At 48.9% G+C, this 57,671-nt stretch carries 54 protein-coding genes (1 of these 54 running past the window's edge); 32 read left to right on the top strand and 22 right to left on the bottom strand.

The annotated features are described in order from the left end of the window. From VPR01S_RS19555 to VPR01S_RS19540, 4 genes are all read left to right on the top strand, one after another. Window positions 1-256, top strand: partial view of an efflux RND transporter periplasmic adaptor subunit gene (locus VPR01S_RS19555; RefSeq protein WP_021707109.1) — the final stretch only. It extends 773 nt beyond the left edge of the window; only the last 256 of its 1,029 coding nucleotides appear in the window; its start codon lies beyond the left edge, outside the window; its stop codon occupies window positions 254-256. A 2-nt stretch (window positions 257-258) separates the two neighbouring features. Beyond that, on the top strand, window positions 259-1,341 hold the full coding sequence (locus VPR01S_RS19550; protein ID WP_021707108.1) for an efflux RND transporter periplasmic adaptor subunit: 1,083 nt from the start codon (window positions 259-261) through the stop codon (window positions 1,339-1,341). After that, window positions 1,338-4,439, top strand: a complete 3,102-nt coding sequence (locus tag VPR01S_RS19545) for an efflux RND transporter permease subunit (RefSeq protein ID WP_021707107.1) — start codon at window positions 1,338-1,340, stop codon at window positions 4,437-4,439. Before VPR01S_RS19550 ends, VPR01S_RS19545 begins: the two co-directional genes overlap by 4 nt. A 62-nt stretch (window positions 4,440-4,501) precedes the next feature. Further along, complete coding sequence (locus tag VPR01S_RS19540) at window positions 4,502-5,071, top strand: DNA-3-methyladenine glycosylase I (RefSeq protein WP_021707106.1); 570 nt, start codon at window positions 4,502-4,504, stop codon at window positions 5,069-5,071. Window positions 5,072-5,141: 70 nt separating this feature from the next. Here the strand turns inward: VPR01S_RS19540 and VPR01S_RS19535 are convergent, their stop codons facing one another. Both VPR01S_RS19535 and cls read right to left on the bottom strand, forming a co-directional pair. After that, the gene (locus VPR01S_RS19535; RefSeq protein ID WP_021707105.1) at window positions 5,142-6,347 is read right to left on the bottom strand and encodes a cystathionine beta-lyase; all 1,206 of its coding nucleotides are present in this window, start codon (window positions 6,345-6,347) and stop codon (window positions 5,142-5,144) included. Window positions 6,348-6,509: 162 nt separating this feature from the next. Beyond that, window positions 6,510-7,964 carry a cardiolipin synthase gene (gene cls / locus VPR01S_RS19530; protein ID WP_021707104.1) on the bottom strand — a complete coding sequence of 485 codons (1,455 nt, stop codon included), beginning with the start codon at window positions 7,962-7,964 and terminating at the stop codon, window positions 6,510-6,512. A 357-nt stretch (window positions 7,965-8,321) separates the two neighbouring features. On the opposite strand from cls, the gene VPR01S_RS19525 reads away from it, so the two are divergent. From VPR01S_RS19525 to VPR01S_RS19515, 3 genes are all read left to right on the top strand, one after another. Further along, on the top strand, window positions 8,322-9,665 hold the full coding sequence (locus VPR01S_RS19525; RefSeq protein ID WP_040903171.1) for a sodium-dependent transporter: 1,344 nt from the start codon (window positions 8,322-8,324) through the stop codon (window positions 9,663-9,665). 86 nt (window positions 9,666-9,751) lie between these two features. Continuing rightward, the gene (locus tag VPR01S_RS19520; protein WP_021707102.1) at window positions 9,752-10,447 is read left to right on the top strand and encodes a TIGR01621 family pseudouridine synthase; all 696 of its coding nucleotides are present in this window, start codon (window positions 9,752-9,754) and stop codon (window positions 10,445-10,447) included. Between the two features lie 8 nt (window positions 10,448-10,455). Beyond that, window positions 10,456-11,394: a class I SAM-dependent methyltransferase gene (locus VPR01S_RS19515; protein WP_021707101.1), complete on the top strand. Its 939-nt coding sequence runs from the start codon at window positions 10,456-10,458 to the stop codon at window positions 11,392-11,394. 32 nt (window positions 11,395-11,426) lie between these two features. Here the strand turns inward: VPR01S_RS19515 and VPR01S_RS19510 are convergent, their stop codons facing one another. From VPR01S_RS19510 to VPR01S_RS19475, 8 genes are all read right to left on the bottom strand, one after another. Continuing rightward, the gene (locus VPR01S_RS19510; protein ID WP_021707100.1) at window positions 11,427-12,476 is read right to left on the bottom strand and encodes an FAD-binding oxidoreductase; all 1,050 of its coding nucleotides are present in this window, start codon (window positions 12,474-12,476) and stop codon (window positions 11,427-11,429) included. Window positions 12,477-12,529: 53 nt separating this feature from the next. After that, on the bottom strand, window positions 12,530-14,191 hold the full coding sequence (gene hcp, locus VPR01S_RS19505) for a hydroxylamine reductase (protein WP_021707099.1): 1,662 nt from the start codon (window positions 14,189-14,191) through the stop codon (window positions 12,530-12,532). A gap of 171 nt (window positions 14,192-14,362) precedes the next feature. After that, on the bottom strand, window positions 14,363-15,880 hold the full coding sequence (norR, locus tag VPR01S_RS19500) for a nitric oxide reductase transcriptional regulator NorR (RefSeq protein ID WP_425585320.1): 1,518 nt from the start codon (window positions 15,878-15,880) through the stop codon (window positions 14,363-14,365). A 132-nt stretch (window positions 15,881-16,012) separates the two neighbouring features. After that, window positions 16,013-16,627 (bottom strand): CDP-alcohol phosphatidyltransferase family protein, encoded by a 615-nt coding sequence (locus tag VPR01S_RS19495; protein ID WP_021707097.1) that lies wholly within the window; start codon window positions 16,625-16,627, stop codon window positions 16,013-16,015. Further along, complete coding sequence (locus VPR01S_RS19490; protein WP_021707096.1) at window positions 16,620-17,267, bottom strand: ATP-binding cassette domain-containing protein; 648 nt, start codon at window positions 17,265-17,267, stop codon at window positions 16,620-16,622. Before VPR01S_RS19490 ends, VPR01S_RS19495 begins: the two co-directional genes overlap by 8 nt. Next, window positions 17,233-18,942, bottom strand: coding sequence for an ABC transporter permease (locus tag VPR01S_RS19485; RefSeq protein ID WP_021707095.1), 1,710 nt, complete (start codon window positions 18,940-18,942; stop codon window positions 17,233-17,235). The genes VPR01S_RS19490 and VPR01S_RS19485 overlap by 35 nt, the downstream gene beginning before the upstream one ends. Before the next feature lie 6 nt (window positions 18,943-18,948). Continuing rightward, window positions 18,949-20,103 carry an ABC transporter substrate-binding protein gene (locus VPR01S_RS19480; protein WP_021707094.1) on the bottom strand — a complete coding sequence of 385 codons (1,155 nt, stop codon included), beginning with the start codon at window positions 20,101-20,103 and terminating at the stop codon, window positions 18,949-18,951. A gap of 262 nt (window positions 20,104-20,365) precedes the next feature. After that, entirely contained in the window at window positions 20,366-20,809 is a 444-nt protein-coding gene (locus tag VPR01S_RS19475) for an META domain-containing protein (protein WP_021707093.1), read from the bottom strand. 179 nt (window positions 20,810-20,988) lie between these two features. On the opposite strand from VPR01S_RS19475, the gene VPR01S_RS19470 reads away from it, so the two are divergent. Then, complete coding sequence (locus VPR01S_RS19470) at window positions 20,989-21,237, top strand: DUF1289 domain-containing protein (RefSeq protein ID WP_021707092.1); 249 nt, start codon at window positions 20,989-20,991, stop codon at window positions 21,235-21,237. A 64-nt stretch (window positions 21,238-21,301) separates the two neighbouring features. On the opposite strand, the gene ushA is transcribed toward VPR01S_RS19470, so the two are convergent. The 5 genes from ushA to VPR01S_RS23090 all read right to left on the bottom strand — a co-directional run bounded on the left by ushA (window position 21,302) and on the right by VPR01S_RS23090 (window position 26,154). Further along, the gene (ushA, locus tag VPR01S_RS19465) at window positions 21,302-22,996 is read right to left on the bottom strand and encodes a bifunctional UDP-sugar hydrolase/5'-nucleotidase UshA (RefSeq protein WP_021707091.1); all 1,695 of its coding nucleotides are present in this window, start codon (window positions 22,994-22,996) and stop codon (window positions 21,302-21,304) included. Between the two features lie 334 nt (window positions 22,997-23,330). Continuing rightward, complete coding sequence (locus VPR01S_RS19460) at window positions 23,331-23,549, bottom strand: hypothetical protein (protein WP_040903173.1); 219 nt, start codon at window positions 23,547-23,549, stop codon at window positions 23,331-23,333. Window positions 23,550-23,778: 229 nt separating this feature from the next. Beyond that, a complete protein-coding gene (locus VPR01S_RS19455) occupies window positions 23,779-25,149 on the bottom strand; it encodes a Na+/H+ antiporter NhaC family protein (RefSeq protein WP_021707089.1) in 1,371 nt (456 codons plus the stop codon). Between the two features lie 298 nt (window positions 25,150-25,447). Continuing rightward, window positions 25,448-25,987, bottom strand: a complete 540-nt coding sequence (locus VPR01S_RS19450) for a disulfide bond formation protein B (RefSeq protein ID WP_021707088.1) — start codon at window positions 25,985-25,987, stop codon at window positions 25,448-25,450. A gap of 11 nt (window positions 25,988-25,998) precedes the next feature. Then, the gene (locus VPR01S_RS23090; RefSeq protein ID WP_040903170.1) at window positions 25,999-26,154 is read right to left on the bottom strand and encodes a DUF5993 family protein; all 156 of its coding nucleotides are present in this window, start codon (window positions 26,152-26,154) and stop codon (window positions 25,999-26,001) included. A gap of 304 nt (window positions 26,155-26,458) precedes the next feature. On the opposite strand from VPR01S_RS23090, the gene VPR01S_RS19440 reads away from it, so the two are divergent. Together VPR01S_RS19440 and VPR01S_RS19435 are read left to right on the top strand one after the other, a co-directional pair. After that, window positions 26,459-26,971 carry a superoxide dismutase family protein gene (locus tag VPR01S_RS19440; RefSeq protein ID WP_021707087.1) on the top strand — a complete coding sequence of 171 codons (513 nt, stop codon included), beginning with the start codon at window positions 26,459-26,461 and terminating at the stop codon, window positions 26,969-26,971. A gap of 237 nt (window positions 26,972-27,208) precedes the next feature. Further along, window positions 27,209-27,802, top strand: coding sequence for a cysteine dioxygenase (locus tag VPR01S_RS19435; RefSeq protein WP_021707086.1), 594 nt, complete (start codon window positions 27,209-27,211; stop codon window positions 27,800-27,802). 103 nt (window positions 27,803-27,905) lie between these two features. Here VPR01S_RS19435 and VPR01S_RS22955 read toward each other — a convergent pair whose 3' ends face one another. From VPR01S_RS22955 to VPR01S_RS19420, 3 genes are all read right to left on the bottom strand, one after another. Beyond that, window positions 27,906-28,133 carry a hypothetical protein gene (locus VPR01S_RS22955; protein ID WP_021707085.1) on the bottom strand — a complete coding sequence of 76 codons (228 nt, stop codon included), beginning with the start codon at window positions 28,131-28,133 and terminating at the stop codon, window positions 27,906-27,908. A 336-nt stretch (window positions 28,134-28,469) separates the two neighbouring features. Beyond that, window positions 28,470-30,218 (bottom strand): M4 family metallopeptidase, encoded by a 1,749-nt coding sequence (locus VPR01S_RS19425; RefSeq protein ID WP_021707084.1) that lies wholly within the window; start codon window positions 30,216-30,218, stop codon window positions 28,470-28,472. Window positions 30,219-30,376: 158 nt separating this feature from the next. Beyond that, on the bottom strand, window positions 30,377-32,203 hold the full coding sequence (locus tag VPR01S_RS19420; RefSeq protein ID WP_245580804.1) for a tetratricopeptide repeat-containing diguanylate cyclase: 1,827 nt from the start codon (window positions 32,201-32,203) through the stop codon (window positions 30,377-30,379). A 393-nt stretch (window positions 32,204-32,596) separates the two neighbouring features. On the opposite strand from VPR01S_RS19420, the gene VPR01S_RS19415 reads away from it, so the two are divergent. The 12 genes from VPR01S_RS19415 (at window position 32,597) to rnk (ending at window position 46,426) form a co-directional block, all read left to right on the top strand. Next, window positions 32,597-34,108: a PAAR-like domain-containing protein gene (locus tag VPR01S_RS19415; RefSeq protein WP_021707082.1), complete on the top strand. Its 1,512-nt coding sequence runs from the start codon at window positions 32,597-32,599 to the stop codon at window positions 34,106-34,108. Window positions 34,109-34,117: 9 nt separating this feature from the next. Then, window positions 34,118-34,864 (top strand): AHH domain-containing protein, encoded by a 747-nt coding sequence (locus VPR01S_RS19410; RefSeq protein WP_021707081.1) that lies wholly within the window; start codon window positions 34,118-34,120, stop codon window positions 34,862-34,864. A gap of 14 nt (window positions 34,865-34,878) precedes the next feature. Then, a complete protein-coding gene (locus VPR01S_RS19405) occupies window positions 34,879-35,454 on the top strand; it encodes an imm11 family protein (protein WP_021707080.1) in 576 nt (191 codons plus the stop codon). 10 nt (window positions 35,455-35,464) lie between these two features. Continuing rightward, window positions 35,465-35,956: a hypothetical protein gene (locus VPR01S_RS19400; RefSeq protein WP_021707079.1), complete on the top strand. Its 492-nt coding sequence runs from the start codon at window positions 35,465-35,467 to the stop codon at window positions 35,954-35,956. Window positions 35,957-36,130: 174 nt separating this feature from the next. Beyond that, window positions 36,131-36,997, top strand: a complete 867-nt coding sequence (locus VPR01S_RS19395) for a hypothetical protein (RefSeq protein WP_021707078.1) — start codon at window positions 36,131-36,133, stop codon at window positions 36,995-36,997. A 441-nt stretch (window positions 36,998-37,438) separates the two neighbouring features. Beyond that, window positions 37,439-38,536 carry a TRAP transporter substrate-binding protein gene (locus tag VPR01S_RS19390; protein WP_021707077.1) on the top strand — a complete coding sequence of 366 codons (1,098 nt, stop codon included), beginning with the start codon at window positions 37,439-37,441 and terminating at the stop codon, window positions 38,534-38,536. 102 nt (window positions 38,537-38,638) lie between these two features. After that, a complete protein-coding gene (locus tag VPR01S_RS19385; RefSeq protein ID WP_021707076.1) occupies window positions 38,639-39,178 on the top strand; it encodes a TRAP transporter small permease subunit in 540 nt (179 codons plus the stop codon). Between the two features lie 14 nt (window positions 39,179-39,192). Beyond that, complete coding sequence (locus tag VPR01S_RS19380) at window positions 39,193-40,479, top strand: TRAP transporter large permease (protein WP_021707075.1); 1,287 nt, start codon at window positions 39,193-39,195, stop codon at window positions 40,477-40,479. A 111-nt stretch (window positions 40,480-40,590) separates the two neighbouring features. Next, window positions 40,591-41,955: a cache domain-containing protein gene (locus VPR01S_RS19375; RefSeq protein ID WP_021707074.1), complete on the top strand. Its 1,365-nt coding sequence runs from the start codon at window positions 40,591-40,593 to the stop codon at window positions 41,953-41,955. Beyond that, complete coding sequence (locus VPR01S_RS19370) at window positions 41,939-42,580, top strand: response regulator (protein ID WP_021707073.1); 642 nt, start codon at window positions 41,939-41,941, stop codon at window positions 42,578-42,580. The genes VPR01S_RS19375 and VPR01S_RS19370 overlap by 17 nt, the downstream gene beginning before the upstream one ends. Window positions 42,581-42,703: 123 nt before the next feature. Further along, entirely contained in the window at window positions 42,704-45,397 is a 2,694-nt protein-coding gene (locus VPR01S_RS19365) for a bifunctional diguanylate cyclase/phosphodiesterase (RefSeq protein ID WP_021707072.1), read from the top strand. A 615-nt stretch (window positions 45,398-46,012) separates the two neighbouring features. Next, entirely contained in the window at window positions 46,013-46,426 is a 414-nt protein-coding gene (gene rnk, locus VPR01S_RS19360; RefSeq protein WP_021707071.1) for a nucleoside diphosphate kinase regulator, read from the top strand. Window positions 46,427-46,583: 157 nt separating this feature from the next. On the opposite strand, the gene VPR01S_RS19355 is transcribed toward rnk, so the two are convergent. Then, window positions 46,584-46,793, bottom strand: a complete 210-nt coding sequence (locus VPR01S_RS19355; RefSeq protein WP_021707070.1) for a hypothetical protein — start codon at window positions 46,791-46,793, stop codon at window positions 46,584-46,586. Window positions 46,794-46,929: 136 nt separating this feature from the next. Next, a complete protein-coding gene (locus tag VPR01S_RS19350; protein ID WP_021707069.1) occupies window positions 46,930-47,538 on the bottom strand; it encodes a LysE family translocator in 609 nt (202 codons plus the stop codon). A gap of 157 nt (window positions 47,539-47,695) precedes the next feature. Between VPR01S_RS19350 and VPR01S_RS19345 the strand changes: the two genes are divergently transcribed. Further along, a complete protein-coding gene (locus VPR01S_RS19345; RefSeq protein WP_021707068.1) occupies window positions 47,696-49,054 on the top strand; it encodes an aminotransferase-like domain-containing protein in 1,359 nt (452 codons plus the stop codon). On the opposite strand, the gene VPR01S_RS19340 is transcribed toward VPR01S_RS19345, so the two are convergent. Further along, window positions 49,055-49,642 (bottom strand): DedA family protein, encoded by a 588-nt coding sequence (locus VPR01S_RS19340; protein WP_040903168.1) that lies wholly within the window; start codon window positions 49,640-49,642, stop codon window positions 49,055-49,057. 257 nt (window positions 49,643-49,899) lie between these two features. Here VPR01S_RS19340 and VPR01S_RS19335 point away from each other — a divergent pair, with 257 nt between their 5' ends. Next, a complete protein-coding gene (locus VPR01S_RS19335) occupies window positions 49,900-50,133 on the top strand; it encodes a DUF2789 domain-containing protein (protein WP_021707066.1) in 234 nt (77 codons plus the stop codon). Window positions 50,134-50,158: 25 nt separating this feature from the next. Beyond that, window positions 50,159-50,578, top strand: a complete 420-nt coding sequence (locus VPR01S_RS19330; protein WP_021707065.1) for a globin domain-containing protein — start codon at window positions 50,159-50,161, stop codon at window positions 50,576-50,578. A 10-nt stretch (window positions 50,579-50,588) separates the two neighbouring features. Here VPR01S_RS19330 and VPR01S_RS19325 read toward each other — a convergent pair whose 3' ends face one another. Next, the gene (locus tag VPR01S_RS19325) at window positions 50,589-50,882 is read right to left on the bottom strand and encodes a hypothetical protein (protein ID WP_021707064.1); all 294 of its coding nucleotides are present in this window, start codon (window positions 50,880-50,882) and stop codon (window positions 50,589-50,591) included. Between the two features lie 105 nt (window positions 50,883-50,987). Here VPR01S_RS19325 and VPR01S_RS19320 point away from each other — a divergent pair, with 105 nt between their 5' ends. The 7 genes from VPR01S_RS19320 (at window position 50,988) to VPR01S_RS19295 (ending at window position 56,894) form a co-directional block, all read left to right on the top strand. Further along, complete coding sequence (locus VPR01S_RS19320) at window positions 50,988-51,563, top strand: cupin domain-containing protein (RefSeq protein ID WP_156008757.1); 576 nt, start codon at window positions 50,988-50,990, stop codon at window positions 51,561-51,563. A 3-nt stretch (window positions 51,564-51,566) separates the two neighbouring features. Beyond that, the gene (locus VPR01S_RS23210; protein WP_081693213.1) at window positions 51,567-51,692 is read left to right on the top strand and encodes a helix-turn-helix domain-containing protein; all 126 of its coding nucleotides are present in this window, start codon (window positions 51,567-51,569) and stop codon (window positions 51,690-51,692) included. 100 nt (window positions 51,693-51,792) lie between these two features. Further along, window positions 51,793-52,131 (top strand): tRNA-binding protein, encoded by a 339-nt coding sequence (locus tag VPR01S_RS19315; RefSeq protein ID WP_021707062.1) that lies wholly within the window; start codon window positions 51,793-51,795, stop codon window positions 52,129-52,131. A gap of 243 nt (window positions 52,132-52,374) precedes the next feature. Further along, window positions 52,375-54,354, top strand: a complete 1,980-nt coding sequence (locus VPR01S_RS19310; protein ID WP_021707061.1) for an alkyl/aryl-sulfatase — start codon at window positions 52,375-52,377, stop codon at window positions 54,352-54,354. 170 nt (window positions 54,355-54,524) lie between these two features. Next, on the top strand, window positions 54,525-56,096 hold the full coding sequence (locus tag VPR01S_RS19305; protein WP_021707060.1) for a sensor domain-containing diguanylate cyclase: 1,572 nt from the start codon (window positions 54,525-54,527) through the stop codon (window positions 56,094-56,096). Between the two features lie 29 nt (window positions 56,097-56,125). Beyond that, window positions 56,126-56,536, top strand: a complete 411-nt coding sequence (locus VPR01S_RS19300) for a GNAT family N-acetyltransferase (protein ID WP_021707059.1) — start codon at window positions 56,126-56,128, stop codon at window positions 56,534-56,536. Between the two features lie 94 nt (window positions 56,537-56,630). Beyond that, on the top strand, window positions 56,631-56,894 hold the full coding sequence (locus VPR01S_RS19295) for a YrhK family protein (RefSeq protein WP_021707058.1): 264 nt from the start codon (window positions 56,631-56,633) through the stop codon (window positions 56,892-56,894). Window positions 56,895-57,671: the final 777 nt, after the last annotated feature.

Genomic DNA, 57,671 nt, shown 5'->3' with positions numbered 1-57,671 from the left:
GGGAAACGTGCTGGTATCTGCAGACTCGGCGGGTGCGATCCCAGTGCCCGCAGCGGCTCTGTTTCAACAAGACGATCAGACCTATGTCTGGCGGGTCAATACTCAGGGCATCGTGGAGCAAGTGGCGATTACGCTCAACGACCAGCGTCAGATCATGTCCGGGCTTAACGATGGCGACCAGATCATCGTGTCGGGTGTCAGTGGTATTCAGCCGGGCATTAAAGTGCGTGAATGGATCAAAGAGCGGGGACTATAACGATGAATCGATACCTGGTATTTAGCCTGCTCTCGACGGCCATCGTACTTGGTGGTTGCAGCAAACACAGTGAGTCTGCGGTTTCCGTGGTACCCAAAGTGAAAGCCGTCAGTCTGGATCGCAAACATGCGCCGGACCGGCTGTACTTTCCTGCGGTGGCAAATGCCGCAGAACGTTCTCGTCTCAGTTTTCGTGTCGCGGGTGAGGTCAGCAAACTCGCTGTGAAAGAAGGGGACAGGGTCCAACAGGGCGATGTGCTGGCAGAACTGGATCCGACCGATTATCAGCTTGATGTGGATAATGCGTCGGCGCGTTATTCTGTTGTGAACAGTCAGTATCAGCGCTCTGCGCCGCTGGTCAAAAAAGGCCTGTTGGCCAAATCTCAGTTTGATGAAATTGCAGCCGAACGCCAGATTGCCTCTGCCGAACTGCAGTTGGCCAAGCTCAGACTGTCATTTACCCAGCTTTTGGCGCCGATGGACGGCATCATTTCGCGGGTCAATGTGGACCAGTTTGAAAACATTCAGGTGGGCCAGCAAGTGGTCAATATCCACAGTGTTGATAATGTTGAAGTGCTGATTCAGCTTCCTGACCGTTTATACATCAACCAGCCCGGACCAGACCACCTTGACAGCGTGCGCGCCGTCGTGCGCCTGCCAAGTGGTAATCAATATACCGCGCGGGTGAAAGAATTTACCACCGAGCCGGACCCGTCAACGGGGACCTTTACCGCCACCCTGTCGATGCCAATGCCCAAAGAAGAATATGTGTTGGACGGGATGGCGGTTGATGTGACAACGGCAGGAGAGAATATCGGACTCAATCTGAATGTGGGGGTGCGGGTGCCAGTGGAAGCGGTATTTAACGCCGACGGCGATGAGTTGTCGCGCGACAACAAATTTGTCTGGGTGCTGAACGATGACCAAACCGTATCTAAGCAAGCGGTAACGGTAGGCTCAGCGTCGCAAACTACCTTACAGATCCTCAGCGGTCTGACGAATCAACAGAGTGTTGTCGTCGCTGGGATCAGTCGGTTAAGGGAAGGCATGAAAGTGGAAGTGGTGCCGCAGGAGGCTAGCCAATGAGCGAACAAAAACAAGAACCGCCTCAAAAGGACGAGGATATTACGGGCATTGCTGCGTATTTTATCCGCAACCGTGTCATCAGTTGGATGATATCGCTGATCTTTCTGATTGGTGGTGTGGCCGCCTTTTTCAACCTCGGACGTCTTGAAGATCCCGCTTTTACTATCAAAGATGCCTTGGTGGTGACGTCTTATCCGGGCGCGACCCCGCAACAGGTGGAAGAAGAGGTTACCTATCCGCTTGAAAAAGCCATCCAACAGCTAATGTATGTGGATGAAGTCAATTCGATTTCCAGTCGCGGACTGTCGCAAATTACGGTGACCATGAAAAACAACTATGGCCCGAATGACTTACCCCAAATTTGGGATGAACTGCGGCGAAAAGTGAATGATCTGAAAGGCTCGCTACCGCCTGGTGTCAATGAACCTCAGGTGATCGATGATTTTGGCGATGTGTATGGGATCTTGCTGGCGGTCACCGGGGATGGCTACTCATATAAGGAACTGCTCGACTACGTCGATTACCTGCGCCGGGAGCTGGAGTTGATCAACGGTGTCAGCAAGGTGTCGGTATCGGGTCAGCAGCAAGAACAGGTGTTTATTGAGATCTCGATGAAGCGTTTGAGTTCTCTCGGGCTTGCGCCGAATACCGTGTTTAATCTGCTGTCGACTCAAAATGTGGTGTCGGATGCAGGGGCAGTGCGCATCGGTAGTGAATATATCCGTATTCAGCCGACCGGTGAGTTTCAGAATGTGGATCAACTCGGCGACCTGATCATCACAGAAAGTGGCGCGCAGGGGCTAATTTATTTGCGTGATGTGGCGGATATCAAACGTGGTTATGTTGATGTTCCCAGCAATATCATCAATTTTAACGGCAAGTTGGCGCTTAATGTGGGTGTGTCCTTTGCACAAGGTGTCAATGTGGTGGAAGTCGGGCAACGGTTTGATCGCCGGCTGGCAGAGCTGAAGTATCAGCAACCTGTTGGTATCGACATCGCGGAGATTTACAGTCAGCCGAAAGAGGTGGATAAATCAGTCAGTGGCTTTGTGATCAGCTTGGGGCAGGCGGTGGCAATTGTGATCATTGTACTGCTGTTTTTCATGGGATTGCGCTCGGGTTTGCTGATCGGGCTGATTTTGCTGCTGACGGTGTTTGGCACTTTCATTTTCATGCAATATTTTAAAATCGATCTACAGCGGATCTCGCTCGGCGCGTTAGTGATTGCATTGGGTATGCTGGTGGACAATGCCATCGTGGTTGTTGAAGGGATACTGATTGGGACGCAAAAAGGCCGCACCCGCATGCAAGCCGCGACGGATATCGTGACCCAGACAAAATGGCCGTTGCTGGGGGCGACCGTGATTGCGGTAACGGCGTTTGCTCCAATTGGTTTGTCGGAGGACTCAACTGGCGAATACTGTGGAACGTTATTTACCGTACTGTTGATTTCGCTGATGTTAAGCTGGTTTACGGCCATATCTCTCACGCCATTTTTTGCTGATATTTTCTTTAAGCAACAAAAACCACCGAAAGGTGGCGCTGATCAGGATCCTTACAACGGAATGATCTTTGTGCTTTACAAAGGTTTTCTTGAGTTTTGTCTCAAACGAGCCTGGCTGACCATGGTGGTGCTGGTCGTCGGTTTAGGCGTCAGCCTGTATGGCTTCACTTTGGTCAAACAGGCGTTTTTTCCTTCTTCCACCACGCCGATGTTTCAAACCGATATCTGGTTACCGGAAGGTACGGATATTCGCGCGACCAATGAGGCGCTGAAAGAGCTGGAAAGTTGGTTGGCAAAACAGGACAACGTTGAACACATTACTTCGACTGCGGGCAGAGGGCTGCAGCGTTTCATGCTGACCTATTCACCAGAAAAGAGCTACGCCGCCTACGGTGAAATCACGACCCGGGTGACCTCATACGAAGCACTCAAACCTTTGATGGCGAAGTTCCGTGAGCACGTGGCAGCCAACTATCCACAAATCAATTTCAAACTCAAACAGATTGAACTGGGCCCTGGTGGTGGTGCAAAAATTGAAGCGCGTCTTATCGGCTCAGATCCGGACGTGTTGCGCGGTCTGGCGAAGCAGGTCAGTGATATCTTGTACGCCGATCCGGCTGCGACCAATATTCGCCATGACTGGCGAGAGCGGACCAAAGTGTTGGAGCCGCAGTTCAATGAAAGCCAGGCCCGCCGTTACGGTATCACTAAATCGGACGTGGATGATTTTCTGTCGATGTCATTTTCCGGTCTGAACGTGGGTATCTACCGTGATGGGACTACATTGATGCCGATCGTAGCGCGCTTACCGGACGATGAGCGGGTGGACATTCGCAACATCGAAGGAATGAAGATTTGGAGCCCGGCGCTGACTGAGTTTATTCCGTTGCAGCAAGTGACGCTCGGTTACGACATGCGCTGGGAAGATCCCATCATCATGCGTAAAAATCGTAAGCGTATGCTGACGGTAATGGCTGACCCGGATATCTTGGGTGAAGAGACGGCCGCGACACTGCAAGCTCGTCTCCAGCCACAAATAGAAGCCATTGAGATGCCATCAGGTTATTCACTGGAGTGGGGTGGGGAATACGAATCTTCCGGAGATGCGAAAGCGTCGTTGTTTACTACCATGCCACTCGGCTACCTATTTATGTTTTTGATTACAGTGTTCCTGTTCAATTCTGTCAAAGAGCCTTTGATTGTCTGGTTGACTGTACCATTGGCCATCATCGGGGTGACGACTGGCCTGCTAGTGCTGGATACACCATTCGGCTTTATGGCACTACTTGGGTTCCTGAGCTTATCGGGCATGTTGCTGAAAAATGGTATTGTGTTGCTTGATCAGATTGAAATCGAAATGAAGTCCGGTAAAGATCCGTACATTGCGGTGGTGGACGCCGCGCTGAGCCGGGTCCGTCCGGTGTGTATGGCGGCAATTACCACCATCTTGGGGATGATTCCCTTGTTGCCGGATATCTTCTTCAAACCGATGGCGGTAACGATTATGTTTGGTCTGGGGTTTGCGACTGTCCTGACACTGATTGTCGTGCCTGTGCTGTACCGTCTGTTCCATAAGGTCGAGGTGCCGCACTGATCCCTGCCAATGAGGAAAAGCCAGCGCCTCTCTTCGCAGAGGCGTTTTTGATAAGGAAAGTTATGACATTGCAACACACTTGCGCCTGGGCGCTGAATCATGAACTGGAGAAGGTTTACCACGATGAGGAGTGGGGCGTACCTGTCTATGACGACACGGTACTGTTTGAATTTCTGACCCTGGAAGGTGCTCAGGCTGGCCTGAGCTGGATCACTATCCTCAAAAAGCGCGAGGGCTACCGTCAGGCATTCGAGGGTTTTAACATCGATACACTGGCCGGATACGGTGAAGAGCGAATTGAGCAAATCATCGCTGATTATGATGTGGTGCGGCACAAAGGCAAGATTGCCTCAGTATTCAACAATGCCCGGGCTGCTCTTGAGCTGCAGAAAGAGTATGGCTCGCTGTCGAATGCGTTGTGGCAGTTTGTGGATGGCGTTCCGCAAATCAACCACTGGACGGTGATGAGTGAGGTTCCGGCTTCCACAGAGCAATCGAAAGCGATGAGTAAGTTTCTCAAGAAGCGAGGTTTCAAATTTGTCGGAGAAACCATCTGCTACGCCTTTATGCAGGCAACCGGGATGGTCAATGATCACTTGGTGAACTGTCCGCAGCGACAGTCTTGCCTTTGAGAATGCAAAGCGCTGACAGTAAACAGTCCGCCCGGATTATTGAGGCGGACTTTTTTTTATTACGCTTGAATTAGCTCACCGGCGCGTGCTCTTGCATCACCACGTTGTAGCGCTCCAGGCCGGCAGCCAGATCGGCAATCAGGTCATCGGCATCTTCCAGGCCGATGTGAAGCCGGATGAGCGTACCTTCAAAGTTTGGATTGGCCACAGTGCGCAGGCTGTTGAAGCTGCGTGGTTCGTTGGCCAGTATCAGGCTCTCATAGCCACCCCAGGAGTAACCCATGCTGAAGTGCTGCATACCGTCAAGCAGAGCGGTGGTTGCACGCGGATAGCTGGTCTTGAGTACAAACGAGAACAGACCGTTGCCCCCGGTGAAATCGCGTTTGAAGAACTCGTGGCCCGGGCAGCTTTCCAGCGCAGGGTGGCGTACATGATCCACTTCTGGACGGGTCTGCAGCCATTGCGCGACTTTCAGGCTATTCTCTGCGTGCTGGCGTAGGCGGACATCCAGTGTGCGGATACCGCGCAAGCCAAGGTAGGCGTCGTCCGGCGATACGCATTGTCCCATCAGATAACTTTGCTCTCGCAATTGATCCCAGTATTTTTCTGAAGCGACCGCAGTACCTAACATCACATCCGAGTGACCGACAATGTACTTGGTCGCTGCTTGGATCGAAATGTCGACACTGTGTTCAAACGGTGAAAAGTTTACCCCGGCAGCCCAGGTGTTATCGAGCATCACGATGATGTCATGTTCATGGGCGATGCGAGCCAGTGTTGGAATATCCTGCACCTCCATCGTGATAGAACCTGGCGATTCCGTAAACAGGATCTTGGTATTGGGCTGAATCAACGCACGGATGCCTTCACCTATGGTGGGATCATAATAGGTGGTTTCTACGCCCATCTTCTTCATGATTTTATCGCAGAAATCACGAGTTGGTTCGTAGCAGGTATCGACCATCAGAATGTGATCGCCACTTTCTACAAAGGATAAAATCGCATTGGAAATCGCCGCAGTGCCGCACGGGTACAGCGCACAGCCTGCACCGCCCTCAATCTCGACCATCGCATCTTGAAAGGCAAAGTGGGTGTGGGTACCGCGTCGGCCGTAGAACAGGGTTTTATTGGTGCGGTTGATGGCCGCATGGTTTTTTTCTGCCACGGTATGAAACACCACCGTGGAAGCACGCTGCACGGGTGGGTTAACCACCCCGTTGGTCCATTTCGGATCGCGACCCGCGTTGATGTATTTGGTTTTTTTGCCTTCCGACATGAGAAATCCTTGTCATTACGAATGATTTCTCTATTTAAACCATGTTGTTGACCTGATTGGCAAGTATAGCGAAGGAATTTATCCCTACATGTTATGCCAGCAGGTTATGGATGGGTTGATGTCCGCATCACGGCGTTGTGCCCAGTGATACGGACAGCAGAATCACAGCAATGGGTTGAACAGGTAGAACAAACGCTCCAGAAAACGATAGTACATGCCGCGTTGCTCCCATTTTTTCAGTTCGACAAAGTGTGACTGTTCGATGTAGCTCTCCTGCAACCAGTGCATCTCTTTGGTAAACGCTTCGTCATCGATTGCCAATGTGACTTCGAAGTTGAGCCACAAACTGCGCATGTCGATGTTGACCGTGCCGACGAGACAGAACTGTTTATCGATCACCACGGATTTTGTGTGCAGCAAGCCGCCGTAAAACTCGTAGATTTTCACCCCGGCCTCAAGCAGCTCGGTGTAAAAAGCCCGCGATGCCCATTGCACCATCATCGAATCGTTTTTGTGTGGAATAATCAACTCCACATTAATGCCGCGTTGAGCTGTCATTTTCAGCGTCTCAAGCAAATCGGCACTCGGCACGAAGTAAGGCGTTGTGATCCGTACCGATTCATTGGCCTGATTGATGGCCAATGTCAGCACTTGAGAAATCAGATAATCCGGCATCCCCGGTCCGGATGGCACCACTTGCACCGGATGATGGGGCTGGTTTGGATCCAGTTTGCACTCTGGGTTTGCAGGCAGCATGCGTGCTCCGGTTTCCACTTCCCAGTCCCAGCAGTGAATAGCGGACAGAACGTTCACTGTTGGGCCGGTCACTCGTACCATGATATCGATCCATTGACCGACGCCGGCATTTTGTTTGAAGTAGGCTGGATCGACCATATTCATCGAACCAGTGTAGGCGATGTTGTCGTCAATCACGATGATTTTGCGATGCTGACGCAAGTCGAGTCGACGCAGGAAGATACGCCATGGGCTGACTTCCAGTGCCTGAATGACCTCGATACCGGCATTTTTCATCATTTTCAGCCAGGAGCTACGGAAGAAGCGAGGGCTACCAGCAGAGTCCAGCAGCAGCTTAACGTCCACTCCCCGCTTTGCTGCGCGGATCAGGGCAGAGGCTACCGAGTCGGCCAGACCTCCAGGATGCCAGATGTAAAACACCATCCGGATGCTGGATTGTGCCTGCTCAATATCTTCAATGATGGAGTGCAGAATGTCATGAGGGGAGCTTTGCAGTGACAGCGTATTACCGCTCAATGCGGGTAAGCCGAGACGATTGTTACACAGTTCGTCAATACGGTAGATGTGCCGACCCATTCGTTCTGGGGTGTGGGCGTGGCATTCGTTGAGCTGCGAAAACCAATTGGCAAACGGCGTAAACATCTCTTTGGCTCGATCGGCACGTTTGCGCCCCAGATTCAGTTCGCCAAACAAGAAGTAACAAGCGACCCCAACTACTGGCACGATGTAGATGATCATCAGCCAGGCAAGCGACACACTCACTGCACGCCGTTTAAACACCACGCGTAAGGTCACGCCGGCCACCAAAAGCCAATACAGACCAATACTTGCAAGGGTTAGAAAATGGTAAAACTTGTCCATTCCGCTCTCTGGAACTCCAATCAACAACTGGTTGAATAGTAAATCGAAACTCGGGGGAAAGGAATCACTACCTTAACCACCACTGTTAAGAATAGTAAGAATATGCAAAAGATTTTGTATGTTGCAAACTTGTAAAAAGTAGTGGAATATTTAACAATTGGTTAAAAGTTCAGCATTTAAACTTGTAAAATTGATGTGTGTTGGAAAATTAGACTGCGTGGGCTTTCAATTTTAATCCCAAACTGATTTACTTGCCACCACATGAGCGCCACTCAACTTTTTATAAAGTGTATATAAAATTTTACACATAACATATTATTCGGCGCCGTCAATGCAAACACAACAGTGGTAACAACTATGGCAAACAGTAATCGTGGTCACTTCTCGTCGAGAATTGGCTTTATTATGGCGGCAGCAGGTTCTGCCGTCGGCTTGGGGAACGTATGGGGCTTTCCAACTAAAGCTGCCAGTAATGGTGGTGCGGCGTTTCTTGTCATCTATCTGGCGATGGTGTTTCTGCTCGCCTTTCCAATGTTGGTCGCAGAGCTGACGATCGGTCGCCACGGACAGGCTAACCCGATAGCGTCACTAAAGTCGATTTGGACTAAAAACCGTGCAGCCGCCGGTTTCTTTGGTTTGATTGCAATGATTGCGGCTTCAATGATTCTCAGTTTTTATTCCATCTTGGCAGGTTGGTTGATGGGTTTTGCGGCCGCACCAGCACTGGATGTCATCGGGTTACAAACGGCAGCCGACTGGTTGGTGAATTTCGGTGGACCACGCAACGTGATATTAGCGGTCCTGTTCTCGGTTCTGACCATTCTGGTGGTACAAAAAGGCGTGGCCGACGGTATCGAAAAGTGGTCAACCCGTCTGATGCCAGCGCTGTTTGTACTGTTTGCTGTCATGATCATCTATATCTTTACGCAAGATGGCGCGATGGAAGGTCTGAAGATGTACTTGGTCCCGGATCTGTCTCACGTACACCCTGGCCTGGTTGTGGATGCTATGGGGCAGGCGTTCTTCTCCCTGTCTTTGGGCGTCGGCTCTATGATGGTCTACGGTTCGTATCTGACTAAAGACGTCAACATCCCCAAAACTGCGGGTCAGGTTGCAGCGATTGATACCGGGGTAGCGTTTGCGGCGGGCTTACTGATCTTGCCTGCGATGTACGTGGCCAGGCACAATGGTGTGGAAATCTTCAATGAGGCCGGTGAGCTCCTCAGCTCTGGCGATCTGGTGTTTGCTGTATTGCCTTCCATGTTCGATACCATGGGTGGTGTGGGTGTTGTCGTTGGGATCGGTTTCTTTGTATTGATGGTGATCGCCGCTCTGACGTCATCCATCTCGCTACTTGAAGTGCCAGTTTCCTGCGCTCAGGACGAACTGAACATGGAACGTACGACAGCGACCTGGCTAATCGGTGGCGCTATTCTGGTTCTGAGTATTATTATCTCGCTCAATTTCGGTGCATTGTTTGGCATCGTCGCTGATGTTTCGACAGTGTACATGCAGCCACTACTGGGCGTAATCTGGGCCATTGTGGTTGGCTGGATTTGGAATCGCAATAATCTGCTCAATGAGCTGAAAGAAGGGAACCCTGAGATAGCCACGGGGCTGTTCTGGAAGATTTGGCCTTGGTACGTACGCTTCGTCTGTCCGGTGGCGATTCTGTCTGTCTTCATCTTCTCGATTGTTTGATTGAAAACACATCACCAAAAGCTGCCTGCGGGCAGCTTTTTTCGTTTCGGTTGGTTATACTTCGTCGCCTGAAATGAAGAGGCCCTATGTTCGATATTCTTTATACACACGATGATTTTCTGGTCATCAACAAACATCCGGGTGTATCGGTTCACAAAGACGATGGCGATACCATGTTGTTGCAGGAAGTCGCCCGAGCTACCGGAGACGAACAACTGTATCTGATTCATCGCCTGGACAAGATGACCTCTGGTTTGCTGTTGCTTGGACGTCACGCCCAGGCTGCCAGTGCTCTGTCTGCGGCATTTGCGCAGCGTCAGATAGAAAAGTTTTATCTGGCGATTGGGGCTAAAAAACCGAAGAAGAAACAGGGATTAGTCAAAGGGGACATGGAACGCTCGCGTCGGGCGTCGTGGAAACTGTTGAACTCGCAGCACAATCCTGCCATTACCCAGTTTTTCTCTGCCGCTGCTGAGGCGGGAGAGCGGTTGTTTTTATGCAAGCCGCATACTGGAAAAACGCATCAGATCCGTGTGGCGCTCAAGTCGCTGGGGTCACCGATTGTCGGCGACGCTATTTACAACCCAGCCTCTCATGCCGATCGCGGCTACCTGCATGCTTTTGCGCTGCGTTTTGAATATCAGCAGCAGAGATACGATCTGGTTTGTGATCCCCGCCAACATGCGCAATTGGGCGATAAATGGCGCCATCATCCAGTCACAGACACGATCGAACTTTGGCTCACACCTTGGGAATTGCAATGGCCGACCATCAAGAAATAAATAACACAATGCAAACTGCGGCGTTACCGGTTTTTTTTGACCATTTGACGGAGCAGTTACGTCAGGCACCGGATGAAATTCGTCGGTTGTTCCATGGTCGTGGCCAACGTTGGCCCGGATTGGAGCAACTGACTTGTGACTGGCTTCAGGGGCAATTGATCGTCAACCTGTTCAAAGGCGTTGACGACGCATTTCTTCGTCAACTTGAACAAGGCCTGACGGCGTTAGCGCACAGTGAACTTTGGCAACAGAAACAGGGTCGCTGCATAGCGGTGCAGCACCGCTATGAAAACGGCGCACCGACACAAATTCTCGCGGGTGAACTGACGGAGCGCCCGATAGTAGCAGAGAGCGGGCTGAAGTATCAGTTGGATATCGGTCGCAACCAGAACTTCGGTTTGTTTCTCGACATGCGATTTGGCCGCGATTGGGTCAGACAACATGCAAGACACAAAAGTGTCCTCAACTTGTTTGCCTACACTTGTGGCTTTTCCGTTGCCGCGATGGCAGGAGGAGCAGACAAAGTGGTCAATGTTGATATGGCGCGAGCGTCTTTGAGTAAAGGTCGGGACAACCATAAACTGAACGACCACAATCTCAATGCAGTGAGCTTTCTCGGCCATGACATTTTTAAGTCCTGGGGAAAAATTAAGAAGTCCGGTCCGTATGATTTGATCATTATCGATCCACCGTCATTTCAAAAGGGCAGCTTTGCACTCACTAAGGATTACGCCAAGATCCTTCGCCGTCTGCCCGATATGCTGACCGCCAGCGGTGAGGTGATGGCCTGTGTCAACTCACCTGCGGTTTCCAGCCAGTTTTTGATTGATGCTATGGCACAGGAAGCGCCGGAGCTGCAATTTGTCGAACGCCTTGACAATCCGCCGGAGTTTGCTGATGTTGATCATGAAGCCAGTTTGAAAGTGATGATGTTCCGTCGTCAGTAATGAGTATCCCCTCCAAAGTTGAGGGGATTTTTTTATCCGATGTCAACGCCGATGTTTTCGCTTAGTGTCGACGAGCAAGCCAGAATGTATCCTTGTGCCACCTCCTGTTCAGTCAGCGCTTCATGACTGAAGGTATTGACGCTGCCACGCGTGACTTTGCATTTGCACGAGCCACAGATTCCGCTGCGACAGGCCACAATCACAGGTAAACCGGCTTGTTCGAGGACGTCGGCCAGAACAGCGCCATGTTGAGCCGTCAATCTCCTGGCAAACGCGGGGACCTCAATCTCCACCTCGGTGTGCACGGTTTCGGATATGGCTTCGGGTGTTGCTGCGGGGGTAAAACTCTCCTGATGAAAGGCGGCCATATCGAATTGCGCCTGTTCTAACCACTGTTTTACATCGCACATGAAGTGTTCCGGCCCGCACAGATAAACTTGTCTGTCTTGCAGATCCGGAACCCGTTGCATCAGCCAATCAGAGGTGAGGCGTCCTTGTGGGTAGGGCGTACCAGTGGCATCTTTGAGCAGCAGCCTGAGATGGAACTGAGCATATTGCTCATCCAGCGTGGCCAGTTGATCAAAATAGATCGCGTGCGCTGCGCTTTTCGCAACGTGCAGAAACTCAATATCCACCGGATGAGATTGGTTTATCCAATACTGGGCCATGGTATAGACAGGCGTAATGCCACAACCTGCGCTGATCAGCAGTACTTTGGCGATACCGTCTTCCGATGGCCAGGGGGCAAGGTCGAGGCAGTTAAACGCGCCACTTGGTTTCATCACTTGGACGCTGTGTCCGACTTCCAGCTGCTCAACGATAAATGTTGAGACTTTACCGTTTGACACCCGTTTGACGGTCAGTTGAATGTACGCCTCATCGGGTTGTGAACTGATGGAATACGCCCGGAATTCGCTCTGACCATCGATAGACACTCCCAATGTGACAAACTGACCGGGCTTAAAACTAAAACGGGCAAGTGAGGCATGCGCCAGCTTAATGCTGACGCAATCCCCGGTTTCGGCCCATTTTTCGATGCATGTCATTTCGACGGGTTGATTGTGTTCCCATTCGCTAAACATATCTGATCCTGAAGAGATAATACGAAGCCCTCCGCCATGGAGGGCTGTGAAATTTAGGCCGCCAGAATGGCACCCATGTCGGCGTCGACGCTTGAGATGGCGCGCATATCAAATTTTTCCTGAATGATGGCCAATAGATTGTCGGTCAGGAACGCGGGTGCGGTTGGGCCGGTGTAAATGCCTTTGACGCCTAGAGCAAACAGAGTCAGCAGGATCACAATGGCTTTTTGTTCAAACCAGGACAGTACCAGTGTCAGTGGCAGCTCATTGATACCGCAGTCAAATTCTTTGGCCAGTGCCAGTGCGAGCTGGATGGCGGAATAGGCGTCGTTGCACTGGCCAACATCCAGCAGGCGGGGAATGCCATTGATGTCGCCGAACTGATTTTTGTTGAAACGGAACTTACCGCATGCCAGGGTCAGAATCACGGTATCGTCCGGCGCCTGGGCGGTAAAATCGGTATAATAGCTACGCTCTGCTTTGTCTCCGTCACACCCACCGACCAGGAAAAAGTGGCGAATATTGCCTTTTTTCACTTCATCAATCACCGCTGGCGCTGCGTTCATCAATGCATTGCGGCCAAAACCGACGGTGATCATCTGCTCGATTTCATTGTGTTGGAAACCAGGCTGCGCCAACGCACAGTCAATCACGGCACTGAAGTCGTCGCCATCGACATGCGATACGCCCGGCCAGCCGACAATGCTGCGCGTGAACAGGCGGTCAGCATACTGGCCGACGTTGGGATTGAGCAGGCAGTTGGATGTCATCACAATCGCCCCCGGAAAGTTGGCGAATTCTTTCTGTTGATTCTGCCATGCGCTGCCGTAGTTACCGGCCAGGTGAGGATATTTGTTCAGTTCCGGGTAGCCGTGTGCGGGCAGCATTTCACCATTGGTGTAAACCTGAATGCCAGTGCCTTCGGTTTGCTGAAGAATTTTCTCCAGATCGTGCAGATCGTGCCCGGAGACCAGGATGCATTTGCCTTTGATCGGTTTGACGTTAACCTGGGTCGGCACCGGATGACCGAAGGTAGACGTTTCACCGCGATCAAGCATCTCCATCACTTTGTAGTTCATCAGGCCAATACGCATGGAGCAGTCCAATAAGGCATTGAGCTCGTCCGGATCGCGTCCCAGCCACCCCATGATTTCGTGGTATTCGGCGTAAATCGCGTTATCCGTTTGCTCCAGCACACGGGCATGTTCCATGTATGCGGCCGCACCTTTGAGGCCATACAAACAGAGCAGACGCAGCCCAATGACGTCTTCATGCAAGGTTTCTTTCCCACGGTTGACCGCAACCTCAGGTGCGAACGCCAGAATCGCGTCGGCATCGTCTGGCAGCACGAAGTGGGCGACGGCAGGTTGAGGTTCCAGAGTCCGGTTGGCCAGCGTTGCAGCGGCTTCAACCTGTGTTTTCAGGCGCTGGTGATAGTGGGACGCCTGACGGGTAAACGCCAGAACCCGTTCCGGGTCAAAGTTGACATTGGTCAGTGTTGAGAAAAACGCTTTGGGAGCCCATTGATTGATTTCGTCGTCGATAATATCAAACTGGCGTGCCAAATCCGCCCAGTAAGAAACCCCTTGTAATGAATACACCAGCACGTCTTGCAGGTCTGAAACTTCAGAGGTTTTGCCGCACATTCCCTGAGTAAATGAGCAGCCTTTGACGGTCGGGGTTTGAATCGTCTGTTCGCATTGAATACAGAACATTGCAGGTCTCCAGTATTATGATTGAGTAATCCGATGCCTACTGAATGGCAATCTCTGTGCCAAGTTCTATCTTGTTGTTTTTATTGAAAAAGCAGTATTGCCACTACTTGGTGGTGATGTTCTTTTTACAGCAGTCTTGTTGTGTAAATGACATCAATGCTGTGTTCGCTGTTAGTGACCGATGCCCAGCTTTTTACCCATCCGGTACAAGTTCCCCCGGTCCATCTGCAGGAATTCCGCTGCCTGCGCCCAAATTCCGTTCGATTTATTGAGTGCATGCAGGATCAAATCCTTCTGATAACGCTCGACCAAAGGGCGCATTCCCTGACTTTGCACCGGAAAATAGTGGGTTGTACTTTTGACATCGCAGTCGGTCACTGCCACATCAAAGTGGGGTAACTGGATGGTGTGACTTTGCGCCTGAATCGCGCGCAGCGCGGCGCGGGTGAGCGTATGTTCCAACTCACGCACATTGCCCGGCCACTCTTGTGTTTCAAGCATGATGAGTGCTTTCGGGTGCAGATGCAGGTTAGGGACATTGAACTGCTGACGCACTTTTTCCAGCAGGTAACCCGCCAGGACCGGTATGTCACCTTGGCGGCTGCGCAATGAGGGGACGGCGATAGGAAACACGTTCAGGCGGTGGAATAAGTCGGCCCGGAACTGACCGGCTTCGACTTCCTGCTCAAGGTGACGGTTGGTCGCGGCAACAATCCGCACATTCACGAGTAAATGTTGGTCACTGCCGACCCGTTGCAGCTCGCCCTGCTGGATCACCCGCAGCAGCTTTGCCTGAAGCAATAATGGCAATTCACCGACTTCATCCAGAAACAGCGTACCGCCGTCGGCCAGTTCAAATTTACCGGCACGGTGTGTATTGGCGCCAGTAAATGCGCCTTTTACGTGACCGAACAATTCGCTTTCAGCCAGGCCCTCCGGCAGCGCCGCGCAGTTGACGTAAATCATGGGTTTGTCGCGGCGTGCCGATTGTGCGTGGAGCTGGTGAGCGACCAGTTCTTTTCCTGTCCCGGTTTCGCCGGTGATCAGTACCGCGTAGTCTGATTGTGCGACGGTCGCGATGTTGTTGCGAAGCTGCTGCATTTGTGGGCTGAGCCCGACCATCTCACCCTGTTTAGAACGGGCTTGCTGAATGAGCGTGGCTGTGACGGATTGTTGTTTTTTATGTTTGGCTTTCAACGCTTTAAGCTGACCAATGTTACGTAGCGTTGCGGCTGCCAGAGCTGCGAACGTTTCCATCGTTACGGGTTCAATGTGATCGAATGCGCCAATGGTCAACGAGTCCATTGTGAGCACGCCCACCAGCTTGTCATCGACATACAAGCTGCAACCCATGCAATCATGGACATCAATACTGCTTTCCGCTGAGAGCAGCACGCCGTCAAACGGATCAGGCAGTGGACAATCGGCATCGAAACGCACCGGGGTGCGGCTGATGATGATTTTCTCCAGCCGCGGGTGAGCGGCAGGAAAAAAACGTCGTCCGAGCACTGAGCTGGCCAAGCCGTTGACGGCTACCGGAGTCAGAAAGCCATCTTGGTCAAGAATAAACAGAGCGCTCGCATCACAGGGAAAAACCTGATTGATCCCGTCAATCAAGTGTTGGTACTGTTTTTCACTGGCCAGATTAGAGCTGAGGTTCAGGGCGATATTGAGTAGGGCGTGTTCCATATTCGGGCGCATAAACGAAGGATAATCAGGACTGAGTTGTCCGATGGTATCAGGCGGATGTCATTTAAACATCGCTCTTTTGGTGAAGAATGATGTCTGTTTGACGACGATCAATTCCGCCTGCGACAGAGCCTATTTGTTGTTGGTCAGAGTATGAAAGCCAGAATAAATACGCGTCAGTGTGGTAAACCAGCACATGGCGCCAAACGTGTAGGCAATGGTGGCGAAATGGGCAGGAAAGAGACAGAACAGAATGAAACAGGCGATGGTTTCGGTTCCTTCGGTCAGTCCGCTCATATAGTAAAGCGATTTATTTTTGTAGATCGGGTTTTCAATGCCGCGTTTCCCGGCCATGACCGCAAACGCGAGAAAGCTGCTGCCAGTGCCGATAAACGCGAAGATCAGAAATGCACCGGCGACAGCATTGTGCTCCGGGCTTGCAAGCACAAAGCCAAACGGGATCAACGAATAAAATAAGAAATCCAGACTGATATCGAGAAACCCACCAGCATCCGTGATGCCCTGGATTCTTGCCAGTGCACCGTCCAATCCATCGCAAACCCGATTGATGAGGATAAACACCAGTGCCAGCAGGTATTGCTGATTGAGCAGTGCCGGTAGGGCAAAGCAACCGACAACGAAACCCAGCAGCGTGACCTGATTGGCACTCAGGCCCATTTTATCTATGACGCCGGCAGTGGCAGACAGCGGCTTGCGGATCAGTTTTATACTCAGGCGATCAAGCATGGTTCACCTCCCAAGGCCAGCGCAATACCTGGCTGCCCGGCGGAACATCGGCCTCATCGTGCGTGACCATCAGCGCGGGAATATTGGCCGATTGCAATTGCGCCATTACCCAGTCACGAAACTGGCTTCGCAGCGCTTTGTCGAGCTTGCTGAACGGTTCATCAAGCAATGCGACCAGTGGCTGGGCGAGCAGCATTCGGGTCAGGCTGATGCGTGCTCGCTGACCTCCGGAAATCTGGTCCGGATAGGATTGAGCCAATTTCGTCAGGTGGATATTTTTGAGCGCATCCAGCGCGCGCTCTTTGCGCTCGCGGCCTTTAATGGCATCGGGCAGGGCAAACGCCAGATTCTCCCAGATATTTAAATGCGGGAACAATAGATCATCCTGAAACAGGATTCCTACCTGACGTTTGTGGGCTGGCAGTGCGTTGAGTGGGCGATCATCCAGCAGAATGCTGCCAGTAAGACGAAACTCCTCCGATAAGTGTCCGGCAATCGCGTCAAGCAGGGTGGATTTTCCGCAACCGCTCGGGCCCATCAGCGTCACAATGCCCCCTTTTTCTATCTGTAAGGAGAGGGAAGAAAACAGTGCCTCTCCATTGTGTTTATGAATGGCGAGGTTTTCTAGACAAAGACTCATTCGGCAACAGACCTTTAATCGATAAATGGCGATATTTAGCTTGTAAACGGCTAATGGTGATCGCAAAAGCAAAAAACAGCAGCGGCAACGCCGCTTGCCAGAGGGCGTAAATGGCGGTAACACGGCGATCGAAGCCACTCGACAACGCCACCGCTTCGGTGGTGATGGTGCGGATCCGGCCTGCGCCAAGCATCAGCGTCGGCAGATATTGTGCCAGGCTGACGCTGATTCCGATCACCCAGGCAAAAACAATGGCGGGCAGTAGCAGCGGCATTTTAACCCGCCACCAGGTACGCAGGGGCGATTGACCCAAGCTGAGTGATACTCGGGTCAGGTTGTGATCATAGCTTCGCCAAGGGCCATCCAGTGACAAATAGACATAAGGGAATGCAAAAAAGAGGTGTGCCCAGCAAACCCAAAACCAATGTGCACTGTCATGAAGATACAGCGTCATGATCTGAAGGCCGAATAATATGGACAGCTGCGGGAGAAGCATCGGCACGGCGATGATGTATCCCGGTATCTGCATTCGATACCGGATCCGGTACTCATGGGCCAGAAGTGCAAAGACCAGTGCGACGGTGGCTGACACCAACGCCAGCAGCAGGCTTTGTTGCACGGTGCTGGCAACCGACTGCCATTCGTACTGCCAGAAGCGCGGAGTATAACTGCTGGGCAGTACATCCGGGAAACGCCAGCGCTGCGCAAAGCTCCATAGCGTTAACAATGGTATCATCATCAGGCTGATGAACAGGATCACACTAAACAGCGAACGCCCAGCCAGAGAAATACCACTTCGACCAGACCATTGCCAGCGGCGAATGCCGCGTGTGAGCAGCCATTCCACCATGCGTGCAAGGCCAATCACCAGTGCCGCGAGGGCAAACAATACCACGGCACCCGCGGCCGCTCGCGGGAGCAGTGTCAGATCCGGATCACTGAACCATTGCCACACCAACACGGCGAATGTGGGGGGATTCGTCGGGCCGATGATCAGCGCAACGTCCACCACCGACAGGCTGTACGCCATGACCGCCAGCATAGGAAAGCGCAGTTTGTTCAACCACTGTGGTAACAGGCACTTCCACCACATGGCGTTGCGACTGTACCCCAATGACGCGCTGACTTTGGTAACTTGTGAGACATTCAGTTGTTGTACGATGGGAATACTCATCAACAATAAAAAGGGCACTTCTTTCAGCGCCAGCATTACAATCAGCCCCAGGGCGTGCGGATCGTTAACCAGCAGCGCCAGCGCGTCGACAGAACGCGCATTGGGGTCGTATCCAATCAGTTCATGCAGCCAACGCGCCCCCAGCCCTGTCGGAGCAAACAAAAAGGCAAATCCGATAGCAAATGCCACGTGCGGCATGGCTAAGAGCGGGGACAACATCAACTCGACTCTGCGCCAGAAGCGCGTCCCCCAACTGGCTTGCAGGATCGCAAATGTAAGCACACACGCCAGATAACTGCTGATCACCGATGAGTACAGGGTCAAGCCGATAGAGTGCCAGACGCCTTGCCATTCGAACACCTGGCGAAAGCCCGTCAGACTGATCGTCTGCATGTCCAGCGGTGGAAGGTAGCCCAGTGACGATGCCAGCACACCGAGTAGTCCCGGAATCGTCGGAACAATACAGCCGACAACGATGAGCAGATACAGGGTTCTTAGCATTTCAAATCAGCTTCCGTAGCGCTTTTGCCACTCTTTTTCGATAGCAGATTGCCAGCTTGGGTGGGGCTCTGAAACCGATTTGAATTGTTGTGTCTGTTTGGCGCTGCCTGTCAGGTATTGTTTGCTTAGTACCGAAGGATCGCCCCAAATGTTCAGATCCCCTTTACGTGACTGAGCCTGTGGGCTGAGTAGAAAGTTGATGGTGACCAAAGCGCCGGATTTCGCATTCGCGTTCCAGGGAATGGCCAGAAAGTGAATATTGGAGAGGGCACCGGTATCAAAAGCATACGCTTTGGTGGAAGAGGCCAGTTTACCGGAGGCCTGTGCTGAATAGACGGCGTTAGGATTGAATGTGATGGCTAAATCCAGTTGACCGTCATCCAGCAACTGAATCATTTCGGCCGTACCGGCAGGGAATTGTTTTCCACCCCGCCAGGCCACTTTGTGGAACTGATCCAGATAACGCCAAAGTGGCGCGGTCACGGCGGCAAAGTCGCCTTCGCTGACCGGTTGCTCGAGCTGGGGATCATTGTCAGTCAGTTCAATCAGTAATGATTTGAGGAAACTGGTGCCATGAAACTCTGGCGGCTTGGGGTAAGTCACCCGGTTCGGGTAGGCTTGAGCGTAGCTGAGCAGCTCAGCGTAGGAGTGCGGCGGGTTGTTGAGTGTCTCTTGGTCGTGAATGAACACCAGTTGGCCCACTCCCCATGGCGCTTCTAACCCTTCTGTTGGTTCAGAAAAATCCGCATCGATCGGCAGGCCTTGGTCAACGTATTGCCAATTGGGCAAAGAGTGTGTGAACGGCCCAAGCAGCAGTTGATTGTCTTTCATAGACTTGAAGTTTTCACCATTAATCCAGACCAAATCGACGCTGCCCTTGTCGTTTTTACCTGCTACTTTTTCAGCGATGAGACGTGTGGTGGTCTCAGCGATATCGGTGACTTTAACGTGGTTCAACGTGACACCGTATTGCTGTTGCAACTGTGCACCTGCCCATTGGATGTAACGGTTAATTTCCTGGCTGCCTCCCCAGGCATGAAAATAGACGGTTTGTCCTTCGGCCTGTTGCTCTACTTGTTTCCAGTCTAGCGGTTCCGCTGACAGTGAGAAGGCAGTGGCGACTGCGGCGACTGCGGCGACGGTGGTGAGCAGTTGTTTCATAATTATTCCGTTTGAAGCTCTGATGATGGAGTGTTGTATAAGAAATAGTAATCGTTGGGCAGGGACTATCAACCTCAACCGTGCTGGTCGTTGACGCTTGTGTGATTTCACCCACTCTTAACGTAACAACTTCTGCCACAAGACTTTTATTGCTTGCTAGTTATGACCGGATAAGGCTGGAGATTCTTACATCGCATAAGAAAAAAATGCGTGGTCGTAAAACGAGCGGCATGCATGCCGCTCGTTAAGAAGGAAGGGCGGTTTAGTTAACCCAATCTCGCAGTCGATAGGTTAATTCATGGTTATCATCACGCAGAATCAGATGTTCTTTGGTCAGAGTGATCGTGCTCCAGGTTGATAATGTTTCGGCCACCGCCTGTTCGATCTGCATCGCCTCACTAGAGCAGGATTTCATGGTCATGCCGATTTTATCGACCCGAAACTGGTTGTCTTTGAGTTCACCCTGGCCGAAAAAATTATTGCAGCCAGCATTACCATTGACCGTCATTTTTTCACCCACTTCAAGGCGTGGCATGCGCTGTCGATCACCTTGAGTAATCGCCTGACCATCGACCTGAATCAGCTCCCAGTTGTGATGCTGGAGATCCTGCGGGGTGAGGTCGGCACTGCCTGAATACATACTGCAGCCGACGGAAAGTAACGCTAGCGGTATACCAGCCAGCAGAGTGGTGACACTAAGCTTCATAATAAGACTCCTTAATTTGCCAACAGTGAGGACGGCGCATCAAAAGCTTAAGTATAGAAAACAACCTGCAAATTTTGTCAGTTTGTCGTTAGAGGCGTACGGTTAAATTGAGCGAAAAAGTGACAATTGTGACGCTTTGGCATAATGTAAAGTCAGCAGATGAGGAAGGTAGAATAGGCATGGAACAGCTGGATTTCTTCGATGTACCCAGCCCCTGTGTTGGTGTATGTACGGTTGACGATAAAGGTTACTGTCAGGGATGTATGCGCAAAAGGGAAGAGCGCTTTAACTGGCTGAGCTACACCGTGGCGGAAAAACAGCACATTATTAAATTGTGTCGACAACGTTATTTACGCAAAGTCCGCCAGGGGAAACTGACACCTCAATCACCGGTGGAACCGGAAAGTCCGCAACGGGATCTGTTTTAAGTTCAGATGTAAAAAGCCAGAGCTAGTTGCGCTGGCTTTTTGATTGTTTACCGATTGATCCCGGTTAAGGCGTAGTGATCAAGCAGCCATTAGCCAACGGATCTTCCGTGTTGGTGTAAGTTACGGTTGCTGGAGGCGTGTAGTCGCCTACGGCGATAGAGCCCTTACTCTTCAGGAAGCCGTAAAGGACATCGGCATCCACATAACCAGTTTGAACCGGATCCAGCTCAGGGTAACCGTCACCACCGGCCGCATTGAAGCTTGGTACGGTAAAGGAGTAGGTGGCTGTGTCGCTAAAGCCCTTACCGTTGATATCGGAAATATCAACGGTGTTGGCCATACAGTCGACGGTCATGGTCAGGCCGGTCAATTGTGCGTAGGCGCCCGAACCCACTTGCATTGTGGCGACCGTGCCAAGGTAATCTTTGATCTCTGCTCCCGTCATCTCACTGTAGGTCACTTGGTTGCCAAAAGGCTGTACCGTTAACACGTCACGGTATGTGATGTCGCCTGCCGCAATAGAATCGCGCACGCCACCGGAGTTCATGACGGCAAAATCTGCGGAGACTTTTTCTTTGTGGGCAACAGCAATTAGTTGTCCCAGGTTGGTCTGCTGATTCCGTACTACGCTGCGGTCACCTTCCAGTTTACCGTCTGAACTTGCGATGACTTCATCCAGCTTATCCTGGCCTGCGTCTTGATACACTTGCAGTTTTTCTTTCAGCGGTAGGTTAGGTTCGATCTTGTCACCGATCAGTTCGCGAGAGCCGTCATCCAGTTCCTTGGTCAGATTGACCGGAATGAGTTTGTAGCTCAGTAGGTGGAGTTCGTCATTGGCGTATTCGAAATCCGCGCGACCCACGTATTTACCCCATTCATGGGCCTGCATGATCCAGGTTCCGTTTTGCTGATCCGGTTTGCAATCGTCGCCAGGCTCAAAGTCGGCATCGTAGCCAGACCCATCGACTTCCATACACACAGGGTTTTGAGAGTGCCCACCAATCACGGCTGCGAGCTGACCTTCCTCTAGAGCTTTAGCCAGCGCCACGTCACCGGGTGCATTCGAACCGTGTTGACCATTTGCATAGTGACCCATATGAGTGGTAGCGATAACCAGATCCGCTTCGTCGTTTTTCTCGATTTCGGCGATAACCTTTTTAATCTCTTCTTTAGGGTCAGTGAAAGTGAGTTCAGAGATGTATTCCGGGTTACCGATTTTCGCAGTGTCTTCCGTGGTCAGGCCGACAACGGCAATACGTAAGTCACCCAGCGTGAACACTTTATAAGGTTCGAAATAGCGGCTGCCGTCGGCTTTATAGATGTTGGCGGCCAGCATCGGGAAGTCAGCCCAGTCACGCTGTTTGTCCAATACGCTGAGCGGGTTATCGAACTCGTGGTTACCAACCGCCATTGCGTCATAGCCGATATCACTCATGCCGATAAAGTCAGGCTCGGCATCTTGCAAATCCGATTCTGGTACACCGGTATTGATGTCGCCGCCAGACAGCAACAATGAGTAGCCGCCTTTGTCTTCGACTTCTTCACGGATGGAATCTACCAGGGTTTTACGTGCTGCCATACCATATTCGCCATCGTCGTTTTCCCAAAAACGGCCATGGTTATCGTTGGTGTGCATGATTGTAAATTGCGTACACGGTGACGCAATTTGGCATTCAACCTGGCTATCGTTGTCGCTGTCGTTACAACCAGCCAATGCCAGACCGACGGAGAGCGCCAGCGCTGATTTATACAATTTCATATGAAATTCCTTTTATTTTTGGTTTTTGGGCTTCAGGCGGGCAAATATAATGAAGAAATATGAAGTTGCTGTGATCTATGTGTGAAATAAGAGCATGTAATTGCAATTAAATTTCAGAATTATCAGACATGCCCCTGATCAAACATATTTAGTTAAATTGTATTGTTAAAACCATCAATTAGAGTAAGAGTGTGCCGTAGTTAATAGCATTTGATTACATATCGTGATAGCAACAGCCTTTGTTGCCAACAAACTGAGCTAATCCAACGAAAAAGCCCGACATTTTTATGTCGGGCCGATGAATTTTTGCGGTCAGTCTTAATTGTGAGAGGGCTTACTTCAGCCCCCACTTGTCACTGACCCAGCCTCCAGCGTGTTCATCAAAATGATTACCGGCAAAACGATGTTGCTCTGTGTGATGTTCGAACTGAGGGCGATTTTCAAGAAGCTGGTGGATGTAGTCTGCCATGGGGTCATGAGAGAGCTGCTGTTGCCGTCGGGTGGCGACCTCTTTGATCAGCTGAAGACGATAACTGTTACTGGCGCGTTTCACTTTGATGACCTCCATGGTTGTGGGACTAATAAAAAACCTTAGAAGTCTAATTTGTTGGTGTCAAATTCCATTTATTGCTCAAAATGTGTCCTTTTTATAGCCAAATGTAATGTTATGTTGGAAATGATTGGTGAATCATGGAGTAAGCGGTGTTGACTATGCCTGACAAAAAGAAAACCACCGCGAGCGGTGGTTTTTGGGAGTGGGGAGAAAACACACCAGATCAGCGCTATTGAGACTCCGCTAATGCAGCGGTTTTACGCGCAGGATGCTTGAGGAAAATAGCGACCAACGCTGCAAACGCCAGTAGAAAGCAATAGTATGAGTTAGCAACTACCTGCAATGGTGATAAACCGAATACAGATCCGAGCAGCAGCACCTGAGCGCCGTAAGGCAGTACACCTTGAGTTACGCAGGAGAAAATATCCAGTAAACTGGCTGAACGACGCGCACTGACATCGTTTTCCTCTGCCAGTTGGCGGGCAACGCTGCCGGACACAATGATAGCGACGGTGTTGTTGGCAGTGCAGGTGTTGGTCAGACAAACTAGGCCCGCAATGCCCATTTCGCTGGCGCGTGAATTTGCATGAGCCGAATGTTTTGCACCAAATACATTAATGATGCGACTGACCAGTTGAGTCAGGAACGTGAGGCCACCTTGTTGACGCATCAGCTCACTTAAGCCACCAATAAGCATGGAGAGCAGGAAAATTTCCTGCATGTTACCAAAGCCGGTATAAATGTCTTTACCCAGATCGGTCAATGTGTACTGATCAACGGAGAGCAAGCTCACACCACCGGCGAGCATAATGCCGACCGACAACACCACAAACACATTCAGCCCGGACACGGCCAGAATCAAAATCGTCAGGTAAGGCAGAATTTTCAGCCATTCGATTGGGGTTGTATCTGGTGTTTGTGTGGCACTGCTGCTGAACGCAAACAACACCAACGCGAAGATCGCCGCTGGTAAGGCGATGCGAATGTTCTCACGGAACTTATCTTTCATTTCGCAGCCCTGCGAACGGGTGGCTGCGATGGTTGTGTCTGAGATGATAGACAGGTTGTCGCCAAACATCGCACCGCTTAGCACCACTCCCGCGGTCAGAGGCAGGCTCATGCCGGCCGACTGGGCGATCCCCAGCGCGACAGGAGCAACGGCGGCGATGGTGCCCATTGATGTCCCCATGGCAGTGGCGATAAAGGCCGAAATAAGAAAAATCCCTGGCAGGATCATGCTGGTCGGTAGCAGGGACAAACCGAGGTTGACGGTTGCGTCGACGCCACCTGAGGCTTTGGCAACGGCGGCAAAGGCTCCGGCCAGCAGGTAAATCATGCACATCGCAATAATGTCTTGGTGACCCACACCACGCAGAAATTGTTCGATGGCTCGATTGAGAGACTCTTTACTCAGCAGTAGCGCGATGATGATGGCCGGCAGCGTCGCAATCGGCGTGGGCAACTGATAAAAGGCAAAGTCGACACCTTGAAATGTCAGGTAAGTTCCAACGCCAATAAACAGCGACAGAAAAACGCCCAGCGGTAATAACGCCAGAGCGGAAGAAGTTGTGTGTGACGAGCGGGATGTTGTGTTTTGCATGACGCGACAACTTATCGTTATAGAGAACAGGAGCGCAGAGTAATGTGATGTGCGTCGAAAGTCAACTTTTGGACGTCTAAACGCCCAGACTTTTAAATGTCCTTATTCAGTCAGGCGCGTATGCCTGATTCTACGCAGAGCGGCCTGCCGATCTGCAGGGCAGGCCGCAAAGGAAGTCATCTTGATTACTCGGAATGAGTCTGATGCCTGACGTGTTGGGCGGACAGCGGTTCATTCATGCTTTCGCCATTCACAACCTGAGTAACCCCTTTTGCCCGCGCAGAAAGTGGCCAAAAAGTTAACTGAATATCCAGTAGCTTATCGGGTTATCCGGGCACTGATACGGACCGCATTCTGCAAAGGTGGCAATGACGTTCAGAGCGACGGCCGCCAGAGCCAGCAGGCAAACAAATCGACCCACAGTGCTCATGTGATAGCGGGCGTCTTGCCACTCCTCTTTCCACATCATCAATAACAGGGCGACGGCCAAAATAGTGGCAGCGAACAGCACGAATGCCCAGGTGTAATAGTGCATGCCAAAAATCGGACTGCCGTAGCCCGGGGTGCCGGGAATAACATGCAATGAGACTTGTCTTAATGCCGTCGCGGCACCGAACAGAGCGCCAATCAGTATCACCCCGTAATGTTTTTGCTGCGGACCATAAACCACATTCAAAAGGAAACCAAACATAACCATGGCGAAGCCGATACGCTGCAACAAGCACAGCGGGCAGGGCAGTTCGTTCCAGGCAAACTGGAGTACGAAGCCAATCATCAATACGACGGTAATGCCAAGCAAACCGAGCGTATTTAGCAGCGTGACGTGAGTTCGATTCATTCTGATGCTCCTTACAGCAAGATGGCTAATGCATCGGTGGCGTGGTGGTGGAACCAATATAGGCCGGCAATCACAGAAAGTGTGAAAACCGCGTAACCAAGCGACTTTTTGTTGCAGAACGCACAGAGCATAGCGATGAACAACAAGAGGAAAAGCAAACTCATCATGATAGTGACCTTACAGGTAAGTGATAATTATTGTTAACTATAGGCAAGTATTTGCACTCGTCTGTAGTGGATCTGGGGATAATGCAGCCCATAAACGAGTGGCAAATATGCAACGTGAGATTGCTTCATGTCTGGGAATCAAGGATGTGGTGCGTGGTGCGCGGTCTAACCGCCATCGTGATTCCATATCGAGAGTATGGTGTATAACGCCGAATACAGCATTGAATAGTGATGATTTTTTGCAGAACTGACGGATCGGATGCTACATATTTAGGTGGCATTCGCTAACAAAAGGACAATGATAATGAACAACAAGCTTCTGCTCATCGCTTTCTCTGTCTTCTCTACGTCAGCACTGGCGGCCGATTTGACGGTTGATATGACGGATTTGGCCACCGGGAAAAGCGCCGGTACGATTGAAATCTCCCAAAATCAGTATGGCAGTGTGTTCACGCCTGCATTGAAAGGTTTGACCCCAGGTCTGCATGGTTTTCACATTCATGTTAATCCGTCTTGTGACACCAGTACCAAAGACGATAAAACAGTGCTAGGGGGAGCGGCCGGAGGGCACTACGATCCCGCAAATACCGGACAGCACGGCACGCCATGGGGTGACAACAACCACCTCGGGGATTTGCCGCCGATTTACGCGGATTCGAATGGCGATGTCGTCCAGCCGGTGATGGCGCCGCGTGTCGAACTGGCTGACTTGCCGGGGAGAGCGTTGATGATTCACGCTGGTGGTGATAATCATTCTGACAGCCCAAACCCGCTTGGTGGTGGCGGTGCCAGAGTGATTTGCGGGGTTATCAAGTAGCTGCTCTGTTTCGGTCGCAAGCCCCTGACTAACCGTCTGTTAGTCAGGGGCTTTTTGTTTTTTGGTTCAAAGGTGAAATGCAAGTTAGATAGTTGTTAATTACGTGTTAAGTCGTGACTCTGTTCACTGAATTCAACACTGACATAAGCCGAACACGTGAGAAAGTGGTCTACTAACTGTGTCAAATGGGCATAAGAAATAACAATAACGAATAAAACAAAACGTTAGGAGATCACGATGCAACCTTCAACTACACAACATCAGACGGCACCGGCTTTAACCGCATTACTGGATGCAGACTACCGTTTCAACTACCAGGAACTCCTGGCTCAGGTAGAACTGGCTGACAAACCGTTGTCTCTGGCGACCATTCGCTTTATGCTGGAAAAAGTCGAACTGAACGGTGATGAGATCAAACAACTGGCACAGTTTGATCAGGAAACATATTCGAGGCGACGTCTTTTTCGCAATGATCATTGTGAAGTATTGATCTTGAGTTGGCTCAATGGTCAACGGAGTAAAATACATGATCACATTGGCAGTGCTTGCGGGGTTAAAGTATTGCATGGTCAGGCGACAGAAACCTTGTTTAAGCCAGCAGCGAATGGCCATATTTACGCCACTCAGTCGAATCACTATCCAAGCGGTGAAGTGACAGTCAGTCACGACAGTGATATTCATCAGATATCCAACTTACAAGGTGGGGATGAACCCTTAGTGACGTTACACATCTACTCTCCGCCCCTGAAGCAGTTTTATCTCTATCAACTCGAAAGCGGGACGGCTGAGTTGTTGGATCTTCAGCATGACTCCTGGTTTTATGAGATATGAAAATAATAGATAAATCAATCTGTTCTAGGCGGCAAAGGGTAGAAGACTAATTTTGCTCGACTGGCATAGAAAAAACGGCGGTCCTCAGGGACTGCCGTTTTAATCAGCGCACACCGCGATCACGCAGAATCATGTGGATTTCATGCAATGTATCAAGCTGGCGGCGTTCAAACTCTGTCGGCTGCTCCGCTTTGATGATCGTGGTGAAACCGATCATAATGGAGGCAAAACCGAGCAGCAGAGTTACGGCGTTCATTTGACCTTCGGCGAAGTACCACAATGCGGCTAATGACAGAGCGGCAATGCAGGCGCAGAACAGTTTAACCAGCAAGCTGTTTTTCCTTTTTCTCTCTCTACGCAAATTGTCTCGACGTTGTCTTTCCTCCTGTAGTAACTCTTCTATATTGCATTGAATCAATAATTTATACTTGGTTGATTGGTCATTAATGTGCACATCGCCATTGATGTCGCGTGCCTTAAAATCTCTCATCACGTCACCTCATCACGGGATTTACCGCAAACAATAACTGTATATTTATACAGTTTCAAGTGAGTGCATACTGAGGGTGTGAGTCGGGTTCGACAAAATCGGTTATCGTGACCAAAATACCTGCAACCGATGTAAGAAAAAGCCAGCGAAAGGCTGGCTTAAGTCAGGTCGGAGTATTTAGTTCTGGTGGGTAAACGGTCCGGCAGTGGTCGCTCCAATTTCATTGCCTGCTGTATCGTACCGGCGAGAGGTAACGAAATATTGGTATGTGGCCCCCTTTGAACCGTTGAACGAGTAGGAATGGGTGGTGGTTAGCGCAGAATTGACATAGCTCCCGCAACAGGTGAAAGTGACCTCAGTGGTTGACGCGACATCGGTGGTCCAGAAAATCCGGAATTTTACACCTTTGAGTTTTTCACTACCGACGGATGAAATAAGGGGGCCGTCGGTGTTGTTTTCCTGCGATTCGTTGCCGCCCCCACACTGCGTTTCATCCAGTCCGACTTCGGCCCACGCTTCAATCACTGATGTCAGGATAGCGTCGTCGGCAAAGGCCAAAGTGGCTGCTCTTGCATCACAGAACCGGGCATCCGGCGTAAGTGAGGTAAACGCATCGTAAACCAGTTCAACGGCGGTTTGCTGGCCAACGCCAATCACCCCTTGTCCTTGAAAATCTGGATTAGCGTTCACTCCGCCCTCAGAGAGTAGGTAAAACCAGTGGTTGATAATGCCACTGTTAATGTGGACACCGCCATTGTCACCGCTGCCTGTGTAGCGCTGCGCATAGTGTGACGGGTCGCCGTCAGCATTAGGATCTGCCATGTTCCGGATTCCATCGTCATAAAGCATGATGTCTTCGCCTATGGTCCAGTTACCGCTGTTGTTGGCAAATTCCAGGCTGGTGCCCATGATATCGGAGAACGCTTCATTGAGCGCACCAGATTCGTTCTGGTAGATAAGGTTACTGGTCGCTTCGGTAATACCATGTGCCAGTTCATGCCCGACGACATCCAGATCTCCGGACATATTGGTAAATGAGATCCCGTCTCCGTCACCATAAGCCATTTGACTGCCATTCCAGAAAGCGTTGTTGTAGTTCCGCTTGACGTGCGCTGACGAACGGATGCCCTGAGGATAATAGTCGAGCCAGTCAAAATTAAAGTGAGTGAGGAAGTACTTGTCTGCAAGATGCGCATAATAGTGTGCGTCCACCAGAGCGGCTTGTCCCGGGGATGTGCGTCCGGCTCTGTCCCAGAGGTCGTCATCGTCTGTGGCGATTGAACCGGGCAGGCGTGTTTTCCCGCCGGCGTCGTAAGTTGACAGTCTTGGCGCGGTCATTTCGAAGCGTCCCCGGTTGTAATCCGTCAGTCCTGATAAATCTCGCGATTGTCCCCAGACTCCAATCCCACTGCCGGTGGTTAGGGCATTGTAAGCATTATTTATCACGCCTGTGTCGGCATCGATCCAATGGATCCAACGGCTGTCATCACGGCGATTTTCTGTGATATAAAAATAGCGGCCGTCACGAGGATGTAAAGCGAGTGTGACCTTCCATGTGCCTTTGCCTCCGACTTTCATCATGGCAATCCCTTTGGCCGCGGCGGCGCTTATTCGTACGTCATTGGTCGCCATAATGCCGGGATAATGTTTACCGATGACGAACAGCGTTTGCCCGCTTGCTGTGGTGATTGTCGTGAGCTGTGCGCCCCATACTTCAGCTAGGCCAACAAATTGCTGATAACGTTTAGCTTGATGACCGGGCTTTGCGAGGTTAACCATCTTGATAGGGTGCACATCAACTGGCAGGGTGAATGATTTGGCCGGATTATGGTGAATCTGAATACGACTGGGGGCACTGGAAGGTAATGCATAAATGGTGCTTGAAACTGTCGCCATTATGGCGAATGCAACGGACTTGAGGCGCATCGGCTCTCTCCCTGTCATCACTTCACTCTGGCGGTGAATGCACTCGGTTGTATTTCAACTGACGACGAGATAAGTGTAGTGGGGCATATCCATGCCCTCAAGTAGCCAATAGCGTCGGTTTTTTCTCAGGCCGGTGGAACGGATTGTGTATCCTGTACTTAGTCACTGATTTCAAATCGGTTTCTGCCGTTGTTTTTCGCTTTGTACAACGCACTATCGGCGTTGGAGAACAGAGCTTTCCAGGACACTTTCAGCTCTGAGGCTTTCACGCTTGCCGCGCCAAGAGAGATGGTCACTTTGATGGATTCATCCTCGAGTTCAATAATTTCGGACGCGACAGCAGAGCGCAATCTTTCGAGAGTTTTAGCCGTTTGCCATTTGTCTTTGCTTTGCAGCAGTAAGACAAACTCTTCACCGCCCCAACGAACTAATACGTCTTCGGGGCGTATGGCATTTTTTAGTGCTTTCGCGACACCCTGAAGCACCTTGTCTCCGGCTTCGTGTCCATACTGATCGTTGACACCTTTGAAGAAATCGATATCGATGACAGCCAGTGCATATGGATGTTCAAATGGTTTGGCGTGAAAAGCTTTCAGCCATTTTTCCAGATAGCGCCGGTTGTTCAGTTTAGTCAGTGAATCACGAGTGTTTTCATTCTCTAACTCGCGATTTATGCGTTTCATTTTAAACAGTCGCTTGGCGGCAACGTAGATAACCAGAGCAAACAATGCCAGGTAAAGAATTTCCCGGGTGCGTTGCGCATTCAGTTTTTCTTCCTGAAGCTGGTTCTTGGCTTCCAGTAGTGCCAGATCCCGCTGATTTAGCTGCTTTTCCAGCGCGTTTTTTTCGCTTAAAAGCTCTTGACCGTAGGCGTCTTTGTAATAATCGCGGCGAATATTGTCTTGTTGACGAAAGTAGAGCAACGCGTTTTGATAGTCCTGTTTGCCCTCATAAGCGTCAATCAGAATGCCCAACACCTCCATTTCCCAAGCCACCTCGCGGGTTTCCGACTGGTGCAAAATGTCGACCACTTTAATGCCGTAGTAAATGCTTTCGTTGTAATTCTGCTTGACCAGGTAGGCCTTGGCTAACGCCTGGAAGCATCCTGCGATTTGCAGTGGAAGGTCTTTTCCATCGGTATCTAAAGCCAGGCATTGTTGACCGATGGCCAGCGCTTCGTCGGCCTGACCAACACCGCTGAGTAATTGGGATAAATTGGAGAGCGTAGTGTATTTCACTTTTTTCGAGCCGGTTTTCTCCGCCTCTTTTTGTGCCAGTGCCATAAACTGTTTGGCTTTGTCGACATCGTTGAGCGCGAAATAGATTGTGCTGGCGTTGGAGTTCATCACGGCTTCAAACAGACTGTTGCCATAGTTGTGACTGTGATAGAGCTTCAGCGCGCGCTCAACATAGTCTCGGGCGCTTTCCCAATCTTCTGACTGCATGTACACCGTCGCAATGTTGTTCAGTGTCATCGTCGACTGAAAACTGTCACCCACTTCAGTCACAAGACTAAACGCTTTCTTGTAGTAGCGCAGGCTGGAAATGATATCGGACCGCTGAATTTTGGCGTTCCCGAGCCATCGGTACGCCCGACCCGCCAAACGCTTATAGCCGATTCCGTTGGCAATACTGACCACTTCGTGCAACAAGACCTGACCTTCGAGAAGCAGATCAGAATCAATCAAATCAATCGCTCGGTTCAGCTTGGCTTCAGCGACGATCCAAGGCATCTCAACCTGCTCACCCAATGCAACTAAATTGGGGGTATGAACATTCCTTAACCCTTCATAACGTTGAAGATTTTTCAGACCAAAATAGTACAACGCTTTTTCGTTTGGAGAGGCGTCTTCGGGTAACACGAGTTGACCCGCTTTGATACTGCCGGGGTGACACATGGTTTCGTAATAAAAATCGAGCATGGGCTGCTCACTCTCGTCTACCAGATCGTTCAGATAGCTGTAACGAGGCTGTGCAGTCGCCATTGTTATGCCACTGATGAGCAGAACAAAACCTAAGGTCGCAACGGTCGGAAACTTGAGAGACATAGCAGACTAAAAGAGTAAAAACTCAACAGAGAGCAAAGGGAGAACAGTTTAACATTCTTATAAACATATTTGACAGCCATTGATAATAAAACAGACAGGGGGCTATTAAAATTCCATCAAGATTCCAGTTCAAAATACTCGATTTTCAATCTTAAGATTGGTTTTTGAGATCTTACTTCCAGTCTTTGTTGTCGCTTTTCTCTTGGCAATATGCAATCTACATATTCACTGGATAATTAGTTAAAAAGACTAAGGTTTTGGTGAGATAGTAGCCAATGACTCTTGGTATATTTTATCAGTCTATTTCTAATACTAATATCGAGAGTCACTATGGGTGTTACGATCAACGCAAACGGCTTGAGTGTCGTGCACAAAGGGTCTGGGGGCGAAGCCAATGCGACGTTGCCGGATGTGTGCCTGACAACGGTGGGCAACTCGGTTGTCCCTATTCCGTACGGAAACAACGCAAAATCCGCCGATCTGGCAGACGGTTCCACCACCGTAGCTGCAGACGGTGGCAACAGCATTGCAATTAAAGGCAGTAAATTTGCCAAAAGTACGGGTGACGCAGGCGGTGACAAAAAAGGCGTAGCATCCGGCACCATTGAATCTGAAGCAGAGTTTATCTCCGCCTCTCCTACCGTCAAAATCGAAGGCAAAGGCGTTTGCCGCCTCTCTGATCAGATGACCATGAACAAAGCCAACACCATGTGTTTGGGAGGCGCTCAGAACCCGTCTGTAACGGTAACGGAAGATCAGGAAGGTACGTATACGGTAGACCTCTTCCTTTCCTATTCGGACGGCGACCCTGTCCAGGGGGCTACATACAAGCTCACGGACCAAGATGGTGGTGTTTTTGAGGGCAAGTTAGACAACTCAGGTAAAGCAACAGTAAGTGGTGTGGCGCCAGGTGAGTTCTCGGTTGAATATGGTGAAGACAGCCGTGAGTTTACGCCAAATGAACCGACGCAAACTAACCCTAATTTCAACCCGAATGCCAATGCTCAACTTATCATTGAGGAAGCGAAGCGAGGAGAAGTAGGTTTTTGGGAGAATGCCTGGAAACGCATGTCGGGTGCCGCGAGTTGGATATGGGGAGTCATTCTGGGAGATTTCAACGATGACGCATCCGTTGAGCAGATTATAGCCAACACGGCGTTGACGATGATTCCAGTAGTTGACCAGGTTGCGGACGTACGCGATTTGTCTGCAAACGTGATGACTCTGCTAAGTGAAGAGGAACGAGATAAACCAGAAAATTGGTTGGCTCTTTCATTGACCTTGATAGGGTGCATTCCAACATTTGGCAGTGCTGTTAAAGGGACTTGTAAAGTTGCTATGAAAGGCGGTAAAGCAACCTCGAAAGACTCTCTTTTAGCAGTATTACGAGGCTTAGGAAAAGGCGATCCAGAAAAGTTTTTGCGCACTCTTGATTGGATGGACTACGCAAAACAAGCCAGTGATATTATTTCAGATGTACTCAAACCATGTATTGAAGTTGCGACAGAGTTGGCTTCTTACGCTAATCGTATGGGAGCTGATGAGCTTGGTGCATATTTCCTAAAGCTAGCCGATGAAGTGAAAATCATCGATAAAATGGTGCCGGATAAGCTGAAAGAAGCCATGGGAGAATTTGATGATCTGTTCGCACGGATATTAGGAAAGAGTGAGAAAACGTATCCGGCAAAAGTTAAACATGATACTGGAAAGTCAGCCCAATCTGGAAAGAGTGACGATAAAACAAGTGAGAAGAAAGATAATAAGCCTATACGTTGCAAAATTTGCCGGCGTATCGCGGGAAAGAGCCAAGGTCAATGCTCAGAAGCCCTCAAAATGAAATAGGATCAATTTATGGGAATTAGAGAAAATGAAGGTAGGTATGTTCGCTCGAGAAGCTTGAGGGACTCTGCAGTCAAAAGAAAACATCCTCTGAACTTCATGAGTAGAGCGGTTGCATCACATCATATTATATCTTGTGAAGCTACAAGAAGATTATCAAGCTATCGAAGAAAACAAATTACGTATAAAGGTTATGATGTGAATCATACATGGAATCTAGTTATTCTTCCAATGGAAGATAGGATTTCTTGTCACTATCGAATTCCGTTACACAAATCTGGGCACAAAGACGAAGCCATTATTACTCATTACGAAAAGTCACTTGGGATGTCTATTTCAGGGTTGAGAGGTGAGCTCGAAACTGAAGCTAGTAAAGAAAGTGATACTCACAAGCAGAAAATATTGGAAGATGATATTGGTGTTATCGATGTATTAAATGGTTATCATAAGATAGTTGGAGTTAAACTTGCTAGAGCTCTTAAAGGTTTAACATGTAAAACTAATAAAGAAGAATACTCTGAAACTTTAGATGACTTATCAATTGAGATCTTGGGGGAAATTAGTAGAGATAAACTACTTCTAATACATAGGGGTAAACATTTTGCGAAAGGTGCTAGTGGTTGTGAAGACTGTCAAGAACCAGGAGCCAGAACTAAAAGAAAACATTTTGGACCTTTGGATAATGCTCCTAAAAAAAGTAAAGTAAAAAAATTTTGTTATATTGGGAATAGGCTGAAAACAGTCAAAGAACAAAAATGAATGGATTATAAGACATGAACTTATCGATAATCACTGAAAACTACTTCACATCTAAAGTTAACTTAACACCTGTCGATCATAGGGAGTCTTTATACAGCACTAATAATTATTATCCAACGTCTGCGAAATATCCCATAGTTTGGGAAGATCTAGAGGGTGGAAGTATAAAAAATGTTAGTCCTATTGTTGATTCTGGTGATCTATCTGTAAGTGAAGAGTTTGCTGAAAAGGTTATGAGCTTTGACCCATATGGTGTGGAATTTTACCCATCCAAGTTGAAGTTATATGATGGAAATATAGAGAAAAGATACTTATTAGCAGTGAATAATGTTATTGATGTGATTGACGAAAGTAAATCTGATATTGAAATTTCACCAAGAAGTGGTAAGAAAATTGTTCACTCTTTATATATTTCTGAGGATAAACTAAAAAATATACCTTTGAATAAACGAGTGGTGTTTAGAGTTAGTGGCATTGAAACGGCAATGTTTTTTTGTGAAGAGTTATTTGATGTAGTAGCTTTTGAATCAAAGTTTAATGGGTTGAGAAAGTCCAAGTTTAATATAAAAGACATAGCACCAAAATTCTGAGGTTTACGCGATGAAAGATCAATATATATTATTGTCAAAGCAAAATTTTACTATTTTCCCATTTCAGCAAACCCCAACACCAATAGTTCCAGTAGAACCTGATTTACTTTTAGAAATGACTTTTTCCCCAAAGCTGTTCATTATTAGTGATATTGCATCACAGATAGAGCAGCTAGTACAGCATGGTGTGGAATGGTTGGATGCCCGTGTGGATTGCTCTCCAAGTCAGCCTTCAGATGATCAAATTAAGGTATATGAAGACTATCGCATGCCTTATATTCATCAGACTTACAAACTTACTGATCATGAAAAACAGTACGGTAAACTAAATTGGATTGATGTTGAATCGACAGAGTTCGATTTTTCAAAACTAGAAAGTATCCCATTAGAACAACGTTTGATTTTTAAACTCGAAGAAGACTATGGATTAATATTTATTCACCAAAGTGTAATAGATTTATTAAAAAAACATGTAAAAGATGTTTGGGTAAGAGATGTGTAAAAAGCGCCGAAAGGCGCTTTTTTGAATGATGTATTGTATTAAAAAATATTACTACTTCACTAAGTAGTATGGACATTTAACTTTCTCTACATAATTGAGTTGTTTTATCATGGCTATATGATTGCCATAGTATTATGAGCTAAATGTAATTATTAAGTGTTTACGTGGGGCTAAATGGATATATTAACTTACGAAGGTATTGATTGTTTAGTGCATGGTAAAGCTACCGATGATATAAATTCTCTGTTTTTAAAAAATAAAGATCATTATATTAGGAAAATATGGAATGATAAAGATAATATAGCGAGTTTACGATCTCTTAGAAGTCAAAAAATTATTTCTGATTATGACTTATATAGGCTTGCATACAATAAAATAAGCTCATTTAATCCTTTACAATCTGAAAATCCATTGTTTAAGCTGATTGCAGAGCAAGATTCTGATGGAACTTTATTGATATCCGATCCAAATGAAATTCATTACTTGTGTTTTGATGCTCATTTTTATTTTATAAAGGGGATTTTGGATGTCGGCGGTAAAATAGATCAAAATAAATTCTTGATTAGTGCTTTTTCTGGCTATAAAGAGGAATATAAGATCTTTGATTATTTGGTGGGTAATTTTGATTTTGATTCTTCTGCTTTATCTGAGGCGGCGGCATGGCTTGTATACAACGAGCACTATGAAGAAGAGTTGGGTAAAGCTGCATTTAAAAAGATTGTAGATAAAGGCTTGGATATCAATCAAAAATTTTCAGATGAAAGTGAGCTTTCCGAATATGGCTCTTTACTGAGTCTTGTTTTTTCAGAGCAACCTATTGTTTTTATTTCTTGGTTGGATGGTACTCCGTCGCAAAGTACTATATCCGACTTTCCTTGGGAATTTATAATTTTTGAACATGATATAAATGAAGAACATGTGGAGGCTATTCGATCTTTAATTCAAAAAGGTTATGAGTTACCCCTGCAAGAAATTGCTACATTCTTAAGAGATAAAGATGAAGAAGACTTTGCTGAGTGTGTTGATCATATATCTGTTTGATTTAAATGTTTTTATGTGATTTTATGACATTTACGTGCTGATATCAGGTGGTTTCTGTGACTTGATGTCAGCATGTTGGTTTGTTCAAGTTGAATGTATGTTAGACATTGTCGCTACCCAACTTCACACTTTCTTAAAAAATCATTAATAAACTACTCATCAGTTTGCACTACGTATTACTCCGCTATATCTCTATTTCAATTTGTATTTAATTAAATTAAAACAAGTAGATACTATATGTATGTCAAATGGCTTACGTATATCTACGTAAGCTAATAGTCGAATGGTTTTCTCGCATGCCTACTTAAATGCGTGTTCACGCGCATTTCTCATTTTGCTTTTATCACGCATCTTTATTGTGAATCTAATAAATGTCGAAGTATTCATAGATTTTTAAAATGTAATGCTCGAATGGAACAATAAGCACGAAAGGACGTGAACATGAGTGTGATTCAACAATCGCTGAAGCGAGTCGTAAAAATGACGGCTGCTGCACTGACCTGCGCGCTGTTGGCAACTTCTGCCAATGCTGCTGAAAAAGTGTATCGCCTGAAGCTGGCAGAAACATGGGGACCAAACTTCCCGATCTTTGGTGATACCACCCAAAATATGGCGAAGATGGCGGAAGAAATGTCCAACGGACGTCTGCAAATTCGCATCGATTCTGCCAATAAGCACAAAGCGCCTTTTGGTGTGTTTGATATGGTTAAGTCCGGACAATATGACATGGGCCACTCGGCATCGTATTACTGGAAAGGGAAAGTGCCCAACACGCTTTATTTCACGTCCATGCCGTTCGGTATGTTGCCGACGGAGCAATACGCCTGGTTCTACTATGGCGGTGGCATGGAGTTGATGGAGAAGGTATATGCACCTCATAACATGCTGTCGTTCCCTGGGGGTAACACGGATACTCAGATGGGGGGCTGGTTCCAGAAAGAGATCAAAGCCGTCGATGATTTACAAGGTCTGAAGATGCGTATTCCAGGGTTTGCTGGAGAGGTGCTTGCAGAACTTGGCGCAAAGCCAACCAACATTGCACCGGGTGAGCTTTATACCTCGTTAGAACGGCGCACCATTGATGCTCTGGAATGGGTTGGCCCTTCGCTGGATCTGCGCATGGGGTTCCACAAGATAGCGCCGTATTACTACACCGGTTGGCATGAGCCAGGTACTGAGTTGCAATTCTTAGTCAACAAGCGTACCTGGGACCGACTGCCAGACGATCTGCGCGCGATTTTGCAAGTGGCAATGAAAGCGGCGGCATACGATATGTACACTCAGTCGAAGCACGAAAGCGGCAAAAACTGGGCGACAATCAAAACTGAATACCCTGACGTACAGGTGAAAGATTTCCCGCCAGAAGTCATGGCTGCCTTGCGTGATGCCAATGCCCGCTTGTTGAAAAAACACGCGGACGAGGATCCAATGGCAAAAGAGATCCAACAATCTCAGGCCGACTATCTGGACATGGTGCGTCCTTGGTCTGATATCTCGCATCGTGCGTATCTGAACAGCCAGGCCGCAGTCGGGCAGTAAACAGAGTTGGCGGGCGACATGTCCGCCAATTCTCTCTTTCTTAACCGCACAGTGTCCTTTGGATGTGCTGCGCGGGCATTTCAACATTCCATGGAGTAGGGAATGAGAAATCTAATCTATATCGAAAGAATCTTTAACCGGTTTGGGGATTTTCTCGGCTGGGTCTCCAGTATTCTGTTTATCATCCTGCTGGTCAACGTGGTGTACGACGTGGTCATGCGCTATGTCTTCAATGATGTGTCCATCGCGTTTCAGGAAATGGAATGGCACTTGTTTTCGGCGGTGTTCCTATTGGGCGTGCCGTACGCCATTAAGGCGGGTGGGCATGTGCGGGTTGATATTTTCTATGAACGCCTGTCAAACAAAGCGCAAGCCATTATCGACATATTGGGCACCGTGTTTTTTCTCTTTCCATTCTGCCTGCTGGTGGCGTGGTATGGGGTTGATTTTGCGAAAGAGAGCTATGAGCTGGGCGAGACGTCCGGTGATCCGGGAGGTTTGCCGTATCGCTGGATTATTAAAGGGATGATTCCGTTGTCCTTCTTGTTTATGGCGATCAGCGGTATCGGTTTGGTGCTGCATTCTCTCAATAAGATCGTCAATCCGCGTCTGATTTATCAAACACCGACCGACAAACATTAAAAAGGAACTTCGAGATGATAGGAATTGTCATGTTTTTCGTCGCCCTGTTTGCGCTGTTGTTGGGGTTCCCGGTGGCGTTTACCTTTGGCGGCATCGCGCTGATATTTGGCGTATGGGCTGAAGGTATGGATATGTTTGCCTTCATGCCATATCGCATTCAGTCCATTATGGAAAATACCGTGTTAATGGCGGTCCCATTGTTTGTCTTCATGGGCTTAGTGCTGCAAAAAACCAAACTGGCGGAGCAACTGCTTGAGTCAATGGGGCGATTGTTTGGTGGTGTGCGCGGTGGTATCGCGATTTCGACCGTGTTGGTCGGCGCATTGCTGGCGGCTTCAACGGGCGTCGTGGGGGCATCTGTCGTCGCGATGGGGCTGATCTCATTACCGGTGATGCTAAAGTATCATTACGACAAAGGATTAGCCTGTGGCACCATTTGCGCGTCCGGTACGTTGGGGCAAATTATTCCTCCTTCTATTGTTCTGATTTTGCTTGGGGATGTGCTTGGCGTACCTGTCGGGGATTTGTTTCAGGCGGCCATCTGGCCCGGATTGGTCTTGGTTGGTGCTTATGTGTTGTACATTCTGGTTTATGCCAAATTAAAACCCGATGCGGCACGTGCGTTGGAGCGCGATGAATCCATCAGCCGCCGGGAAGAAGTGACGAAAGCCCTGAAAGCGGTCGTGCCTCCGCTGGCGCTGATTATCGTGGTACTTGGATCCATTTTTGCTGGTGTCGCCACGCCAACCGAATCAGCTGCGCTGGGCGGGGCGGGCGCAATCGTACTGTCGCTGCTTTACAAACAGTTCAGTTGGAAAATGGTGTACGACTCTGCGAAAGAAACCGTCAAAGTTACAGCAATGGTGTTTGCGATTCTGCTTGGGGCAACCGCTTTCTCCATGGCCTTTACTTACACGGGCGGGGATTACCTGGTAGAGGAGTGGATGCTAAACATTCCGGGTGAAAAGTGGGGCTTTTTGATCATCACCATGTTGGTGATTCTGGTACTCGGATTCTTTATCGATTTTGTCGAAATCTGTTTCATTATCGTGCCCATCCTTTCACCGGTTGCAGAGCTGCTGGGCATCAATATGACCTGGTTTGCGATTCTGATTGCCATGAACTTGCAAACGTCGTTTTTAACGCCGCCGTTTGGCTTTAGTTTGTTTTACCTCAAAGGGGTTGCACCAAAAGGGGTGACGACTCAGGACATTTATCGCGGGGTTATGCCGTTTATCCTGATCCAAATTCTGGTGCTCGCTTCATTGCTGGCCTTTCCTCAATTTTACGGAATGGGGTAGATTCAGTCTGTATTTCACACTTTTGTAACAACAAGGTTTCACGTGCGTGATCCGAGTTGCTAAAGTAAAACTGCTCCCTGAACGGTGAGCAGTTTTTTGTGAGGGAAAGGAATGCCTCTGAAAGCCAAATTGATTTTACTGACCCTGCTGCCGCTACTGCTGGTGTCAGTCAGCATCAGTTGGATCTCCATCTATCAGGCGAAAATGTTGGGTGAGCGAGAAGTTGAAATCTTTCGTGAAAACCTGATCAAGTCGCGCGAAAGGGCGTTGAAAGACAGCGTAGATCTCGCCTTTGACGCCATCTCTCATATCTATAATGATCCGAACCTGCCAAAGTCCGATGCTCAATCTCAGGTTAAGTCCCTTCTGACCAAACTCAGGTATGGATCTGATGGCTATTTTTTTGCCTATGACAAAACTGGCACCAACCTGGTTCACCCGATACTGCCAGAGCTGGTGGGTAAAAATCTCATTGATTTACAGGACAACAATGGCGATTTTCTAATAGAAGCCTTGTTGTTTCAGGCTCAGGCAGGTGGGGGCTTTCATCAGTATCTCTGGCAAAAGCCATCGAGCGGCGATATTGTGCCTAAGCTCAGTTACGCGGCCTGGCTGGAAAAATGGGAATGGATGATCGGTACCGGGCTTTACATCGAGGATGTCAGTCACGAAGTCGAGAATATGCAGGCTGCGATTAATCGTAACATCGAAACGACCTTTTTCTCCGTAATGGTGATTTTGTTGATCACGGTGGCGGTGATTGTGGTGTTAACGCTGGCCATCAATCTTCATGAACACCGACTCGCGGACAAGAACCTTAAAGAACTGGCTCATAAGACAGTGATGTTTCAGGAAGATGAGAAGAAGCATCTCGCCAGAGAGTTGCACGATGGCATCAATCAGTTGTTGGTGTCCAGCAAGTGTCATTTGGAGTTACTGGGGCAAAAGCTGCCCGACACGAATTTGCGTCAGCATCTGGATAAATCACAACAATCGCTGATGACAGCGATCAATGAAGTGCGCCATATCTCCCATCAACTTCGACCCAGTGCATTGGATGATATCGGGCTGGAGGCTGCCCTGACAACATTATTGCAGGACTTCAAAAGCCACTCGGGAATAGAGATAGACATCCATTTCGAAACTCAGGATCAGCGTTTGAAATCTGAAGTTGCAACAACGCTCTATCGTGTGGTGCAAGAATCCCTGAATAACGTTGAAAAACACTCTTTAGCCACGAAAGTCAGCGTTATCTTGCAGCAACTGGGAAGCCTGCTTCAATTAATGGTGAGGGATGATGGTGTCGGCTTTAACCCTAACGATGTGCTTGCCCGGCGCGGAATAGGTCTGCGTAACATGCGTGAGCGGGTTGAATTCATCGGTGGTGAATTCGACATTATCAGCGAGCCCGGCTTTGGTACCGAAATGACCGTATTACTTAATTTGGATGGATTGGTGTATGCAAAACCCGATTAACGTGGTCATCGTGGATGATCATCAGGTGGTGTTGGATGGCTTTATTGCCCGGTTGGAGCTTGAGCCGGACATTCGCGTTGTTGGTACCGCCAGCAATGGTCTGGAAGCGGTCGAAGTGGTGCGCAGCTTAGCGCCTGATGTGGTGTTAATGGACGTGAGCATGCCAGTCATGAATGGGATTGATGCGACACGGCTGATCCGTGAAGAGCGGCCTCACTCCAAAGTCCTGATGCTGACAATGCATGACAACCGAGAATACATCATGAAAGTGATGCAGGCGGGGGCGGTGGGCTACATGTTGAAGGAAATCTCCGCCGAAAAAATGGTTCAGGCGATCAAAACGGTGAACCAAGGCTCGACGTATTTCTGTGAGTCTGTCACCCAGACCCTGTTTACTCAGGAAGTGACACCGGCAACCCAGCGACAGAATCCACTCAGTCGCCGCGAAGAAGCGGTACTGAAGTTGGTGGCAGAAGGGCACAGCAGCAAAAAGATTGCCGCCCTGCTGAGCATCAGCTACCGAACGGTGGAAACACACCGACAGAACATCAAGCACAAGCTGGATCTGCACTCCACGGCAGAACTGGCAAAATATGCATTAGAAAAAGGTCTGGTTGAAAACTAAGCTATAGAAAAGTCAAACAATACAGAATCAGGACGTAAGTCAAAGCGAGTAATAAAAATATAAATTATTTATACAACTGGTCGATAACAATAATTGCAGTGATGTCGCTTTAAGGTTTCTCTCTTGCCTAAAACTACTTTAAGAACAAAAACGGTCATTTTATTTGCCACCAGCATTTTGGGTGTGATCATCAGTTGCTTGCTGATTACCCGCTATTTCTTTTTGGTCAACATACACAAAGTCGAGGAAATGCAGATCGAACGTCTGAGCAGCCAGGCTCAGGCGGTCATTGAGTCGATCGTAGCGTCTCAGGAAGAACATTCTTACGACTGGGCATACTGGGACGAATCCTACCTGTTGCTCAAGCAGGGGGATTCACAATTCGAAGAACGCAATTTGTATGAAGGCACACTCGATACGCTTGGTCTCGACATGATGATCTATCTGACCACCGATTATCAGGTGGTTGCGTCGACGTTTCGTAATATGCCGCAGCAACATTTTCAAACCGAGTTAGATAGCATTCTGGCGGCCTCGGGCATTCAGGAGCACATTCAGCAAATGTCGGAAGTGCTCGATGATGAGAAAGGCAGCATCTCTGGTTTGGTAAAGACTGGTGAGCAAATATGGGTGATCAGCCTGACACCCATCCGCAACAGCGAAGGCACGTCTGAAGTGGCTGGTTGGCTGCTGTGGGGCCAGCATCTGAGCTATCGTTTTCCGGCGGATTACCAGAAAATCCTCTCTGCTCAGAACGAGATTGTGGCGAACAAACCAGAACAAAAAGTGGCGAGTATCGGCAGTGGCAGCGCTTTGTTGTGGCTGGAAGAAGAGCGTGAGAGCATCACCACTTATTCGCCTTTGAATGACATGACCGGCGAGCGGATTGGCTATCTGCAAACCAGCGAATCCCGGCTGTTTACCCACAACAGCGAGCAGCTGTTTTTGTACCTGATCGCAATCATGACACTGGCTGCCGGCTTGATTGCGGCTCTGACGTTGTTGGTTTTTCGTGCCAAGATTGGCAAACGCTTCCTTCATCTTGAAGAGGGCATCGCCAATATCATTAATGACCGCGAATTACCAATTGGCAAAGCCAGTGATGAGTTCGAACGTGTCGCTAATCTGATCGAGATTCTGGCCGATTCCTCGTCGGCAGCTGAGGAAAAGTTAACAGAAACGCTGCAAAAATTTGATGTGTTGTACCGAAGCAGCAATGTGGGCGTGGTGCTGGTCGTTGATCGGATCATCGTTGATTCTAACCACGCCCTTGAGAACATGCTCGGTTATCAGAAAAAAGAGCTCATTTCTCACCCGCTGACTAAGTTATGTGCCGAGGAACAGCACTGCGGTGTTGATGATCTGTACCGTGCTATTGAGCAAGGCAAGCTGGAACAGGACGCGCAGATGCGCACCAAGTCAGGAGAGCTGATCCCGGTGAGCATTGAGGTGGCTCCACTGAACATGCAGGGTCAGCACGCGATCATGATGATGGTGAAAGATCTCAGCGAACAAAAGCATCAGGAAGCTTTGATTGCTCAGCTGACTGAACGAGACCCGATTTCAGGGCTGCTCAATCGGCCGGCGATCGTCAGTAAATTCAGTGAAGCGATGGGTGGAGCGATTGCGTCACCCGTGCTGATGTATATCTGTGTCGGCCGCTTGAGAGACATTGTCGAAATCCACGGCATCGAAGTGTACGATCAGGTGATTAGCCTGTTTTCCAGCAAGTTACAGTCCATGTTAAGTGACTGTGTATTAGGGCGAATCAGTGACCATGAATTCATCGCCTTTAGTAATGCTCCGAATGCGGTGGACGTGCTGACATCGGCCGGCGATCATCTTTGTCGTCAGTCTGATGTGACAATGCTGGTGGCCGGGCTGGAGCTGGAGATTAACGTGCACATGGTGCTGTTTGATGATCTGACCGAGCTGGGCAGTATTACCGATATTTCTCAGGTTGCCAGACATGCTGTGCAGTTCAAATCGGTTGAAGAGCGCTGCATCATTGATGTCGACCACGTGCTGATCAAAGAAGCCAAAGATGCGCTGGTGTTGAACCGAGATATAGCGGCGGCCATCCGAGAAAAGAAACTGTTTCCTTTCTATCAGCCGATTGTCGACTGCCAAAGCGGCGAAGTCATGGGGTTTGAAGCGCTGGCCCGCTGGCAACATGAGGAACTGGGGTTTGTCTCTCCATCCGTGTTTATCCCGATTGCTGAGCAGCAGAACCTGATCGTCGAACTGGGTGAGCAAATCCTGCAACAGAGTTGCCGTTTTATTGCTGCCATCAATCAGACGCGTTTGGCTAGCGGTAAGTCGCCATATTCACTGCATGTGAATCTGTCGGCGCCGCATTTTTATCACACGACACTGGTTGGCTTTTTGGAAGACACGCTAAAAAGCAGTGGTCTGGGCGAGGGGAATTTAGTGGTTGAGATCACCGAAAGCATGTTGGTCGGTGCTGAAGAGGAAGTGATTGAGCGCATGAAGACCATTCGAGAGCTTGGCGTCGCACTTGCTCTGGATGACTTTGGTACCGGGTTCGCTTCACTGGGAACATTGTGCAGCTATCCGCTCGACATCGTAAAACTCGATCGCTCTTACATCATGCAGTTGGAACACAATGAGAAGGCGAAGGTACTGGTAAGAAATGTCGCCGCGATGGCGAAGGAATTGGGGCTGGGTATCGTCGCGGAAGGTGTGGAGACAGCTTCTCAGCACCGCAAACTGAAAGTCTGGAAAATTGATGAAATACAGGGTTACCTCTTTTACAAGCCGATGAGCGGCGAAGAGATACAGCAACGCTTTTGCTGAGCTTGCGCACTTGTTTTCCAATTCGCGAATCAAACTTTCGTTTTTTTTCACTTTTGGAAATTTACTTTCCCTTATAGAGTAGAGCTCATACTCTGGGCTTCTCTATAAGTGGCACCAGAGCGAGAGTTCTCTTAGTCACGGTTGGTTGGCGACCAGCCCGAGGGCTCAAACGTTCAGAAATATTCAATAACAACGTTGAATGGCTTAGGAGGTGTGTACTCGCCAAGATGTTTGTACCGATGTATGTGGGCACAACCCAAACCAAGAATTCCGCAACGTCAGACAAGGTACAATCTCAAGCTTAGTATTGTGTTCATTCATTCATACATGCTTGTATGTTGAATCATAGCGCTAAGCTGGTGAGGAAGCCCCGCTTCAGCTCCCGCTGCTGCCCTTTTACCCCGGGGGTATGCGCGGAGCATGAGCTTGCACACCACTCCTGTTTTTTCTCATTTACCTGGATTGGGCTCGGACCCGTCTGGGTCATGGGCTCTTCACAGTTCGCTGAAACGACGCTTTCTTATTTTACCGCTTAATATACAATGGGTCGGATATGCATTTTGCATGTCTTTCGTTTATCTATCGCTCCTCCCGCGACGGAGAGAGTAAGGAGTTATGCACGTGGAAAACGTTGAGCCAATTATCGTCTCGACATTAGACATGGATCGTATCTCAGAGTTACTGGATACTTTGCCTGTACTGGACAAACAACTTGAACAGCTGGAAATGGAGTTGGATCGTGCGACCATTGTCGCGCCGAACGAAATGCCAGGTGACGTGGTCACGATGAATTCGACCGTGACGTTCAAGTTGCTCGAGAGCGGCAAGACCATGGAAAAAACACTGGTGTATCCGAATGAAGTAAAAAGCGAGCAGGATGTTTCTGTTTTTGCGCCGGTAGGTAGTGCTCTGCTGGGGTTGTCTGTTGGCCAAAAACTTAAATGGCCATTGCCGGGAGGCAATACTCAGACCATCGAGATCGTTGAGATATCTTATCAGCCAGAGCGCTCTGGCGATTTCTCGCTTTAAGCGTAACGCATGATAAAGAGGCCAGCAGGCCTCTTTTTTGATGTGAGCATCAGTGAAGTTAGACACATGCTCAAAACCCAATAACAGGCATTTCGGTAAACATTAAAACTAAGCCGTCCAAGGCTTAACTTTAGTGTCTCACGACATGCGTTTCGGTTTACGACTTGAACACCGCCTGACCAGATTTGTTAGTAAACAGCGCTTTATCATCTTCCATATAGCAGAAAGACGCGGCCCGTTGTTTGATGAGTTGCGCGGCTAAAGAGGGGGTCACCGCCCGGTGCTCACCCCGAACCACGTAAAATTCCCCTTCCCAAAAATTATCGCGAAACCGACCTGATGTTAAGAACTCAATAACGACTTTCATGCTTATCTCCTGCTTAGTTATGCTTTCAATATAGGCGCATAAACAATCCGGATCGATGGCGAAAAACGAAATGTTATTTTTATATTTCATATGTTAATTGTTGTTCTTGTTGGGTTGGTTTTTTGATAATAAAACTTCACATATCCACCGTAATGGTCGGTAATACCGACAGAAAGATCAGCGTGGCGAGGGCGATATTGAAGGTTTTTTGCCGGGTGACAGTATTGAGATAAGTGCTGATCTTTTGGCCGATCCAGGTCCAGAAAGTGTTGGCACACAAACCAGAAATGGTAAACACAACCGTGATCAGCAGTATTGATAACCAGTAATGTGACGCCTGGCTGTAACTGGAGATCAGCGCCAGAGACGCCATCCAGGCTTTGATGTTGCCAAGTTGAAACAGCGTCGCTTCAAGTACTGACATAGGGCGGCCGCTCTGAGTACGAGTGGCGAACGGATTCGAGGTCAACAGCTTTAATACCAACCACAACATGTAACTCAGCCCGATATATTTCAACATCAGATACAGCCCGGGAGATTGTTGCAGCAGTAACCCGACGCCGCCAGCACACAGCAGAAGCAGGCCGATAACGCCGATTCGTATACCGAGTAGATGTCGCCAGGACTGCCGGATACCAAAGTGTGCTCCTGAACTGGCGAGCAGGAAGTTGTTCGGCCCGGGGGAAATGGTAGTGACAAAAGCAAACAAAGTCATGGGGGGCAAAAGTTCCCAAAGTGCATTCATACGGTGATCCTCACTGATTCATCACCGCCAGAGTAAAAGAGGGTGGGGCCGTTCCCCAATTGTTAATGCGTCACCATGACAATTCTTTTGTTTGCATGTGGATCAGCCTTGATTATCCTAGAATTGTTGACTAAATGTCCCCCTATGGAGAGTGACAATGTTTGTTCCTGATATTTCCGGTCGTACGGGCACCAAATTTCAGGCGTTGGCCGATGCCTTTTCTGAAGCGATTGAAAGCGGCGAGTTAATGCCGGGTACCAAGTTACCTCCCCAACGGATTTTATCTTATCGGCTTGGTGTCACAGTGGGGACAGTGACCCGGGCGTATCAGGAATTAGAGCAGCGCGGGCTGACTGAGCCGAAAGTAGGAAGCGGTACGTACGTCACGGGCAAGCAAGAAGCGCAGCAGATGTTTTATCACCCAGTGACTGAAAAGTCTGGGGTGGATTTGGCTTTGTGCCGGCCGCTGTTATTGCGTCAGCATGAGTATCTGGCTGAGGGGCTACAGGCATTGGCTCAAGAGCCGATTGCACAGCGTGCCGTTCTGGATTATCACTCTGCCGACGGGATTCAGGGGCATAATCAGACATTGCAAGCCTGGTTGATGACGCGTTTTCGTAGTGAGATTGACCGGCGCCGTCTGGTTTGGACATACGGAGGTCAGCACGGCCTATCGGTGCTGATTCAAGGATTGACTCGACCCAAAGAGACGATTCTGACCGAAGGGTTGTGTTATGCCGAGTTCATTCATGCCTGTCAGCAGTCAGAACGCAAACTGGTGCCCGTTCGTCTTGATCAGCAGGGGATCGACCCGGAGGATTTAGAGCTGCATTGTAAGCGCCATCGGCCCAAATTGCTTTATCTGACTCCGGCGATTCAAAACCCCACAGGCGCGCAGATTTCAGATAGCCGTAGGCTGAGGATCATTGAGATTTGTCGTCGGTATCAGGTGTTGATTGTTGAAGATGACGTCTTGTACTGCCCGCCCAGTCACAGAAAGACGCCTTTGGTGGCGATAGCACCGGACATCACCTTGTTTGTCGGAAGTTTTTCCAAATACTTTGCTGGTGGCCTGAGGGTCGGGTATCTGATTTTACCGCTGTCGATGAAGGACTCTTTGCAGCGGGCACTGCGTGCCAGTTGCATGCACGTCAGCCCGTTAATGGTGGATTTGGTGTGCCGCTGGCTGACCAATGGTGCGATGGACAAGGTTGACCAGGAAATCGCCATGGAAGTCAGTGCCCGGCAGCGTATTTGGCGCCGCGTTTTTCCGCACGCTCCGCAGCAGGTGCCAGGGTTTAATGTGTGGTTACCCTTACCCGAGCCACTGACCGGTTATCAGTTTGCCCGCACGTTGCGTGAGAAAGGCATTCATGTGCGTGAAGCGGAGATGTTTGCGGTCGGGCGGTATCAGGTGCCGGCAGCGGTGAGGATCTCCTTGACCGGGCCGCCAAGCCGGTCACAATTGGAAGCGGCTTTGCTGACATTGCGCGAGCAGATTGCGCGCAGTGGCTAATCACATTTGGCGTTTGGCTTTTCGCCGTTTTAGGATCCACATGATCAATGCTCCGAACAACAGCGCCGCCAATGCCCACACGATAAACCGGTAATGGGTGTAGAGCGTACTGAGTTCACTCAGATGCTCAAACGCAAAGTGTGTCAGCAAGCTAAACACTGCCACCCAGACAGTGCTGGCCAGTGCATTGCCAAACAGAAATTCCCGGCGTGGCATTTTCGCGATACCGCACGCGAGTGGCATAAACTGCTTCATTCCCTCGATAAAACGGCTGATGACTAAGCAGGCCGGGCCATACGTCTGAATCGTGGACTGCAGCTTTTGCATTTTAGGTCCGGACACATAACCTTTTTTATCCAGCCAATTCTCAAAATAGTAGCCGAGCAGGTAACCACAGGTATTGCCTAGAAAGCAGCTTAGCCAGGAAACCGTCGCCACCAGAGTCAGGCTCATAACCTGTTCAGAGGCTAACAGAGAGGCGGCAATCATTAGTGACTGACCGGGCATAGGAATGCCCAGCCCTTCGAGAAAAATGCTTACCACCAATGCCAGGTATCCGTACTGTTCCAGCAAGGGTTTCATAGTCATAAGTAGGGCATTGATCTGGTCCAAGCTAAGCTCCGCTTTCGGATCGGTGAACTGTGAGTGATACCTCCGAACGCGATTCTGGTCAATATCTGGCGGGAGATTGTGCGCAGTCCTGACATTTATCTGAAAGGGGTGTTGGTTTTTTGCTCAGTTGATTTTGCGAATATTTTTGCACACGAGAAGGTGTGCGAGACGCCGAAAAATGCGTTATGGACTATAGTTAGCGAAACAAGCTTGCCATTTGCCAAGGGGAAATTATGGAGTTACATCAGCACTCAATACCGGACCTTTTTCAACAGCTGGGACTGGGCAGTTCAGAGCAGGAGATTCGTTCGTTTGTTACCGAGCACGGTGATGATTTAGGCAGTGCGCCGATTTACGAAGCAAGTTTTTGGACGCCGGCACAAGCATCGTTTCTCAAACAGGCGTTGGAAGATGATGCGGACTGGGCTGAGGTAGTGGATCAATTGGATGTTATGCTAAGAAATTAGTCAGGTGACACTGAGATAGCAGCACATGGATCATCACGAAGTCTTTAACGACAGTTATCTGAGGTGTAACGAAAACCCGGAGTTCTTCACTCTGTTTTATCAGATCTTCTGGGAAAGCAGTGACCACTTTCGTGAGATGTTCGCTGACACGGATATGAACCACCAAATTCAGATGCTGCGTGCTTCACTGCACATTTTGATGCTCGCCAGTGTGTCCACGGATGCAAAAGAGTTGGTCAAACGTTTTGGTGTACGTCATGGTACCACCGGTTATGGCGTTAAACCGGAAGACTTGGATATCTGGTTTGAGTGCATGCTTCAGACCGTCAGCATTTGTGATCGCAACTGGACGCCTGAAGTTGAACTGGCGTGGCGACAATGTTTTGCCAAAGGTATTGAAGTGATGAAGGCACATTGCTCCGGTTATCTGCCGCTGGTGGATTAGCGGCAAATGACTACTTAGCGTCACGCTTGGTAAGCCATTCCAGAAACTCTTCGGCGTACCATTTTTCGTTTTCGTTATCGCACCATCTTCGGGTCAGGCGGCGCTTGTTGAATTCAACCCCAATTGCTGCTTTGGTTTGTGTGGTGGCACGGCCGTAGTACAGCGTTTCACACAGTTCCATATTGGACATGTTCTGGGCATAACTGTTGACGCTAGTGCTTCGCATACCCGCAGTGCTGGCCTGTTTATTCGAACACCCTGTAATGAGCAGTAAAAGAGTGATGCCCAGACAAAGTTTGCGCATTATTTTTCCTTGTATATCATTCGCTTTGCTTCTTGACGCCAACCATAGCCGCAAGGCATCTTAAAATCAAAGAACTTCTGTCGGATGTTTTGCACGGTTAACACTATGATACGTCACCTTTGTGTCCGCTCTTACACTTTGAAAATGAGTCGGCATTCCCACCCGTTCCACCAAGTAGTTTTGCCGCTTGCTGGCAGTATCGATATTCGCATGGATGGTTACTCTGGTAGCGTTAGTGCCGGAGAGCTGATCGTGATCCGCTCAGGAGCGTGCCATGAATTTCGTGCACAAGAAGCAGCGAAGTTTATCGTGGTTGATCTCGATAACCTGCCAGAGGCGTTGAATCACACCCAAGTGAAGTTGCATATCTCTGAAACGCTCAACGCCTATTTAACTTTTATTGAGCAGCAATTGCTTGAGGCGGTGAATCCAGTATTGGATAAGTCGGTGCGTGAACTTCTCTGGCTGCTGTTGCACGAGCAAACAGGACATCGTCTTTGTGACGCTCGTATTGAACAAGCGGTCGCCCATATCCACACGGATTTAAGTGCCTCGCACACTGTGCGTTCGCTGGCTGCGGTGGCTTGCCTGAGTCCAACTCAGTTCAAAAAGCGGTTTCATCAAGCGATGCAATACACCACGCAGCAATATTTGATCCGCGCCCGAATGGAGCGGGCATAAGCTCTGCTGAGGTATAGCGATCTCCCGGTTACGCTGATTGCTGAACAAGTGGGCTATCAGGATGTTTCCGCATTTAGTCGGCGTTTTCGGGAGGTGTCCGGGCACCCGCCGACCTGGTGCCGAAAATAGAGTCCGTATGGTCGTTTAATGCGTCTTCTCTGCACAAACAAGTTGAGCGCACTCTGCTAATTTGAGCGGAGTGAAAATAAGACTGTGTTGGAGGGTAACGATGAAAACCATTAGTTGGCAGGAGTTTGAACAAGTTGAGTTGAGAGTCGGCACCATCATTGAGGTGAGCGATTTTCCACAAGCACGGCGTCCGGCCTACAAATTAACAATCGATTTTGGAGATGAGATCGGCGTGAAGAAATCGAGCGCGCAAATCACCGATCTCTACCAGAAAGACGATCTTTTGGATAAACAGGTTATGGCAGTGATTAACTTCCCTAAGAAGCAGATTGGCCCATTTATGTCGGAGTGCCTGGTGACCGGCTTTCATCGCAGTGATGGTGCCGTGGTGTTGGTGAGTCCGGAAGCAAGAGTGCCAAAAGGGGCGAAATTGAGTTGAGACTTTGAGACTGAAATGCTTTGTTTAAACTGATGCGAAACGTTGGTGGTCGAGTCTGTGCGCGACACTGAGATCTCTGCCCAGTTTGCAACAAAATCACCAAAACTCTGTATTGTAAAACAGAGGTCTTTGTCTACGCTTTTTAGGCAAAGGCGAAGAATTGTTCGATTTTAGAGTTTGTTATCGAATCTTCTGTATCTCTCGACCTTTCAAGAATGAAGAGAGTGAACAAGGATAAGGTTTATGAGATTGAATAAAGTTCTGACTCATCTGATGGTCGCCTGGGTGGGATGCAGTCTGGTTTTACCGGTAACAGCCAGTGAGGATATGCGCAATGACGCCGCCAATGCGACAAAAGCCTCAAATGGCGAGTTGATGAATGCATTGCCATTCGATAACACGAGTGATTTTGACGCCGTACATAAAGGGTTGATTGAAGCGTTACCCCAAGACACGATCAAAGGCGGAGCGGGGAACGTGATTTGGAATCCGCAGCAATATGGGTTCATTAAAGAAGGCGATAAAGCCCCTGATTCGGTGAACCCGAGTTTGTGGCGTCAGTCCCAGTTGATCAACATCAGTGGTTTGTTTGAGGTGACAGACGGCATTTATCAGGTTCGCAATCTAGACCTGTCCAATATGACCATTATTGAAGGTAAAGAAGGTATCACGGTGGTTGATCCGCTTATCTCGGCGGAAACAGCCAAAGTTGCCATCGATCTGTATTATAAAAACCGTGGCAAAAAGCCCGTTAAAGCGGTGATCTATACCCATAGTCACGTTGATCACTATGGCGGCGTGAAAGGGATCGTCAGTCAGGAAGACGTAAACGCCGGTAAGGTGAAAGTCTATGCACCAGATGGCTTTCTGGAAGCGGCGGTGGCCGAGAACGTCATGGCTGGGAATGCGATGAGTCGCCGGGCCAGTTACATGTACGGTAACCTGTTGCCCGCTGACCCGAAAGGCCAGGTCGGCGCCGGTCTGGGGACCACGACATCAGCTGGCACGGTGACGTTGATCGCTCCGACTGAGATTGTCATGAAAACTGGCGAGAAGCACACCATTGACGGTCTGACGTACGAATTTCTGATGGCGCCGGGCTCTGAAGCTCCAGCGGAAATGCTTTGGTTCATCGAAGAGAAAAAAGCCATTTCTGCTGCGGAAGACGCCACTCACACGTTACACAATACCTATTCATTGCGTGGCGCGAAGATACGCGAACCGCTTCCTTGGTCAAAGTACCTCAATCAAGCGATCAACATGTGGGGCGACAAAGCCGAAGTCATGTTCGCGCAGCACCATTGGCCGACATGGGGCAATGATAATGTGGTGCAGTTATTAAAGTCACAACGTGATATTTATCGTTATATCAACGATGAGACGCTGCGATTGGCAAACCATGGTTACACCCGCGACGAAATCGCAGAGCAGTTTACCTTGCCTGACGGACTGGCGAAAGTCTGGGCCAACCGAGGCTACTATGGTTCGATTAGTCACAACGTTAAAGCAACCTACGTGCTTTATCTGGGATGGTTCGATGGCAACCCCGCTACGCTACATGAGCTAACGCCAGTGGAGTCGGCTAAGCGTTATGTCGAATTCATGGGGGGCGCAGATGCCGTACTGGAAAAAGCCCGCAAATATTATGACAAAGGCGAATACCGTTGGGTGGCGCAAGTGGTGAAACATGTGGTGTTCGCGGATCCGAATAACCAGGCGGCGAAAAACCTTGAAGCTGACGCCTTAGAGCAGATGGGATATCAGGCTGAGTCGGGGCCATGGCGCAACTTCTATCTGACGGGAGCACAGGAGTTACGCAGTGGCGTTGCTCAATTACCAACACCGGATACCGCCAGCCCGGATACGGTGCGAGCCATGACCCCAGAGATGTTCTTCGACTATTTGGCAGTCAGACTTAATGGACCAAAAGCGGGTGATGCGACGGCATTGCTTAACTTTGATTTTGGAGGTGACGCCGGACAATATCTGCTGGAATTGGGTAACGGCGTGCTCAATCATACCGCAGGTATCACATCCGACAAAGCGGACGCGACGGTCAAGTTATCCAGAGATACTCTGAATAAGATTATCTTGCAGCAAATCACGTTGGATCAGGCGCTAAAAGCGGGGGATGTGACCATCGACGGCGATGAAAGCAAGCTCAAAGAGTTGGTCGGCTATCTCGATAGCTTTGATTTCTGGTTCAATATCGTGACTCCTTAAAGTTTGAAGTGCATGCTCAGCCCGGCACATGTGTCGGGCTGAATGCCATTCGTCATTCTTATGCAAGCCTTACTTGAACGAACGTCAAGGCTAAAATGCACTGGTTTGCTTATGCCATCTGTCTGCTTTAGACTTCGAAGCATTGTGAATCAGGGTGTTATCAATACAATATGTTTTCCTCCCCCTTCATCAGGCTTGACCTCCGTCGTCTTATCCTCTTACTGACCATTGCCAGTGTTCTGGTTACGCTCACTAACTCTTTTTACTCCATTTACAAAGTACAAAAGAGCTTGTTGATGGAAAAGACCATGGAAGCAAACCGAGTCTATGCGGAAAAAATGGCAGCGACGACGGATGTGTTTATAGAGTCTGCCCAATCTCAGCTGGAATACAGTGCCAATGTTCTCAAGGCCCATATGCATGATGAGTCGTTCTTGATGCGGGAAGCGGAAAGGCTGCGTATGCAAACCAGAACCTTCAACTCGGTAGCAGTGGTTAACGCAGAAGGGGTGATCATCGCGGTGTCACCAGAAACACTGGATGTTAAAGGGGTTCAACTGACCTCGAAGGACTCGTTGCAATCACTTCATGCGCAGCAGCCATTGGTCACTGAGCCGTTTGTGTCGCCCGCAGGGAACTATCTGATCAGCATTTCTCACCCGATATTTTCTGATCAAGGCGTCTATCAGGGCTACGTGTCCGGCACGATTTATCTTGAAAGAGACAACATCCTTTATCGAATTCTTGAAAAACATGGCTACAAGGATCGTTCTTACCTCTATGTGGTTGACCACAATAAAACGCTTATTTTTCATCCTGATAAATCTCGGATCGGTGAATCCATTGCCAATAATGCGGCGATTGATTCTGTTAGTGAAGGAGAGTTAGGGGTAAAAGATATCGTGAACTCAAAAGGAGTGGATATGTTGACGGGCTTTGCTCCGGTGCAAACAACTCATTGGGGGATTGTGGCACAGCGTCCCAAGGCCGCCGTTATGGCCGAACTCGATAAACAAATGCAGGATGTTTTTGTGGTGACCATTCCTATTGGCCTTTTGACACTGCTTGTGATTTGGGTGTCAGCGATATTCATATCTCGTCCATTATGGCACCTCGCGCGCCGCGTCACCGCAATCGAACATTCAGATACAATGAGAGAGATAAATCAAATCCATTCCTGGTATTTTGAGGTAGCGAACCTCAAATCGGCTATCTTGCGTGGCTTTGGTAAGTTGTCTCATCAATTGGATAAACTGCATGCAGACAGTCATAGTGATGCGATGACCGGGCTGTTGAACCGCCGGGGAATGCTCAAGGCGCTCGATGCACTAACGGTAAAAAACGTGCCGTTTTCTGTTCTGGCTCTGGATATTGACTACTTTAAGCGAGTGAATGATTCGTATGGTCATGATGTCGGTGACGAACTGATCATTGCCATCGCTGAGCAAATGCAAAAACAAGCCAGACAGGAAGATATACTTTGCCGAGCGGGTGGTGAAGAGTTCCTTATTTTTTTGGCCAATACGGACATCAATAATGCGTATGAGGTTGCTGAGCGAATTCGCAGTGCTATTGAAGATCACGATTTCGCAACGGTCGGGCGTATCACCGTATCGATTGGTGTAGCTTACTGGCCAGCTGGTGATGTGAGAATGGAAGCAAGCCTCAAGCAAGCGGATATTGCGTTGTACCAGGCAAAACACCAAGGGCGAAACCGGACACAAGTCGCTCAGACAGATTGAAATATTGTTCATGTTATGGGAGAAGTTAGATGACAATAGAAATCCAGCAACAAGTTCCCAAGGCGGATGAATTCTGTGTCTTACGTATAAAAGCCGGATTGTCTGAAAAGTCGATCCAAGCGGCTGAAATCGGGTTGCCCAACTCGTTGTATGGGGTCTCTATCCGAGACGACGGTCAGTTAATCGCGATGGGAAGAGTTGTTGGCGATGGTGCTTGTAATTTTGAGATCGTCGACGTGGCAGTGGATCCAGATTATCAAGGAAAGGGGTTGGGGCGGAAAGTGATGGAATATATAGACCGTTATCTAGCAAAGAACACTCTGCTAGGTTCCTATGTGTCTCTGATAGCCGATGAGCCCGGGTTTTATGAAAAACTTGGTTATCGGCTGGTCGCACCTAAGTGTCATGGCATGAGCAAAAAATTTGTCGTGCAGTCTTGAATCACAAAACTCAACTAACCTATCGCTGGAAAAACAGGTTCGCTCAAGGTGACCAAGCGTTCGGTTCCGACTTAAATGTTATGGCGGAGGCCTTTTGAAGAACAAAAATCCGAGAGAGCTCGATATCGACATCGGCAATCGACATATCGTTATTCAACGCAGGTATGATGCGTTAGGTGCGCTTAATGACCTATTCATTGCTGTCTGGTTTTTGGTTGGCAGCTTTTTCTTTTTGAACAACTCTTTAGTTGAGAGTGGGACTTGGCTGTTTATCGTCGGTAGTGCCCAATTAATCATCAAACCAGTAATCAAACTGACCAGTTTGGTTCACTTGGGAAGAATTCAAAAGCGGGCGTAATGTGGTGGTTTTGCTTCACTTTTTTACCTGTGTATCTGAACAGATGGGATGCCAACCCATCTGTCGCCCGATTAAGCAGCAACGAACGTTATAATTCCAGTGTCCAATACCAATGTCATCACATTTTCCAGGATGTCAGAAGGTTAGCGATATATGCAACATTTTCTAATGTTGAAATACGGCATAATATAAGGTGTAAAAACGGCTTTTAGCTGTATAGGTAGCGTTAGGCGCAGTAAAGAAAATCTTGGGTCTAATCTCTTTTTATCCCTTTGGCAATTTTCCTCAGTTTCTCGGCAATCTGGCTTTATCTTCCTAAATTCTTGAATCACTCAACCCGCAAAATATGCCAATGTTCGCGGGTTGCCTCATTTGTTTTTTGAGTCGGCTGGTTGCAGTTCTCTTTGGTTCAAATCGCTTCAAGTTTATCTGTTTTGGAAGCTGGTTTATTGGCTTCGATTTCGCCCTGAAAGCTAGCCTTTCCAAGTTCCACTTTCACGTGCTGAATTGCCAATTTCTTTGGTGGTTTGGTTGCAGTGGGTTTCAGAAACTAAGCCGCTTTAGCATTTAGGTTTTATTCAAATTCAGTGGGTTACGTTGTTTTATCTATTTCCCAAAAGTGGTTTTCTAAATCCAATTTCAATTAATTGAGTGAAGCGCCTAACAAAGCATTTAAGAGTGACTCACAACGCTTGGCGATTTCAGTTTAAACTCGGCTTTAGTGTTTAAGGTGGAATGGTTTGGGTTAGGTGTTTAGCGTTGTTCGCACCTTAATGC

The sequence above is a fragment of the Vibrio proteolyticus NBRC 13287 genome (genome assembly GCF_000467125.1).
Classification (GTDB): domain Bacteria; phylum Pseudomonadota; class Gammaproteobacteria; order Enterobacterales; family Vibrionaceae; genus Vibrio; species Vibrio proteolyticus.
This window is presented reverse-complemented; position numbering and strand designations above follow the sequence as displayed.

What these genes read in the sequence shown, in the direction of transcription:
- VPR01S_RS19550 (WP_021707108.1), top strand. Translation starts at nt 259, where the DNA reads ATGAATCGATACCTGGTATTTAGCCTGCTCTCGACGGCCATCGTACTT.
- VPR01S_RS19545 (WP_021707107.1), top strand. Translation starts at nt 1,338, where the DNA reads ATGAGCGAACAAAAACAAGAACCGCCTCAAAAGGACGAGGATATTACG.
- VPR01S_RS19540 (WP_021707106.1), top strand. Translation starts at nt 4,502, where the DNA reads ATGACATTGCAACACACTTGCGCCTGGGCGCTGAATCATGAACTGGAG.
- VPR01S_RS19535 (WP_021707105.1), bottom strand. Translation starts at nt 6,347, where the DNA reads ATGTCGGAAGGCAAAAAAACCAAATACATCAACGCGGGTCGCGATCCG.
- cls (WP_021707104.1), bottom strand. Translation starts at nt 7,964, where the DNA reads ATGGACAAGTTTTACCATTTTCTAACCCTTGCAAGTATTGGTCTGTAT.
- VPR01S_RS19525 (WP_040903171.1), top strand. Translation starts at nt 8,322, where the DNA reads ATGGCAAACAGTAATCGTGGTCACTTCTCGTCGAGAATTGGCTTTATT.
- VPR01S_RS19520 (WP_021707102.1), top strand. Translation starts at nt 9,752, where the DNA reads ATGTTCGATATTCTTTATACACACGATGATTTTCTGGTCATCAACAAA.
- VPR01S_RS19515 (WP_021707101.1), top strand. Translation starts at nt 10,456, where the DNA reads ATGCAAACTGCGGCGTTACCGGTTTTTTTTGACCATTTGACGGAGCAG.
- VPR01S_RS19510 (WP_021707100.1), bottom strand. Translation starts at nt 12,476, where the DNA reads ATGTTTAGCGAATGGGAACACAATCAACCCGTCGAAATGACATGCATC.
- hcp (WP_021707099.1), bottom strand. Translation starts at nt 14,191, where the DNA reads ATGTTCTGTATTCAATGCGAACAGACGATTCAAACCCCGACCGTCAAA.
- norR (WP_425585320.1), bottom strand. Translation starts at nt 15,880, where the DNA reads ATGGAACACGCCCTACTCAATATCGCCCTGAACCTCAGCTCTAATCTG.
- VPR01S_RS19495 (WP_021707097.1), bottom strand. Translation starts at nt 16,627, where the DNA reads ATGCTTGATCGCCTGAGTATAAAACTGATCCGCAAGCCGCTGTCTGCC.
- VPR01S_RS19490 (WP_021707096.1), bottom strand. Translation starts at nt 17,267, where the DNA reads ATGAGTCTTTGTCTAGAAAACCTCGCCATTCATAAACACAATGGAGAG.
- VPR01S_RS19485 (WP_021707095.1), bottom strand. Translation starts at nt 18,942, where the DNA reads ATGCTAAGAACCCTGTATCTGCTCATCGTTGTCGGCTGTATTGTTCCG.
- VPR01S_RS19480 (WP_021707094.1), bottom strand. Translation starts at nt 20,103, where the DNA reads ATGAAACAACTGCTCACCACCGTCGCCGCAGTCGCCGCAGTCGCCACT.
- VPR01S_RS19475 (WP_021707093.1), bottom strand. Translation starts at nt 20,809, where the DNA reads ATGAAGCTTAGTGTCACCACTCTGCTGGCTGGTATACCGCTAGCGTTA.
- VPR01S_RS19470 (WP_021707092.1), top strand. Translation starts at nt 20,989, where the DNA reads ATGGAACAGCTGGATTTCTTCGATGTACCCAGCCCCTGTGTTGGTGTA.
- ushA (WP_021707091.1), bottom strand. Translation starts at nt 22,996, where the DNA reads ATGAAATTGTATAAATCAGCGCTGGCGCTCTCCGTCGGTCTGGCATTG.
- VPR01S_RS19455 (WP_021707089.1), bottom strand. Translation starts at nt 25,149, where the DNA reads ATGCAAAACACAACATCCCGCTCGTCACACACAACTTCTTCCGCTCTG.
- VPR01S_RS19450 (WP_021707088.1), bottom strand. Translation starts at nt 25,987, where the DNA reads ATGAATCGAACTCACGTCACGCTGCTAAATACGCTCGGTTTGCTTGGC.
- VPR01S_RS23090 (WP_040903170.1), bottom strand. Translation starts at nt 26,154, where the DNA reads ATGATGAGTTTGCTTTTCCTCTTGTTGTTCATCGCTATGCTCTGTGCG.
- VPR01S_RS19440 (WP_021707087.1), top strand. Translation starts at nt 26,459, where the DNA reads ATGAACAACAAGCTTCTGCTCATCGCTTTCTCTGTCTTCTCTACGTCA.
- VPR01S_RS19435 (WP_021707086.1), top strand. Translation starts at nt 27,209, where the DNA reads ATGCAACCTTCAACTACACAACATCAGACGGCACCGGCTTTAACCGCA.
- VPR01S_RS19425 (WP_021707084.1), bottom strand. Translation starts at nt 30,218, where the DNA reads ATGCGCCTCAAGTCCGTTGCATTCGCCATAATGGCGACAGTTTCAAGC.
- VPR01S_RS19420 (WP_245580804.1), bottom strand. Translation starts at nt 32,203, where the DNA reads ATGGCGACTGCACAGCCTCGTTACAGCTATCTGAACGATCTGGTAGAC.
- VPR01S_RS19415 (WP_021707082.1), top strand. Translation starts at nt 32,597, where the DNA reads ATGGGTGTTACGATCAACGCAAACGGCTTGAGTGTCGTGCACAAAGGG.
- VPR01S_RS19410 (WP_021707081.1), top strand. Translation starts at nt 34,118, where the DNA reads ATGGGAATTAGAGAAAATGAAGGTAGGTATGTTCGCTCGAGAAGCTTG.
- VPR01S_RS19405 (WP_021707080.1), top strand. Translation starts at nt 34,879, where the DNA reads ATGAACTTATCGATAATCACTGAAAACTACTTCACATCTAAAGTTAAC.
- VPR01S_RS19400 (WP_021707079.1), top strand. Translation starts at nt 35,465, where the DNA reads ATGAAAGATCAATATATATTATTGTCAAAGCAAAATTTTACTATTTTC.
- VPR01S_RS19395 (WP_021707078.1), top strand. Translation starts at nt 36,131, where the DNA reads ATGGATATATTAACTTACGAAGGTATTGATTGTTTAGTGCATGGTAAA.
- VPR01S_RS19390 (WP_021707077.1), top strand. Translation starts at nt 37,439, where the DNA reads ATGAGTGTGATTCAACAATCGCTGAAGCGAGTCGTAAAAATGACGGCT.
- VPR01S_RS19385 (WP_021707076.1), top strand. Translation starts at nt 38,639, where the DNA reads ATGAGAAATCTAATCTATATCGAAAGAATCTTTAACCGGTTTGGGGAT.
- VPR01S_RS19380 (WP_021707075.1), top strand. Translation starts at nt 39,193, where the DNA reads ATGATAGGAATTGTCATGTTTTTCGTCGCCCTGTTTGCGCTGTTGTTG.
- VPR01S_RS19375 (WP_021707074.1), top strand. Translation starts at nt 40,591, where the DNA reads ATGCCTCTGAAAGCCAAATTGATTTTACTGACCCTGCTGCCGCTACTG.
- VPR01S_RS19370 (WP_021707073.1), top strand. Translation starts at nt 41,939, where the DNA reads ATGCAAAACCCGATTAACGTGGTCATCGTGGATGATCATCAGGTGGTG.
- rnk (WP_021707071.1), top strand. Translation starts at nt 46,013, where the DNA reads ATGCACGTGGAAAACGTTGAGCCAATTATCGTCTCGACATTAGACATG.
- VPR01S_RS19355 (WP_021707070.1), bottom strand. Translation starts at nt 46,793, where the DNA reads ATGAAAGTCGTTATTGAGTTCTTAACATCAGGTCGGTTTCGCGATAAT.
- VPR01S_RS19350 (WP_021707069.1), bottom strand. Translation starts at nt 47,538, where the DNA reads ATGAATGCACTTTGGGAACTTTTGCCCCCCATGACTTTGTTTGCTTTT.
- VPR01S_RS19345 (WP_021707068.1), top strand. Translation starts at nt 47,696, where the DNA reads ATGTTTGTTCCTGATATTTCCGGTCGTACGGGCACCAAATTTCAGGCG.
- VPR01S_RS19340 (WP_040903168.1), bottom strand. Translation starts at nt 49,642, where the DNA reads ATGACTATGAAACCCTTGCTGGAACAGTACGGATACCTGGCATTGGTG.
- VPR01S_RS19335 (WP_021707066.1), top strand. Translation starts at nt 49,900, where the DNA reads ATGGAGTTACATCAGCACTCAATACCGGACCTTTTTCAACAGCTGGGA.
- VPR01S_RS19330 (WP_021707065.1), top strand. Translation starts at nt 50,159, where the DNA reads ATGGATCATCACGAAGTCTTTAACGACAGTTATCTGAGGTGTAACGAA.
- VPR01S_RS19325 (WP_021707064.1), bottom strand. Translation starts at nt 50,882, where the DNA reads ATGCGCAAACTTTGTCTGGGCATCACTCTTTTACTGCTCATTACAGGG.
- VPR01S_RS19320 (WP_156008757.1), top strand. Translation starts at nt 50,988, where the DNA reads ATGATACGTCACCTTTGTGTCCGCTCTTACACTTTGAAAATGAGTCGG.
- VPR01S_RS19315 (WP_021707062.1), top strand. Translation starts at nt 51,793, where the DNA reads ATGAAAACCATTAGTTGGCAGGAGTTTGAACAAGTTGAGTTGAGAGTC.
- VPR01S_RS19310 (WP_021707061.1), top strand. Translation starts at nt 52,375, where the DNA reads ATGAGATTGAATAAAGTTCTGACTCATCTGATGGTCGCCTGGGTGGGA.
- VPR01S_RS19305 (WP_021707060.1), top strand. Translation starts at nt 54,525, where the DNA reads ATGTTTTCCTCCCCCTTCATCAGGCTTGACCTCCGTCGTCTTATCCTC.
- VPR01S_RS19300 (WP_021707059.1), top strand. Translation starts at nt 56,126, where the DNA reads ATGACAATAGAAATCCAGCAACAAGTTCCCAAGGCGGATGAATTCTGT.